Below are 41,334 nucleotides of genomic sequence, written 5' to 3' on the forward strand. Positions count from 1 at the left end.
TGAGAGCGTCGACGACTGGCGCACGACCCTCGACGCCGCCCTGGCCTGCGCCCCCGACCACGTCTCCGCCTACTCGCTGATCGTCGAGGAGGGCACCGCGTTGGCGCGAAGAGTCCGGCGTGGAGAGCTCCCGATGCCCAGTGAGGACGACCTCGCCGACAAGTACGCGCTCGCGGACGCGGCCCTGCGGGCGGCGGGCCTGGAGTGGTACGAGGTCTCCAACTGGGCGCGACGCGAGGAGAGTCGCTGCCGGCACAACCTGCTCTACTGGCAGGGTGGTGACTGGTGGGGCGTCGGCCCCGGAGCTCATTCCCACGTCGGGGGCGTGCGCTGGTGGAACGTCAAGCACCCGGCCGCCTACGGGCGTCGGCTGGCCGAGGGGCTCAGCCCGGCCCACGGGCGTGAGCTGCTGACCGGCGAGGAACGACGGACCGAGCGGGTCCTGCTGGAGCTCCGCCTCCGTGACGGCCTGCCCCTCGACGTGCTGGACGAGCAGGGACGTTACGCCGTGCCCGAGCAGGTCCGCCGAGGTCTCGTCACGGTGATCGGGCAGCGGCTCGTGCTGACTGAGCGGGGCCGCCTCCTGGCCGACGGCGTGGTCCGCGACCTCCTGACCTAGAGCAGCCTCAGCTCACGAAGCGGAAGATCAGCGGGTAGCGGTAGTCCTCGCCGTTGTTGGCCTTGACCGCGCCGATGATCGTGAAGACGAGCCACCAGACGGCCACCACGGGCAGCAGCAGGAAACCGATGAGGGCGAGCATCAGCACGCCCGCCACGACAGCCCAGATGATCATGCTGATCTGGAAGTTCAGCGACTCCACCGCCTGACGCCGCACGAACGCGGAGGAGGGGCCCTTGAGCATCATGACCAGGAGCGGGACCAGCCAGGCCAGGAAGCCTGAGCTCACGAACCCCGCCAGCAGGGCACCCCAGTGGGCGGCGCCCGCGTAGAGGCGCTCCTGGTCGGGTGCGAGCTGTGCCGGCTGCTGGCCGTAGGGGGCCTGGTGCTGGGGTTGTCCGTACTGGGGCTGCCCGTACTGCGGTTGTCCGTACTGGGGCTGTCCGTACGGGGGCTGTCCGTACGGGGGCTGCTGCTGCTGGCCGTAGGGCTGGCTCTGCGAGGGCGGTCCGTCCTGGGGGTCCGGAGCGCCGGTGGGCTCGTCTGGGTGGTTCATGTCTCCTCCTCGGAGCCGGGTGGGCGCTGACAGGCGCTGACGGGGCGTCAGTCGACGGTGACGAAGTCGATGAGCTCCTCCACCCTACCGAGAAGCGCCGGGTCCAGGTCCTGGAAGCCACGCACGCCGCCGAGGATGTGCTTCCACGCCCGAGCGATGTCTGCCTGGTCGCGGTGAGGCCAGCCGAGCTGCTGGCAGGTGCCCTTCTTCCAGTCGATGTGGCGCGGCACGTCGGGCCACCGGTCGAACCCCAGTCGCTGGGGCTTGACCGCCTGCCAGACGTCGATGAAGGGGTGACCGACGATCAGCACGTGCTGGCCGACCTCGGATCGCATGATTGCCTGCGCGATGCGACTCTCCTTCGAGCCCGGCACCAGGTGGTCGACCAGCACTCCGACGCGCCGTTGCGGCCCCGGGCGGAAGTCCTTGAGGTGGTCGGCGAGGTCGTCGACGCCGCCGAGGAACTCCACCACCACGCCCTCGATGCGCAGGTCGTCACCCCACACCTTCTCGACCAGCTCGGCGTCGTGGCGGCCCTCGACGAAGATGCGGCTCTGGCGGGCGACCCGCGCCTTCGCGCCGTGCACGGCGACCGACCCCGAGGCCGTGCGCGTCGCCTTCTGCGGCGCTGCCCGCTGCACCGGGGGCGTGAGGATCACCGGCCGGCCCTCGACCAGGTAGCCCGGGCCCATCGGGAAGGTGCGGCGCTTGAACCGGCGGTCCTCCAGGGTCACGGTCCGCAGGTCGCGGTCGATGCCGACGACCTCACCGCACCACTCGGTGGTGACCTCCTCCACCACCATGCCGATCTCGACGGCGAGCTCGGTGGCCCGGCCGCGCGCAGGTGCGCGCCAGTCGCCGGAGAGGACGTCGGAACCGTAGCGATCAGTCGGGGAAGGCACGCGACCACGCTAGGACGAGGCGCCGACAGCCGGCCGGAGGCGCGACGGCGTGCCGTGATCTCACCCCGGCGGTTGGGCGAGCCTCAGGCCAGGGGCAGCGACCGCTGGTGGCGGGGGAGCTGCGCGTACGCCCGGTCGACCGCCTCCCGCAGGCCTTCGGCAGGAAACGGCCAGGTGCCGGCGGCCAGCGCGTCGGGCGCGCGTACGCCCCGGCCGGCGAGGTCGCGAATGGTCTCGGCCACGATCCCGATCGCGGCGCGCTGGTCCTGCACGAACTCCCGGTCCACCGTCGCGCCGTGGCCGGGCACCACCAGGCTGTCGGGTCGCAGCAGGCCGATGACGACGTCGAGGCTCGTGGGCCACTCCAGCGGGTAGGAGTCGGGTCCGTAGGAGGGCGGGCCGGCCTCCTCCACCAGGTCGCCGACGAAGGTCACGGCCGCATCGGGCACGTTGACCACCAGGTCGCCACCGGTGTGCCCGCGCCCGGGGTGGACCAGCTCGAGCAGGCGGTCTCCGAGGTCGAGCACCCGCACCGACGAGAACGTCGCGTCGGGGGCCACCAGCCGGGTCGCGCCGACCGCCTCGTGGTGGTCGCTGCTCTCGGGGTGTCCGGCTCGCGCGCGTTCGTCGCGGCAGGATTCGGCGTGCCGGGCGAACTCCTCCGCCGCGGTCTCGTGGGCCCAGACGGTCGGCCCGTCCCAGGCCTCCACCACGGCCTCGAGCCCGAACGTGTGGTCGAAGTGCCAGTGAGTGGTCACGACGGCGGTGACCGGCCCCAGTCCCAGCGCCTCGACGTCGGCCACCACGGCACGGCCGGCCTCCGCGGAGCCGTGGGTGTCGACCAACATCACTCCCGCGCTGCCTGCGACCAGTCCCACGGTCGTGTCGAGCCACGGCCGGCGGGAGACCCAGACGCGGTCGGCGACCTCGAGGAAGGGGGAGCGCATGTCGGGGAGCCTAGCCGTGGTGAGGTGGGCCGGATGGGGTCGCACTAGTAGGCTTGGCACTCGACTGACCGGAGTGCCAGACGTCTCCGGGTTCGACGACCGTGCGAAGACCAGGCAGGAGGACGCGATGACGCAGCAGGACCGCAGGCTGGCCGTGCTCCGCGCCATCGTCGAGGACTACGTCGCGACCGAGGAGCCCGTCGGATCCAAGTCCTTGGTGGAGCGCCATGGTCTCGGGGTGTCCCCGGCGACCGTGCGCAACGACATGGCGGCGCTGGAGGAGGACGGGTTGATCCACCAGCCCCACACCAGCGCCGGGCGCGTGCCCACCGACAAGGGGTACCGCGTGTTCGTCGACCGACTCGCCACCCTCAAGCCCATGTCCTCGGCCGAGAAGCGCGCCATCTCGTCGTTCCTCGACGGAGCGGTCGACCTCGACGACGTCGTGCAGCGGTCGGTGCGCACCCTCGCCCAGCTCACCCAGCAGGTGGCCGTGGTGCAGTACCCCACGTTGTCGCGCAGCACCGTGCGCCACGTCGAGTGCGTCGCGCTGGCCCCCAGCCGGTTGCTGCTGGTGCTGATCCTCTCCAGCGGCCGCGTCGAGCAGCGCGTGGTCGACCTGGGCCCCGACGAGGTGCTCGACGACACCCGCCTGGCGGAGCTGCGCGCCAGGATCAACCGGGTCAGCGCCGGGCAGCGCATCGCCGAGGCGTGCCTCGCGCTCGGCCACCTCTCCGAGGGCGTGCCCGGTGCCGACCGCGACCTGACGTCGGCGGTCGTCGACGCCCTGGTCGAGGCGATGTCGGACCACCGCCGTGACGAACGGGTCGCCGTCTCCGGCACCTCCTACCTGGCTCGTCACGGCGACCACTTCGAGACCTCCGTACGTCCGCTGCTGGAGGCCATGGAGGAGCACGTGGTGCTGCTCAAGCTCCTCGGTGAGGCGAGCGCCGACGGTGAGCTCACCGTCCGCATCGGCACCGAGGGACCCTTCAGCAAGTTCTCGGCCACCAGCGTCGTGGCCTCCGGCTACGGGCCCGGCAACGACGCCCTCGCCAGCCTGGGCGTGGTGGGTCCGACCCGCATGGACTACCCCGGCACCATGGCGACCGTGCGGGCGGTGGCGCGCTACGTCTCCCGCATCCTCGACGACGCATGAGCACCCCCCGTCGCCTCCCCGTTCCATCTCCGCTCCCATCCCCACGACTGCACGAGGAACCACGTTGAGCCAGGACCTCTATGACCTTCTCGGGGTCTCCCGCGACGCCGACGGCGACCAGATCAAGAAGGCCTACCGCAAGCTCGCCCGCCAGCTGCACCCCGACGTCAACCCCGACCCGGAGGCGCAGGAGCAGTTCAAGCAGGTCTCCACGGCCTACGAGGTGCTCTCCGACCCGCAGAAGCGGGCCCACTACGACCGTGGCGGCGACCCCTTCGGCGGGGCCGGCGCGGGCTTCGGCCAAGGCGCAGGATTCTCCTTCACCGACATCATGGACGCCTTCTTCGGCGGCGCGGCGCCCGGCGGCCAGGGCGGGGGACGCGGTCCGAGGCCGCGTACGCGCCGGGGCCAGGACGCCCTGATCGCGCTCGAGGTCGAGCTGGCCGAGGCGGCCTTCGGCGTCACCAAGGAGATCAAGGTCGACACCGCCGTCACCTGCGGCCAGTGCCACGGGGCCGGCGCTGCCCCGGGCACCGAGCCCGTCACCTGCGGCACGTGCCACGGTGCCGGCGAGGTCGCCCAGGTGCAGCGCTCGTTCCTCGGGGAGATCCGTACGCTGCGCCCCTGCGCCGCCTGCCGGGGCTACGGCTCGCTCATCCCCGACCCGTGCCGGGAGTGCTCGGGCGACGGACGGGTCCGCTCGCGGCGCACCCTCAACGTGAAGATCCCCGCGGGCGTCGACGACGGCACCCGGGTGCAGCTGGCCGAGCAGGGTGAGGTGGGGCCCGGAGGCGGTCCGGCCGGCGACCTCTACGTCGAGATCCGGGTGGCGCAGCACGCCACCTTCGTCCGCCACGGCAACGACCTGCACTGCACCGTCTCGGTGCCGATGACGGCCGCCGCGCTCGGCACCACGCTCGACCTGCCCCTGCTGGAGGCTGACCTGCCCGAGGCGACGGAGGGCGCCGAGGAGCCCGAGCGCACCTTCGAGCTGGAGATCCGTCCCGGCACCCAGTCGGGCACCGAGCAGGTCATCCGTGGCCGCGGAGTGCCCGGCTTGCGCGGCGGACGGGGCGACCTCATCGCCACCGTCGTGGTGGAGACGCCCTCCAAGCTGGACGCCCGCCAGGAGGAGCTGCTGCGCGAGCTCGCCAGCCTGCGGGGCGAGGAGGCCCCGGAGGGCACGGTCCGTTCGAGCTCGCGCTCCGTCTTCGGACGCCTGCGCGACGCCTTCCAGGGCTGAGTCGGAGCGACCGTCACCCGAGGTCGCGCCACCCTGCCCCGTTCCCCGAGGAGACCCCATGACACTGCCGGTCCACCTGGTCGACGACCTCTCCGACGCGACGCCCGGCACACGCGTGGAGGTGCGTGGCGACGAGGCGCACCACGCCGTCGCCGTGCGGCGTCTGGAGGTGGGGGAGCGCGTCGTGCTGACCGACGGCGCCGGCAGGTCGGTCACCGGACCGATCGCCTCGACCGGCAAGAGGGTCTTCACCGTCGACGTGGAGGAGAGCGCCACCACTGAGCGTCCGCGCCCCTCGGTCACCGTCGTCCAGGCCCTGCCCAAGGGCGAGCGCGGCGAGCTGGCCGTGGAGGTGCTCACCGAGGTCGGCGTCGACGTCGTGGTGCCGTGGGCGGCCACCCGGTCCGTCGCGGTGTGGCGGGGCGAGCGGGCGGTGAAGTCGCGCACGAAGTGGTCGGCCACCGCGCGGGAGGCCGCCAAGCAGGCGCGCCGCGCCTGGCACCCCGAGGTGACCGCGTTGGCCAGCACGGCTGACGTCGTGGCGCGGATCCGCTCCGCCCCCGTGGCGCTGGTGCTGCACGAGGAGGCCAACCTGGCGTTGGCCGAGGTCGACGTGGCCGGGGCCGACGAGCTGCTGCTCGTCGTGGGCCCCGAGGGTGGGATCACGCCCGAGGAGCTGGAGGCCTTCGCGGAGGCGGGGGCCCGTGCGGTACGCCTGGGCGCCGAGGTGCTGCGTACGTCGACGGCCGGCGTCGTCGCGGTCGGTGCGCTGCTGGCGCGGACGCCCCGCTGGGGGCGTCCGCCTCACGTCACTGGAGCGTGAACTCCTTCGAGTCGCTCGTGGGGCCGGGGCCCTCGGCCCCACCCGTGGGGTCGTCGGTCATCGCGACGAACGTGTAGTCACCCGGCTCGAGCTCGCTGACGTCGATGCTGGTGTGCCAGGGGTGCAGCTTGTCGACCCAGCCCTCGGCGGTCGCGAAGCCCTCGAGCACGACCTCCTCGTCCTTCAGGACCTGCCACGGCACGGTCGCCTCGAACGAGCTGGCCAGCCCCTCGGCGTCGAGGACGTCACCGGAGACGGTGCCGTCCTGCGAGGGCACGCTGATGTTCACCAGGGCCAGGGCGTTCTCCCACTTGGCGCGCTTCACCGGAGCCGACACGTCGATGCCGAAGAGGGTGCTGGGGTAGGCCTCGGTCTCCCCGGTCGGGTCTGGGGTCTCGCTCGTGGTGGGGTCCTGGGACGTGTCGGGGTCCTGGGACTCCGGGGTCTCGGCGCCAGGGGCGCGACGCACGAACTGCACCGGCGTCTCGGCCTGCTCGACGCCCTGCAGGGTGTGCACCATCTGCTGGATGGCCAGCCAGGCCTCGTGCTCGCTCATGCCGTCGGGGCGCTCGGTGAACGCGTCACCGTTGAGGGTGACCGTGATGGCGCGGTCGGTGGACTTGACGTCGGTGACGGTGTCGCCGGGCCACAGCGTCCGGTAGTCGGGGTCGAGCGGCGTGCCGCCGTCGACCAGCTTGGCGGCCTCGGTGAGCGCCACGCCCTCGACCTGCTGGAACTCGCGGAAGAGGCGGAGCTCGCCCGCCGCCTCGCCTGCGTAGTAGAGGGGGACGGCAACGGTGATCGGTGCCGGCTCCTGCGACTCCTGGGCCTCGTCGGTCTGCGTGGGAGTGGCGTCGGGCGTCGACTCGTTGGTCTCCGCCGAGTCGGGCGTCCCCTCGCTGCCGCACCCGGTCAGGGTCAGGGCGGCCACGGCACAGGCGGAGATGAGCGCACGCCGGCGGCGATGCAGGGAAGGCTTGGAGATCATGGGGACCACGGTAGTCAACCGAGTGCGGGGCGCGGACGAATTCGGCGCAGCCCGCCATCGTGACCTACGCCGCACCGCGACGTCGTCGGTCCGGTTCCCTAAGGTGGGGCCATGAGCTCCTCCTCCGACACGGCGGCCGCGGTCGCCGACTGCTTGTTCTGCAAGATCGTGAGCGGCGAGGTGCCGGCGACGGTCGTGCACCGGACCGCGACGACGCTGGCCTTCCGGGACGTCAACCCCCAGGCGCCGACGCACGTCCTGGTGGTGCCGCAGTCCCACTTCGCCAACGCGGCGGAGGTCGCGGCCGGCGAGCCCCGCACGGTCGCCGACCTGGTCTCGACCGCCGCAGCCGTCGCCGACGCGGAGGGTCTCGGTGGGGACTACCGCCTGGTCTTCAACACCGGCGCCGGCGCCGGACAGACCGTCTTCCACACCCACCTGCACCTGCTCGGTGGGCGGCCGCTCTCCTGGCCGCCCGGATGAGTCGCGTGGCCACGAGGCGCCCTCTCATGCGCCCCGCTGCAGCCGAGCGTGGCGGCCCGGTGCTCGCGTACGATGGCGGGGTCCCTGCACCGCAGACCGAAAGCATCCATGTCTGAGTCCCCGCTCGTCACCAAGCACACGGTGATCGTCCCGCCCAGCGTCACCATGGTCAACGTGCTCGGCCCGGGCGACGAGTTCCTCGGCCTGGTGGAGGACGCCTTCGAGGCCGACGTGCACGTGCGGGGCAACCGCATCACGTTCCACGGCGAGGCGTCCGAGGTCGCGCTGGCCGAGAAGGTGCTCGACGAGCTGGTCACCATCATCCGCACCGGTCAGGGCGTGAGCCGCGAGACCGTCGAGCGGATCATCGGCATGGTCAGGACGGCGGCCCCGGAGAGTCCCGCCGAGGTGCTGAGCCACAACATCCTCTCCAACCGGGGTCGCACGATCCGCCCGAAGACGCTCAACCAGAAGCGCTACGTCGACTCCATCGACCAGCACACGATCACGTTCGGCATCGGCCCGGCCGGCACCGGCAAGACCTACCTGGCGATGGCCAAGGCGGTGCAGGCCCTGCAGAACAAGCAGGTCAGCCGCATCATCCTGACCCGCCCGGCGGTCGAGGCGGGGGAGCGGCTGGGCTTCCTCCCGGGCACCCTCAGCGAGAAGATCGACCCCTACCTGCGCCCGCTCTACGACGCGCTGCACGACATGATCGACCCCGAGACGATCCCCAAGCTGCTGGCCGCCGGCACGATCGAGGTCGCCCCGCTGGCCTACATGCGCGGGCGCACGCTCAACGACGCCTTCATCATCCTCGACGAGGCGCAGAACACCTCGCCCGAGCAGATGAAGATGTTCCTCACCCGGTTGGGCTTCGGGTCGAAGATCGTGGTCACCGGTGACGTCACCCAGGTCGACCTGCCGGGTGGGGTGAAGTCGGGCCTGAAGGTCGTCGAGCAGATCCTGACCGGCGTCGAGGACGTCGTCTTCAACCGGCTCACCAGCGGTGACGTCGTGCGCCACCGCCTCGTCGGCAAGATCGTGGCCGCCTACGACGAGTTCGACTCCCGCACCGAGACCGCCGCGTTGCGGCGCACCGCCCAGACCCAGGAGCGACAGGCATGAGCATCGAGGTCCTCGACGAGTCCGGCCACGACCTTGACGTGCAGCACCTGGCGACGCTGAGTCGCTTCGTCATGGACGCCATGCGCGTGCACCCGCAGGCCGAGCTCTGCATCAAGGCCGTCGACGAGGAGACGATCGCCGAGCTCAACGAGCAGTGGATGGAGAAGGACGGGCCGACCGACGTACTGGCCTTCCCGATGGACGAGCTGCGCCCCGGCAAGGTCAACGAGGAGCCCGAGGAGGGAGTCCTCGGTGACCTCGTCCTCTGCCCGACGGTGGCCGAGCGGCAGGGGGAGACGGCCGGGCACGGCACGCTCGCGGAGATCGAGCTGTTGACGGTGCACGGCATCCTCCACCTGCTCGGCTACGACCACGCGGAGCCGGAGGAGCACAAGGAGATGTTCGGCCTGCAGGACGAGCTCCTCGCCCGTTGGCGCGCTCCTCGCGCCGTCTGAGGGGCGTACGCAGGTGAGCGGGCCGGGTCTGCTCGCAGCCGTCGTGCTGCTGGTCGCCGTGGCCAGCGTGCTCGTCGCGGTCGACACCGCTCTCTCGCAGTTCTCCCGCGCCCGGGCCGAGGAGCTCCGTGAGTCGCGCCGTGCCGGGGCCTCCTCGTTGGTGCGGATCCTCGACGAGCCCGCCCGCCACCTCAACACGGTGCTGCTGCTGCGGATGGCCGCGGAGGTCGCGGCCGTCGTCGGGGTCGCCCTGTGGTGGCACGACCACTTCGACGGCGCCTGGTGGCCCACGGCGGCGACGAGTGTCGGGGTCATGACGTTGGTCGCCTTCGTCGTGGTCGGGGTGGCGCCACGCACGCTCGGACGCCAGCACGACGCTGCGATCGCCACCGCCGCGGCCGGCCCGGTGCGGGCGCTCACGCGGGTGCTGGGGCCGCTCCCGCAGCTGCTGATCCTGCTCGGCAACGCCCTCACCCCCGGGCGAGGCTTCCGTCGGGGCCCCTTCGCCACGGAGACCGAGCTGCGCGAGCTGGTGGACCTGGCGACCGCCTCCGACGTCATCGAGGAGGGCGAGCGCAAGATGATCCACTCGGTCTTCGAGCTGGGTGACACCGTCTGCCGCGAGGTCATGGTGCCGCGCCCCGACGTCGTGTGGATCGAGCGCCACAAGAACCTGCGCCAGGTCACCAGCCTCTTCCTGCGCTCGGGCTACTCCCGGATCCCGGTCATCGGCGACGACCTCGACGACGTCGTGGGCATGGTCTACCTGAAGGACGTCGTGCGCCGGGACTTCGACGACCCAGAGGTGGAGACCACCATGCGGGTCGAGGAGGTGATGCGCGAGGCCCACTTCGTGCCCGACACCCTCGCCGCCGACGTCCTGCTGGCCCAGATGCAGGCCCGCCGCCAGCACATCGCCGTCGTGGTCGACGAGTACGGTGGGACCGCCGGGCTGGTCACCATCGAGGACGTGCTGGAGGAGATCGTCGGGGAGATCACCGATGAGTACGACGACGAGACCCCCGAGGTCGAGGTCGTCGGGTCCGCGACCCGGGTGTCGGTCCGCTACGCCGTCGACGACCTGGTCGACCTGTTCGGGGTGCGGGTGATCGACGACGAGGTCGACACGGTCGGCGGGCTGCTGGCCAAGCACCTCGGCCGGGTGCCCTTGCCGGGTGCGGTGGTGGAGGTGCACGGACTCCGCTTCGTGGCCGAGGACCCACGAGGTCGGCGCAACCAGGTGGCCACCGTCCTGGTGAGCCCCGTCGCGGCCGGGTCCGTTCCGGGCGTCGGCGCCGAGGCCGACCGCGAAGACCACACAGAACCGCGCCCCGAACCGCGCAGCGAACCGCGCCCCGAGCACCACCTGGAGGAGACCGATGACCGAGACGGCCCAGACCCCCTTGACGCCTGAGGACGCCAAGCTGGTCACCCTGGCCCGGGCCACCCGCGCCCGGGTGGGGGCAGCCGAGGGTGCCGCGGTCCGTGACACCGACGGACGGACCTACGCCGCCGCGTCGGTCGAGCTCTCCGCCCTGCGGCTGGGCGCGGTGCAGGCCTGCGTGGCCATGGCCATCGCGGGCGGCTCGACGGGTCTCGAGGCCGTCGTACGCCTGGGCGAGGAGACCCGCCTGGATGCCGACGCGCTCGCGGTGCTGCGCGAGTTCGGTGGCGACGAGGTGCTCGTCCACCTGGGGGACCCGCGGGGCCGGGTGCTCGACAGTCGCGTCGCCGGGGCCGCGTACTAGCCTTGCCGGGTGAGCACCCGAGCCCAGCAGTACCCCGCGACCGTCCTGCGGCGTGAGCAGCTCAGCCGACACCTGGTGAGGTTGGTGCTGGGTGGCGAGGGGCTCGCCGCCTTCCGCAGCACCGGCGTGCCCGACGAGTGGGTCGGTCTCGTGGTGCCGGGCCAGTTCCAGTCGCGCTACTACACGGTGCGCAGCTGGGACGGCGTCGAGATGGTGCTCGACGTCGTGGTGCACGACACCGGCCTGGTCACCGAGTGGGCGCGGGGCGAGTGCGTCGGTGACGTCGTCACGGTGACCGAGCCGAAGGGGTCGTTCTCCCTGCCCGACGGGGCCGGCTGGCTCCTGCTGGTGGGCGACCTGACCGCGTTGCCCGCGATGGCGCGCATCCGCGAGACCGTCGACGTGCCGACCCGGATCTGGGCGGAGGTCCCCGACGACATGGGCGACTACCTGCCGCCCGGGGCCGAGGTCACCTGGCTCCCGGTGCCCGAGCACGAGGGCTCCGCCCTGGCGGCGACCGTCGAGCAGATCGACTGGCCCGAGGGTGAGGGGTACTTCTGGATGGCCGGTGAGTCCGCGCAGATGCGGGCGATCCGCAAGCACCTGATGCGCGAACGGCGCCTGCCCAGCGACCACTACGACGTGATGGGCTACTGGCGCAGCACGGCCGGACGCCAGCCCCGCGCGGTCGACCCGGGCCCGATCCACCGGGCCGGCAAGGCCGCGGGCCGCACCGACGCCCAGATCTGGGACGACTACGACTCCGCGAGGGAGCAGGCATGAACGACGCACCGGCCACCATGGGCGTCGCTGGGGTGCCCGAGGGCCACCGCAGCGGCTTCGTCTCCTTCGTGGGCAGGCCCAACGCGGGCAAGTCGACGCTGACCAACGCCCTCGTCGGCCAGAAGGTGGTCATCACCTCCAACAAGCCCCAGACGACCCGCACGGTCGTGCGCGGCATCGTGCACCGGCCCGACGCCCAGCTGATCCTCGTGGACACCCCCGGCCTGCACCGGCCCCGCACCCTGCTGGGGGAGCGACTCAACGACCTGGTGATGACGACGTGGTCCGAGGTCGACGTGGTCGCCGTCTGCTTCCCGGCCAACGAGAAGCCCGGACCGGGCGACACCTTCATCGTCAACGAGCTCACCAAGGTGCGCCGCACCATCAAGGTCGCCATCGCGACGAAGACCGACCTCGTCACCCCCGACCAGCTGGCCGAGCACCTGCTCGCGATCCAGGAGCTGGGCCGCGCCACCGGCACCGAGTGGGCCGAGATCATCCCGGTCTCGTCGGTCTCCGGCGACCAGATCGACCTCCTCGCCGACCTCCTGGTGGGTCTGCTGCCCGAGGGGCCGCCGCTCTACCCCGACGGCGACCTCACCGACGCCCCCGAGGAGATCCTCGCCGCGGAGCTCATCCGCGAGGCCGCCCTCGAAGGCGTCCGCGACGAGCTGCCGCACTCGATCGCCGTGGTGGTCGAGGAGATGGGGCTGCGTGAGGGACGCGACGAGGACCGGCCCCTGCTCGACATCTACGCGAGCCTCTACGTGGAGCGCGACTCCCAGAAGGGCATCGTGATCGGTCACAAGGGAGCCCGGCTGCGAGAGGTGGGCAAGGCTGCCCGCCAGCAGATCGAGGCCCTCCTCGGCACCCCCGTCTACCTGGACCTCCACGTCAAGATCGCCAAGGACTGGCAGCGCGACCCCCGACAGCTCCGCAAGCTCGGGTTCTGACGCACCAACCGAAATGGTCGCTGGGAGGGTGATTCGACGACCATTTCGGTTGGTGCGTCAGGCCGGGACCCAGCAGTAGCCGAAGCGCTGGCCGGCCCGCCACTGACGGCGGGTGGGGGCCTCCTGCGACCAGCGGACGTCCAGCGGGTTGCTCGCCGCCTCGGTCGCCGCGTCACCGCAGGCGCTGGCCATCGCGTCCTCGACGGCCCGGCGGCCCGGGTAGGCGTCCCCCTCGACGTCGACGGTCGTCACGGCGCGCCACGTGTGAGCGACGCTGCACGGGACGCGGGTGAAGGACGCCCCGGGCTCCCCGGTCGCGCACAACGCGAAGCGCTCCCGCAGGGCGTCGTCGGCCAGTGCCCCGCGCATCCGGGCGGGTAGTTGGGCGAGCCGGCTGACCCGCCCGGTCGCCACGACGTCGCAGCGGAACCACTTCGCGCCCGACTGAGCCTCGGCCAGGCTCGGGGTGAACCAGACGGCACGCAGCACGCTGCGGCGCACCTCGTCCTGGCTGGCGCCGAGGAAGCCCGGAAGGGCATCGGGGCAGGCTCGCGCGACCTGCCGCTGCACCCGGACCGAGTCGACCGGCAGCTGCTTGCCGGCGCGGTTGCGCGGCACCCGGCCCACCCGGAACGTCACGCCGGTGTGCCGGCGCTTGCAGGCGACCCGGGTCTCGGTCGGCGTGACCGGGGAGAGGGCCTCCTCCCACGAGAGGTCGTGGCAGTCACCCACGCGGGGCCGTCGCGGCGGCTTCGGTGGCGCGGTGCTGTCCGGGGACGCCGTCGGGGCGGCGTCAGAGCCTGCCTCGCCGGTGTCGCCGTCATCGCCCGTGCACGCAGTCATCAGCAGGAGCAGCGCGCAGCAGAGCGCGACCAGCGCGCGAGGCGTCACCGGCCCTCCGTCGTGAGCGCGGCGAGCGTGGCGCCGAGGTCGTGAGCGGCCGCGGTGACCGCCTCGTCGAGGTCGCCCAGGACCTCCAGTGGGGCAACCGCCTGCCTCCATGGAAGGGCCTGGGTGATCGACAGCACCGACCGCGTGGCACCCGTGGTGTCGTAGCGGCCGTGCACCCAGAGGCCGAACGGCAGCTTCTGGCCCGGGGCTGCGGGCTCACCCGAGCCCTGGCCGTCGTCGGAGAGTGCCCCGCCCAGCGCCAGGAAGGTGCTGTCGAAGAAGTGCTTGAGGGCGCCGCTCATGTAGCCGAAGTTCGCAGTGGTGCCCAGCAGCAGTCCGTCGGCCGCCTGCACGTCGTCGGCCGTCGCTTCGAGCGCGCCGCGTACGACCACCTCGACGTCGGTGCCGAGCTCGGCCAGCTCGGGGTCGCGCGTGCCGCCGAGCACGGCCTCGGTCAGGGCGCGTGAGACCCGGGTGGGCGAGTGGTGCACCACCAGGAGCCGGGAGGAGCCAGGAGCCATGCCCTGAGCCTACGAGACCGTGCTTCAGCCAGGTTTCGTCGCTCGTGGTGGTGGAGGAGTATGGTGGGTCGCGTCATGAAGCGAACCCTCCTTCTTCGCTGCCGCAACGAGGCCTGAGACAGCCGGCCCCCTCGTTGCGGAGTGCAGTGTGCGCGCCGGTCGCCCGTTCGACCCGAGACGAGGGACACCATGACCAACCTGAGCAACCACAGCAACCAGCAGAAGCCCAGCCCGATGCCGTTCGGTCGCTACCGGCCGTTCGAGCCCGTGACCGTGCCGGACCGCACCTGGCCCTCGCAGCGCATCACGCGGGCACCCCGCTGGCTCTCGACCGACCTGCGTGACGGCAACCAGGCGCTGATCGACCCGATGACGCCGGCCCGCAAGCTGATGATGTTCGAACTGCTGGTGAAGATGGGCTACAAGGAGATCGAGGTCGGTTTCCCCAGCGCCAGCCAGACCGACTTCGACTTCGTGCGCCAGCTGATCGTCGAGGACCGCATCCCCGACGACGTGCAGATCTCGGTGCTGACCCAGGCGCGTGAGGACCTGATCGAGCGCACCGCCGAGTCGCTGGCCGGGGCTCCCCGCGCCACGATCCACATGTACAACGCGACCGCGCCTCTGTTCAAGCGCGTGGTCTTCGGCGTCACGCCGGACGAGTGCATCGACATCGCGGTGCGGGGCACCGAGATGGTGATGAAGTACGCCGACAAGCACCTGGCGCCGATCGTGGGCAGCCAGGACTTCGGCTACCAGTACAGCCCGGAGATCTTCACCCAGTCCGACACCGACTTCGCGGTGGCGATCTGCGAGGCGGTCTCCGACGTCTGGCAGCCCGAGGCCGGTCGGGAGATCATCCTGAACCTGCCGGCGACCGTCGAGATGTCCTCGCCGAACACCTACGCCGACCAGATCGAGTACTTCAGCCGGGGGCTGACGCGTCGCGAGCACTCGGCGATCAGCCTGCACCCGCACAACGACCGCGGCACGGCGGTCGCGGCGACCGAGCTGGGCCTGATGGCTGGCGCCGACCGCGTCGAGGGCTGCCTGTTCGGTCACGGCGAGCGCACCGGCAACGTCGACCTGGTGACGCTGGGCATGAACCTGTTCAGCCAGGGCGTCGACCCGCAGATCGACTTCGCGGTCGACGGTGGCATCGACGAGATCCGCCGCACCGTGGAGTACTGCACCGGTCTGCCCGTCCACCCGCGTCACCCCTACGCCGGCGACCTGGTCTACACGGCGTTCTCCGGGTCACACCAGGACGCCATCAAGAAGGGCCTGGAGGACCTGGAGCGTCGCGCCGCCGAGCGTGGCATCTCGGTGCGCGAGATCGAGTGGGAGGCGCCCTACCTGCCCATCGACCCCAAGGACGTGGGGCGCACCTACGAAGCCGTGATCCGGGTCAACAGCCAGTCGGGCAAGGGCGGTGTCGCCTACATCCTGAAGGCCGAGCACAACCTGGACCTGCCGCGTCGGGCCCAGATCGAGTTCAGTCGCGTCGTGCAGGACCACACCGACACCGAGGGCGGCGAGATCACCCCGGCGAAGATCTGGGAGGTCTTCTCCGCCGAGTACCTGGACCGCACCGAGCCGCTGCGCCTCAACTCCGTGCACACCTCCTCCGCCGCCGGCGAGAAGGACCAGCTGACCGTCAACGTCTACGTCGACGGCGAGGTCCGCACGCTGCAGGGGGAGGGCAACGGCCCGATCAACGCCTTCACCAACGCCCTGAACGAGATGGTTGCCGAGGAGCAGGCGGCGAACAACCCCGTCTACGCCGACCGCGGTGACGTCCGGGTGCTCGACTACCACGAGCACGCTCTGTCGTCCGGCGGCGACGCGATCGCCGCCGCCTACGTGGAGTGCGCGGTCGGCGACCAGGTCGTGTGGGGCGTGGGGCTGGACGCCAACATCGTCACCGCCTCGCTGAAGGCCGTGGTCAGCGCGGTCAATCGCGCCTGACGCGCTGCCGGTCGCCCGTCGGCGCGCTGCGCGACGACTCGTGGACCGGGAGCAGCACCGTCACCGTCGTGCCCCGGCGGTCGGCCGACTCGATCTCGACCGACCCGCCGTGGGCACGCACGATGGTCTGCACCGTCGACAGCCCCAGACCCGTACCCTGGATCTCACGCTGCTGTGAGGTCGAGCTGCGCCAGAAGCGCTGGAAGAGGTACTGCTGCTCGTCGAGGGGGATCCCCAGTCCGGTGTCGTCGACCAGGATGCGCGCCTGTCCGTCGACCACGTCCAGGAGGCACCGCACCTGGCCACCGTCCTCGGTGAACTTCACGGCGTTGGCGACCACGTTGTTCAGCGCCAGGACCAGGGTGGCGCGCTCGCCCATGACCGGCACCGCGGTCGAGGGGACGTCGAAGGAGACGTTCAGCACACGGTTCTCCAGCAACGCCGCCGTGTCCACCTGCACCTCGCGCACCACCTCGCGCAGGTCGACGGGGTCGCGGTCCCACTGGGGGCCGTCGGCGGCGAGCCCGCCGAGGGCGAGCAGGTTGTCGATCAGGCCGACGAGACGTTCGCCGTTGCGCACGATCGCGGTGAGGGCCTTGGCCTGCGGGCCGCTGAGCTCACCGAGGTCGCCCTCGGCCAGCATCTCGCCGTAGCCCACGATCGTCGCCACGGGCGTACGCAGCTCGTGGCTGACGGTGGTGACGAACTGGTCCTTGGCGGTGTCGAGGTCCTTGAGGTGGCCGACCACCTGGCGCTCCTTCTCCAGGGCACTCACCAGGAGCTCGGCGGTGGCGTGGATGTCGGTCATGTCGGTGCCGATGCACAGGTAGCCGATGAGGGCGTTGCTGTGATCGGTCACCCGGGTCAACGACATCGACACCCGGCGCAGCGGGGCGTCCGGCTCCGGGGAGGTGCGCCATCCCCAGTCCTGGGGTGGTTCCCCGACCACGTGGTCCACGAGGCTCTGGAAGGGCGTCGCCTCTTGTTGGGCGTGCGTCCACCGCTCCAGTGCGTCGGGGTCGAGCAGGTCGGTGAAGGGGGTGCCGACGGCCTCGCTGGAGGGGCGTCCGAGCATGCTCTGGGCCCCGGTGTTGAAGAGCGTGATGGTGCCCTGGGGATCGGTGCCGATGATGGCGGTGTCGAGCGCAGCCGAGAGGAGGTGCTCCATCAGGCCGGCTGCAGTGCGTTCGGCGGTCACGTCGAGCCCGGTCAGCACGACGTGGGCCGGAGTGCCGTCCTCGTGCACGATGCCCGAGGTCCAGACCATGCGGTGCTCGCGGCCCCACACGTCGTGGACGCGGCCGTCGAGCTGGCGCGGGATGTCGCGTCCGTCCCCGGAGGCGAACAGCTGCCGGACGGCGGCTCGGTCGGGCACGGAGGTGATGGTCTCCCAGACCGGGTGGCCCACCACGGCGTCGATGTCGTGGCCGAGCACCTTCCCGACCGCGGGGTTGGCCCGCAGCACGGTGCCGCGGATGTCGGTGACCAGGATGAGGCACGCCGTCGTGGCCAGCGTGATGTCGCTGAGGTGCTGCGAGGCCCGCAGCTGCCGCTGGAGCAGGTCGCTGGTGTGCACGCCGACGGCGACCGGCAGGCAGATCAGCACCATGCAGAGCAGGTAGGTCTGCACCAACGTGGCGACCATCTGCGTGCTCATCACCTGACCGTCGAGGGTCTGGAACGGGCTGGTGCCGGTGGCGGCGATCAGCCCGACGATGACGGCGGTGGCGAACATCTGCCATGCCAGGGTGCGCAGGCCGAACCGGTAGGCCGCCCAGATCAGGAGGATCAGGGGGAAGGGGGAGAGGGCCGGGTGCTGGCCGGAGGCGAAGATCGTCCACAGCGCGAGTGCCAGCAGCGTCGTCTGGAGGCCCACCTCGACCCGGCTGGTGCGTCGGCGCGGGCTGCGCAGGCTCAGGACCAGCAGCGCGACCACGAGGGCGGAGGCGAGGTGGGAGGGGAAGATCGCGACGAAGATCTCCCTGGCCTCGCGTGACCCCTCGACGGCGGCGTACAGGGCCGAGCCAGCGCCCGACACTGTTGCGGCGGTCAGGGAGGCGACCACCACCCGGATGGCGTCCTCCTGGCTGCGCAACTGCACCTCGTCGGGCGCGCGACGTAGGCGCAGCACGACGGCTCCGGCGAGGCTCTCGCCCATGCTCAGCACGACGAAGACGGCCATGTAGGCGACCGGGCCCGGTGCCTGCACGGCAGCAGCGCTGGCGGTGCAGGCACCGAGCGCCACGACGAGGGCCGGCCACCACCGCGTCGGAGAAAGCGCCAAGGCGACAATCCCGAAGCCCACTGCGGGCCAGAGCGTCGCGGTGATGCTGCCCTCTGGCGCCGTGGCGAGGGAGAGGTGCGCACTCCCGAGCGCCAGGGCCACCATCGTGGCGGCCCATGCCGGCGTCCATCCCGAGTGCGTGCGGGTCACGGTGGCAGTCTGGCAGCCCGGAGCGGGGTTAGTGGCGCGGCGCACAAACTTTCTTGTCATCAGAGGTCGGTGCTCCCGCCTGCGTACCGCGCCGGGGGCACAATGGACGGGTGCCCCTCTACCGCGACGAGGCGGTCGTGCTGCGCACCCACAAGCTGGGCGAGGCCGACCGCATCATCACCCTGCTCACCCGTCACCACGGGTTGGTGCGGGCGGTCGCCAAGGGCGTACGCCGGACGACCTCGCGCTGGGGTGCGCGGCTGGAGCCCTTCACCCACGTGGACCTGCAGATGGCCCAGGGCCGTTCGCTGGACACGATCACCCAGGCCGAGACGCTGACGCCCTTCCACAAGCAGATGGCGTTGGACTACGACCGCTACACCGCGGCGACCGCGATGCTGGAGACCGCCGAGAAGCTGGTGGTGGAGGAGCGGGAGCCGGCGGTGCAGCAGTTCCTGCTCCTGGTCGGTGGCCTGCGCGCCATGGTCTCCGGTGACCATCCTCCCGGTCAGGTGCTCGACTCCTACCTCCTCCGGTCGTTGGCGGTGTCGGGGTACGCGCCCTCCTTCGGCCACTGCGTGCGCTGCGGGACCGAGGGTCCCCACCGGTTCTTCCACCCCGCGGCCGGAGGGGTGCTCTGCGTGGTCTGCCGGATGCCCGGCTCCGCGACCCCGGCTCCCGAGACGTTGGAGCTGCTGGGGGCGCTGCTCGCCGGTGACTGGCCGGTCGTGCACGCCTCGGACCCCAGGACCCGCCGCGCGGCCAGCGGTCTCGTGGCCGCCTACCTCGCCTGGCACCTCGAGCGTGGTCTGCGGTCGCTGGAGTACGTCGAGCGCTGAGGCTCGTCGACGTCGGACGGACCGTGTCGTGACCGCGCTGGCGCGACTGGGGGAGATCACCGACCCCTTCGCCCACTAGGCTGCGCGACGTGAACCGCGCCGTCCGTCCGCCTCGCCCGCACCCCAGCGGGGCCACCCCGCCGCCCGTCCCGCGGGACCTGGTGCCGAGGCACGTCGCCGTCGTGATGGACGGCAACGGCCGCTGGGCCAAGGAGCGTGGGCTGCCGCGCACCCGCGGTCACGAGCAGGGCGAGCACGCCTTGTTCGACGTGGTCGAGGGCGCCATCGAGATCGGTGTGAAGGCCGTCAGTGCCTACGCGTTCTCCACCGAGAACTGGTCGCGCTCGCCCGAGGAGGTGAAGTTCCTCATGGGCTTCAACCGCGACGTGATCCGTCGCCGGCGCGATGAGATGCACGAGCTCGGCGTGCGGGTGCGCTGGTCGGGTCGGGCCCCGCGACTGTGGCGTTCGGTGATCAAGGAGCTGCAGGTCGCCGAGGAGATGACGAAGCACAACACCGTCTGCACCCTGACGATGTGCGTCAACTACGGCGGACGCGCCGAGCTCACCGACGCGATGCGCGCCATTGCGCGCAAGGTCGCCGACGGTCGGATCGACCCCGAGCGGATCACCGAGAAGACGATCGCGGCCCACCTCTACGTGCCCGAGCTCGCCGACGCCGACATGGTCTGGCGCACCTCGGGGGAGCAGCGGCTCTCCAACTTCATGACGTGGCAGGCCGCCTACTCGGAGTTCGTCTTCTCCGACGTGCTGTGGCCCGACGTCGACCGTCGCCACCTGTGGGCGGCCATCGAGACCTACGCCCGACGCGACCGTCGCTACGGCGGCGCGGTGCCCAACGAGGCCTGAGCCGCCGAGTCCGACTCAGGCGCCTGCGCAGCGCGGACAGGTGCCGAAGAGCTCCAGCTCGTGACTGATCGCCGTGTAGCCGTGCTCGCGGGCGACCGCCGCAGCCCAGGTCTCCACGGCGGGACCCTCGATCTCCACGGTCGCGCCGCAGTCGCGGCAGACGAGGTGGTGGTGGTGGTGCGTCGCCACGCACTGCCGGTAGAGCGACTCGCCCTCCTCCGTGCGGAGCACGTCGACGACGCCGGCCTCGGCCAGGGCCGCGAGGGTCCGGTAGACGGTCGCGAGGCCGACCTTCTCGCCCGTGCGGGCGACCAGGTCATGGATCTCCTGGGCGGAGCGGAAGTCGCCGGTGCGGGTGAGCGCCTCGGCGACCGCCGTCCGCTGCCGTGTCGGGCGCAGGCCGGAGGGCTCGGGGACGGACGGCATGGACTCAGTGTTCGTCATAGTGCTCTCCGTGCGGCGCGTGGCGGTGTCCGTCGTGCACGTAGTCGACGTGGTCTCCGTGCGGGACCGCGGGGTGGCCGCACCCCTCGCCGTGCTCGTGCGGGTGGTCGGTCGAGTGCAGGTGCTCGTCGGGGGGCGCATCGGTGAAAGGTGCGAGCCGTCGCTGCCGGCGGCGCACCCACGCCCCCAACGGCCAGGCGAGCAGGAAGAGCACCAGGCTGAGCAGGACGATCGCCGAGCCAGGCGCCACGTCGGCGCGGTAGGAGGCGCCCGTGGCCACCAGGAGGCCCCCGACGGCCGCCCCGAGGCCGATGAGCATGGAGAAGCCGAGCGTCGCTCGGAAGGACCGGGCGAACTGCTGGGCCGTGGCGACGGGGATGACCATCAGGGCCGAGACCAGGAGCAGCCCCACGGTCCGCATCGCCACGGTGACCGAGACGGCCGCCAGCACCGCGACGAGCAGGTTGTACGCCCGTACGTTGAGGCCTGCGACCCGGGCGAAGTCGGCGTCGTGGGCGACGGCGAAGAGCTGGGGCGAGAGCCCGAGGCAGGTGACGACCAGCACGACGGCGAGGGCCATGGTGATCCAGACGTCCGTGGTCGAGATCGTCATGATCGAGCCGAAGAGGAACTCCTGCAGCCGCGAGGTGCTCTGGCCGCCCAGCCCGGCGACGAAGATGCCGCCGGCCAGTCCGCCGTAGAACAGCAGCGCCAGGGCCACGTCGCCCCCGGAGGTGCCGCGCTCACGGATCAGCTCGATCGCCAGGGCGCCGACGACCGCGGCGACCACTGCGGTCCACGTGGGGGCGGCGCCGGTGACCAGCCCGATGGCCACCCCGGTGACCGCGACGTGGCCCAGCCCGTCACCCATCAGGGCCATGCGCCGCTGCACCAGGTAGGTGCCGACGGCAGGAACCGCCAGACCGGTGAAGAGCGCGGCGAGCAGCGCCCGCTGCATGAAGTCGTAGCCGAGCAACGACCAGAAGTCGGGCATCAGTGCTCAGCCTCCTGGTGGACGGGTGCGTCCAGCGGGGCAGTCACGTGGGGCACGTGGTCGCGCGGGGGAGCGGCGGGGTGGTGGTGCGCCTCGCCCAGGAGGGGGTGGTGCACCTCGTCCTGGGTCAGGGGCTCGCCGTCGTGGACGACCCGGCCGTCACGCAGCACCACCGCTCGGTCGACCAGCGGGGCGAGCGGACCCAGCTCGTGGGCCACCAGCACGATCGTGGAGCCGCGCTGCTTCAGCTCACCCAGGGTGCGCGCCAGCACCTGCTGGTTGCGCAGGTCCACACCTGCGGTCGGCTCGTCGAGGAAGAGCAGGTCGGGCTCGCCGGCGAGCGCGCGGGCGATCAGGACGCGCTGCTGCTGCCCCCCGGAGAGGGTGGAGACGCCCGCCTTCGCCCGGGCGGTGAGTCCGACGAGCTCGATCGCCTCGTCGATGACGCGTCGATCGGTGCGCGACAGGGGTCGGGCGATGCCGCGACGACCGAGCCGCCCCGAGGCGACGACCTCCCAGACCGACGCGGGCACGCCGGAGGCCGCCGTCGCCCGCTGGGGGACGTAGCCGATGCGCCGCCAGTCGCGGAAGTCGTCGATCGGGGTGCCCAAGAGCGTAAGCCCACCTCCCGCCAGGGGGCGCAGGCCGGTGAGCGCCCGCACCAGGGTCGACTTGCCGGAGCCGTTGGCGCCCATGAGGGCGACGAAGTCGCCGGCGCCGACGGTGAGGTCGATGCTGCGCAGCACCGGGCGCCCCTCGATCGCCACCGACCCGTTGGTCAGGCAGATGGGGGTGGCCTCGGCTCCGCCGGGGGGCTCGTGCCTCAACACCCGTTGGCCTGACTCAGGGCCGAGAGGTTGTCGCGCATGAGCGAAAGGTAGTCGGTGTCGGCGTCCGCGTCACCGGTCACGCCTTCGACCGGGTCCAGGACGGCGGTCTCGACGCCTGCGTCACGGGCCAGCGTCTCCGTCAGCTTGGTGGAGGCGAGGACCTCGTTGAACACGGTGGTGACGCCTTCGTCCTCGATGAGCCGCTGGAGGCGGGCGAGGTCGGCTGGGGTGGGCTCGGCGCCGGGGGAGAGGCCTGCGATGGGCTCGAACTCGAGCCCGTAGCGCGACAGGTAGCCGAACGCGTCGTGGCTGACCACGACGGTCGTGCGCTCGCACCGGGCCAGCGTCTCGGTGTAGTCGGCGTCGAGCTGCTCCAGCTCGGCTCGCAGTGCGTCGGTGTTGGCGGCGAAGTCGCTCGCCCGGTCGGGCGCGAGCTCACCCAGCTCGGCGGAGACCGCCTCGGCGAGCTGGGCCATCAGGAGCGGGTCGAGCCAGAAGTGGGGGTCGGTGTCACCGTGGTCGTGGCCGTCGTCGGACTCCTCGTCCCCGTGCTCCTCGTCCCCGTGGTCGTGGTCGGAGTGGTCGGTCACCTCGCGGAACTCCAGCACCTCGGCGGCGTCGAGCACCTGGCCCTGCGCATCCTCGGCAGCCGCGTCGACGGCCGGTTGGAAGCCGCTGCTCAGCACGACGAGGTCGGCTTCGGCCAGGGTGGCTCGCGCGCCGATCGTGATCTCGGCGTCGTGCGCGTCCTGTCCCGGCCTGGAGAGTGTGACCACCTCGGCGTGCTCCCCGGCCACCTGCTCGGTGACCCACGCCAAGGGGTAGAAACCCGCGGCCACGCTGAGCTCGGCGTCCGCGCCCTCGTCGCCCACGGCACCGCAGCCGCTGGCGAGCAGGCCGGTGGCGGCCACGGCGACGGCGATGGTGAGGGCATGGGAGGGGCGGGGGGTCCTGGGCATGAGAACGATTCTCACACAACATGAGAATCGTTTTCAAGTCTGCGGTCCGGTGCCGTGGTCCGGGCGCCGTAGGCTCGGCTTGTGATCGTGGTCAACCGCTTCCGTGTCCCCCTCCCTCGCGGCGAGGAGTTCCGTGCGCAGCTCCAGGCCGCGTACGAGGTCCTGGCCGCCCAACGCGGCTTCGCGTCGGGCCGGATCGGCCGCAACGTCGACGACCCGGAGCTGTGGCTCCTGCACACCGAGTGGCGCGACGTGGGCTCCTACCGCCGTGCGCTCTCCACGTACGACGCGAAGCTCACCGCGGTGCCGACGCTCAGCCTCGCCGTCGACGAGCCCAGCGCCTACGAGCCGGTGGTTCCCGGAGCCGTGCTCAACGACCCGCAGGCCCGCTCGATAGGCTGACGCCTTCCAGGTCGGCAGCCAGCCGACCGTGCCCCCTGCAGGAGTGATCCACCGTGGCGAAGCCAGCCGCATCCCTTGTCGACACCGTCGTCTCCCTGGCCAAGCGCCGGGGCTTCGTCTTCCCCTGCGGTGAGATCTACGGAGGCACCCGCTCCGCCTGGGACTACGGTCCGCTCGGCGTCGAGCTCAAGGAGAACATCAAGCGCCAGTGGTGGAAGGCGATGGTGCAGGGCCGCGAGGACGTCGTCGGTCTCGACTCCTCGATCATCCTGCCCAAGGAGACCTGGGTCGCCTCCGGTCACGTGGCCACGTTCAACGACCCCCTGACCGAGTGCACCTCCTGCCACAAGCGTTTCCGCGCCGACCACCTGCAGGAGGCCTTCGCGGAGAAGAAGGGGATCGAGAACCCCGACGACGTGCCGCTGAGCGACATCGCCTGCGCCAACTGCGGCACCCGCGGCCAGTGGACCGAGCCGAAGCAGTTCTCCGGCATGCTCAAGACCCACCTCGGGGTCACCGAGGACGAGTCGGGCCTGCACTACCTGCGGCCCGAGACGGCGCAGGGCATCTTCCTCAACTTCGCCAACGTCGTCACCTCCTCGCGCAAGAAGCCGCCCTTCGGCATCGCCCAGATCGGCAAGTCGTTCCGCAACGAGATCACTCCGGGCAACTTCATCTTCCGCACCCGCGAGTTCGAGCAGATGGAGATGGAGTTCTTCGTCAAGCCCGGCGAGGACGACGAGTGGCACAAGTACTGGATCGACGAGCGCCTGAACTGGTACGTCGACCTCGGTGTGGAGCGCGACAACCTGCGGCTCTACGAGCACCCGCTCGAGAAGCTGTCGCACTACTCCAAGGGCACCACCGACATCGAGTACCGCTTCCGTTTCGCCGGCTCTGAGTGGGGCGAGCTCGAGGGCATCGCCAACCGCACCGACTTCGACCTCACCACGCACGGTGAGCACTCCGGACAGGACCTGTCCTACTTCGACCAGGCGTCCAACGAGCGCTACGTGCCCTACGTCATCGAGCCGGCCGCCGGGCTGGGCCGCACCCTGATGACCTTCCTGGTCGACTCCTACACCGAGGACGAGGCCCCCAACACCAAGGGCGGCGTCGACAAGCGCACCGTGCTGAAGCTCGACCCGCGCCTGTCGCCGGTCAAGGTCGCGGTCCTGCCGTTGAGCCGCAACGCCGACCTCTCGCCCAAGGCGAAGGGGCTGGCTGCCGAGCTGCGCCGCAACTGGAACGTGGAGTTCGACGACGCCGGTGCCATCGGTCGCCGCTACCGTCGTCAGGACGAGATCGGTACGCCCTTCTGCGTCACGGTCGACTTCGACACCCTCGAGGACGACGCCGTCACCGTGCGTGAGCGCGACACCATGTCGCAGGAGCGCATCAGCCTCGACGGCATCTCGCGCTACTTCGCGGACAAGCTGCTCGGCTGCTGACGCCGACCTGACTCGCGAGTGCGGCCTCCCTCGCGGCCGCGCTCGCTGCATGGTGTCCCCACGGTGTGCCACTGTGGTGACCAGTCATCCACCTTCTCGGGAGGAAGTCCATGCTCAAGTCGTCACTGGTCGTGCTCGCCACGACTGTCGCCCTGCTCGCTCCGCCGGCCGCTGCCGCACCGAGCGGGTCCGCGTCGTCGGAGACAGCGTCCGACGCGGCTCGCGACTCCGCAGTCGCGGTGCGTACGTTGAAGCCGTCGCGGCTGCCGAGAGGTCCCGCCGCTCGCCTTCCGCTGCTGCAGGGCCGCACGCTGCGACCGTCGGACGGAGCGAAGCCGATCCGGGTGCGGGTGCCCGCCGTCAAGGGACAGCTGCGCCTGCTGGGTCAGCGCAGTGACGGACGATGGTTGGTTGCCGCCCAGACGAGGTCGTGGCAGAGGGTCTACGCGGTCAGGCGCGACGGCTCACACCGTGCGGTGCCGCGGACCCGCACGGTGGTGGCCCGCAGCAACCGCATGGGATGGCTGCTGGCCAGGGGTGGCGAGCGCCTGGTGCAGACCCGGTGGGGTGCCTACACTTCCGGTCACACGGTGCGTGACGCCACCTCCGGTGAGGTCATCGAGCGGTATTCCACCGATGTGACGGCGTTCCCGTTGGACGCCGACGGCGAGCGCCTCGTCGTACGCCTCGACGCCGGGGTCCGCGACCTGGTGCCCGGGGAGTCGAACACGGCGGTCGTGAAGGCGGGCAACGCGGCGTTCATCGCCCGCGACCTCGTCTTCGCGAAGACGAAGGGACTGCAGCGGGGGCCGACGTCGATCGAGGAGCCCACCACGCCGGAGTGGGCCGCCCGCTTCGCCGCCCTGGATGTCTCGCCGGGCGGCGAGCTGGTGCTGGGCACCCGGACGCTCGTCACCCACCATCGCAGGCCGCGCGTGCTGGAGCTGCGCCGCATGTCCGACGGCACGCTGGTGCGGGCCTTCCGCTACGGAGGCCGGGTGCAGCCCCGAGACATCCACACCCAGGACGAGCAGACCGCGCGCTTCGAGTCCGACTCCGCCTTCGTGCTGGAGGTGCGTCGCGGCGGCCGTTCGATCCTCGTGCGTTGCACCCCGGAGGGGTCGTGCGAGCGGGCGTCGCGCTGGGGTCGACGGATCTCGGTGCCGTTCGAGAAGTACGTCTGGTGGCGCCGCCTCAACAGCTGACCCATCGACGCGCTTGGCCGACCGCGTGAGGGGGAACGGGTTGGGCGGGAGCAGAATTTGGGCGGAGGTCGCGCTCGGTCGGACAATGGTCGGGTGTCGACCACCGCGCCTGCCCTGCCCACCGAACTCGTGCTGGGCAACGTGCGTGTGGAGACGCCCGTGGTGCTCGCGCCGATGGCCGGGATCACCAACGCCGCCTACCGGCGGCTCTGCGCGGAGCAGGGGGCCGGGCTGTACGTCTGCGAGATGATCACCTCGCGCGGACTGGTGGAGGGCGACGAGGCGACGAAGCGGATGCTCGTCTTCGACGAGCTGGAGACGGTGCGGTCGGTCCAGCTCTACGGCACCGACCCCCGCCACGTCGGTCGCGCCGCCGAGATCCTCTGCAACGACTACGGGGTCGCCCACGTGGACCTCAACTTCGGCTGTCCGGTGCCCAAGGTGACGCGCAAGGGCGGCGGGGGAGCCCTGCCGTGGAAGCGGGGTCTGCTGGCGGAGATCCTCGAGGCTGCGGTGAGCGCCACCTCGCGCTACGACGTGCCGCTCACCATCAAGACCCGCAAGGGCCTCGACGAGGACCACCTCACCTACCTCGACGCGGGACGGATCGCCCAGGAGACAGGCGTCACCGCCATCGCCCTGCACGGACGGACCGTCGAGCAGGCGTACTCCGGCCAGGCCGACTGGGAGGCGATCGCCGCGCTGGTCGACCACGTCGACATCCCGGTGCTCGGCAACGGCGACATCTGGGAGGCGGCCGACGCGGTCCGCATGGTCGAGCAGACCGGTGCGGCCGGTGTCGTGGTGGGACGTGGCTGCCTGGGGCGGCCGTGGCTCTTCCGCGACCTCGCAGCGGCCTTCTCCGGCACGCCGACCACGACGGTGCTGCCGACGCTGGGGGAGGTGTGCACCGTGATGCGCCGCCACGCCGAGCTGCTGTGCGAGCACATGGGGGAGGAGCGTGGCTGCAAGGAGTTCCGCAAGCACGTCTCCTGGTACCTCAAGGGCTTCCGCGCCGGCGGTGAGCTGCGGCGTGCCCTGGCCCTGGTCGACACGCTCGCGACCCTGGACACCCTGCTGGCCGAGCTCGACCCCGATGAGCCGTTCCCCGTCGGCGAACTCGGGGCGCCGCGCGGACGCCAGGGTGCGCCGCGCAAGCGAGTCGTGTTGCCCGAGGGTTGGCTCGACGACGCTGATGGCGCCGGCATCCATGTCCAAGAGGACGCGAACGAAGCAACTGGTGGCTGATCGACGCACCTCGCGTCATTCAAATTGGGGTGATCAGGGGCACGTTTGAGACACCCCTCCCCGATGCCCCCGTTGCGCGACGGGTGTGCTTGACTCCCAGATCGTGTGCGTCGGTGATCCCGATTCGCACGCCCCCCGATCAGCAACAGCAAAGGATCAGCGCTGTGGCCAAGCATCGCCACAAGCGGGAAACCAATGCCCGCGCCATTCCCCGTGCCGCCCTCGTGGCTGCGCCGGTGGCTGTCCTCGCGACCGTCTCCGCCGTCACCCTGGGTGTCGTCCAGGCCGACCCCGCCCCCCAGGGCACCTACCTGGCAGACACCCAGCGAGTCGAGGCCGCCATCGCCGACCGTACCCAGCCCGTGAGCCGCGCCGCCGTACGCCGGGGTGAGGCCGTCGTCACCAAGCGCGTGGAGGCCCGGAAGGCCGAGGCGCAGGAGCGCCGGGCCACGCAGCGGGCAGTGGCCAACGCCGACACCCGGCTCTGGACCACGGTGGCACTCAACCTCTGGAGCGCCTCCGGCAAGGCGGGCGAGAAGGTCGGCCTGCTGGACGCCGGCAAGAAGGTCCTGGTGACCGGTCGCGAGGCCGACGGCCGCGAGGAGCTCGTCGTCAACGGCAAGTCCCGCTGGGTGACGGCTGGTTACCTGTCGGCCGACAAGCCCGTCGCCACCACCATCAACGGCGACTGCACCAACGGCACCTCGGTGCCCTCCAACGTCGATCCGAGCATCATCAAGGTCCACCGGGCCGTCTGCGCCGCCTTCCCGCAGGTGACCACCTACGGCACCTGGCGCAGCGACGGTGAGCACGGCCAGGGCCGCGCCGTCGACATCATGGTCAGCGGCGAGACCGGGTGGGCCATCGCCGAGATGCTCCGCGCCAACCACGCGTCGCTCGGCATCGAGTACCTCATCTACGCCCAGAAGATCTGGTCGGTCGAGCGTAGTGGCGAGGGCTGGCGCGGCATGTCCGACCGCGGCTCCACCACCGCCAACCACTACGACCACGTCCACGTCACGGTCTACTGAGACTCCGCTGAACGACGCAGTCCCGCGCGCGCCCCTGAGCCCGCCACCACGATCCGCCCCCGCGGCGTCCCTCGTGCTGGTCGCGGCCGGGGGCGCTGTGGGTTGCCTGGCCCGCACCGCCCTCGAGGCCGGACTCGGGGAATGGCGCACCGTCCTCGTCGGTCAGGTGGTCGCCAACCTCACCGGCGCGTTCCTGCTGGGAATGCTCCTGGCCCTGCTCGCCTCCTCGCGAGCTGCGTACGCAGCGCCCGTCACCCTGGTGCTTGGCGCCGGGGTGCTCGGCGGGTGGACCACCTACAGCGGCCTGGCTCTGCAGGTGCTCGGCACGGGTGAGGGTGCGGGCCCGTGGGCGGGCGCGCTGGTGCTGGTCCTCAGCGTGGTCGGCGGGCTGCTCGCCGCCGTCGCCGGCGCGCGGGTCGCGGCACGTCTGACCCGGCCGCGTCGAGGATCGGGAGCCCACGCGTGACCCCGTTCGACCTCACCCCCAGCAGCCTCGCCCTGGTCGCTCTGGCTGGCGGGGTGGGCGCGGCGCTGCGGCACCTCCTCGATGCCGCCGCGACCAGGCGTTGGGGTGTCGGACAGGTGCGCGGCATCCTTGCCGTCAACCTGTTCGGCTCGCTGCTGGCAGGCCTCGCGGTCGGACTGACCGCGCCCGACTCGGTGCTGCGCGTGGCCTCGGTCGCGGCGCTGGGTGGGTTCACGACCTTCAGCACTGCCATGGTGCAGACGGTGACCCTGGCGTTGCAGGACGCCACGGTTGCCACCACCGCTCGGGCGGCCACGCACGCCGCGGCCACCGCTGTCGGCTGCGTCGCGGCCGCGGCGCTGGGCCTGGCCGTCGGCGGCGCCGGGTAGCGTCAGCGTCGATGGAGCACCTCTACGACGACTTCGCCCGCGAGCGCCTGGTCCCCGAGCCCCCGAAGCGCGTGGACGCCCCTGTCCGCATGCCCTTCGAGCGTGACCGCGCACGCGTGGTCCACGCCGCGTCCACCCGACGTCTGGCCGCCAAGACCCAGGTGATGGGGCCGCAGAGCGACGACTTCGTGCGCAACCGGCTCACCCACAGCCTCGAGGTCGCCCAGGTGGCGCGCGACCTGGCCAGGGCCCTGGGGTGCCACCCCGACATCGTCGAGACCGCCGCCCTGGCCCATGACCTGGGCCACCCGCCCTTCGGCCACAACGGCGAGCGGGCGCTCGATGAGCTCAGCGTCGAGTGCGGTGGCTTCGAGGGCAACGCCCAGACGCTGCGCCTGCTCACCCGGCTCGAGTCGAAGACGTTCGACGGGTCGGGGCGCAGCGTCGGCCTCAACCTGACCCGGGCCACGCTCGACGCGTGCACGAAGTATCCGTGGACCCGTGCTGACGCCACGCCCCCCTCGGGCGTCCACGGTGACGGCACGCCGCGCACCACCGTGAAGTTCGGGGTCTACGACGACGACGCGCCCGTCTTCGCGTGGATGCGGCCCCCGGCCGCCGGGGTGCGGCAGTGCGTGGAGGCGCAGGTGATGGACCTGGCCGACGACGTCGCCTACTCGGTGCACGACGTGGAGGACGGGGTCGTCGCCGGACGCATCGACCTGAGCCGGCTCGACCGGGCCGGGCTCTGGAAGAGCGTGCGGGAGTGGTACCTGCCGGGCGCGAGTGACGACCAGCTCGACGCCGTGCTCGACGGGCTCGAGTCCATGGGCAGCTGGTTGCGGGCCCCCTACGACCGCAGTCGGCGCGGTCTGGCAGCCCTCAAGAACCTCACCAGCGACCTGATCGGGCGCTTCTGCGGCAGCGTGCAGGCTGCCACCTTCGCCTCCGGCGAGGGGCCCTTCGTCCGCTACGCCGGCGGAGTCGTGGTGCCCGAGGAGACTGCCCTCGAGATCGCGGTGCTCAAGGGGATCGCGGCCCACTACGTGATGAGCGCCGACGACCGCGTCGACCTGATGGCGCGCCAACGCGAGGTGCTCGCCGACCTCGTCGACGTGCTCTGGCAGCGGGGCGACTCGGCCCTCGACCCCTACTTCACGGCCGACTGGCGCGCGGCGCCCGACGACGCCGCCCGGCGGCGGGTCGTGATCGACCAGGTCGCGTCGCTGACCGACGCCAGTGCGCTCTCCTGGCATGCCTCCCTCACCGGTCGCGACCTCGCGTCGTCGTCGCTGGCCTCCCCGTAGACTCCGGGCGTGGCTGGACTGATCCGCGAGGAGGACATCGCATCGGTGCGCGAGCGGGCGCGCATCGACGACGTCGTCTCGTCCTACGTGACGCTGCGCAACGCCGGCGGCGGCTCCATGAAGGGCCTGTGTCCCTTCCACGACGAGAAGTCGCCGTCGTTCCACGTCACCCCGTCGAGAGGCTTCTTCCACTGCTTCGGCTGCCAGGAGGGCGGCGACGTCATCAGCTTCCTGATGAAGATCGACGGGCTCGGCTTCTCCGAGGCGGTCGAGCAGCTGGCCGACAAGTACGGTGTGCAGCTGCGCCGTGAGGACGGCGACGACCAGCCGCAACGTCCGCGTGGGCCGGCCCGGGGGCGTCTGCTGGAGGCCCACCGGGTGGCGCAGGAGTTCTACGCCGACCAGTTGGGCGGGCCCGATGCGCTCGCTGGCCGCCGGTTCCTCGACGAGCGGGGTTTCGACCAGGCGGCCGCCGAGACGTTCGGCGTCGGCTTCGCGCCGCGCGAGGGCGAGGCCCTGACCACCCTGCTGCGGCAGAAGGGCTTCAGCACCGAGGAGATGGTGACCAGCGGCCTGGTGGCTCAGGGGCGCTCGCTCTACGACCGCTTCCGTGGCCGGCTGCTGTGGCCGATCCGGGAGTCGAACGGCGACACCGTGGGCTTCGGTGCGCGGCGCCTCTTCGACGACGACCGCGTCGAGGCGAAGTACCTCAACACCTCCGAGACGCCCATCTACAAGAAGTCGCAGGTGCTCTACGGCCTCGACCTCGCCCGCAAGGAGATCGCGCGGAGCGCGCAAGCCGTCATCGTCGAGGGCTACACCGACGTGATGGCGTGCCACCTGGCGGGGGTGAAGACCGCGGTGGCCACCTGTGGCACCGCGTTCGGCGACGACCACGCACGCGTGCTGCGACGCTTCCTCGACGACCGCGGGGGGCTGCGCGGGGAGGTCATCTTCACCTTCGACGGCGACGCCGCCGGCCAGAAGGCGGCCCTGCGTGCCTTCGGTGGCGACCAGAACTTCGTCTCCCAGACCTACGTCGCCGTCGAGCCCTCCGGCATGGACCCCTGTGACCTGCGGTTGGCCAAGGGCGACGAGGCCGTGCGCGAGCTGGTCGCCGGCCGTGAGCCGCTCTACCGGTTCGTGCTGGGCAACGTGGTCTCCCGCTACGACCTCGACCGCGCCGACGGCCGGGTCGACGCGATGCGCGAGGCCGCCCGGTTGGTGGCGAGCGTGCGCGACCGGTCCAAGGTCGACGCCTTTGCCCGCGAGGTGGCGCAGATGGTCGGCCTCGAGGTCGACGAGGTGCGTGCCCAGGTGCGCCGCGCCGAGAAGTGGGGCAACGAGAAGCCGCAGGGCCGCGACCGGCGTACGCGCGGCGAGCCGTCGCGCTCCGGAGCCCCGTCCGAGGAGGCCTCACCCGCGGCGCCAGAGCGACGACCGATGCCCGACCTGCGCGACCCCCGGTTCTCGATCGAGCGCGAGACGTTGAAGCTGTTGCTGCAGTACCCGGGCCTGGTGCAGCGCAGCCTCGAGCAGGTCACGCCCGACGACTTCACCCACCCGGCCTACCGTGCGGTGTGGCAGGCCTGCGACGCCCACGGAGGCGCGGCGGCCGCGGTGGCCGACCCGGGGTGGACCGCCCGGGTGCGCGACGCGGCCGACAACCCGTTCGTGTCGGCCGCCTTCGCCGAGCTGTCCGTGGAGCCGGTGCGGTCGTCGGCCGAGCCCACCGAGGCCTACATGTTCGCCCACGCCTACCGCCTGCGTGAGCTGACCGTCCTGAGGCGGATCGCCGACCTCAAGTCGCGTCTGCAACGCATCGATCCGTCGTCCGAGGAGTCCGTGACCGTGTTCACCGAGCTGATGGAGCTGGAGCAGAAGCGTCGTGCGTTGGCCGACAAGGCGGTGGGCGGGTGATCTGGAGTCGCAGCCCCGGGCGTACGTCGGTGCCCACCCTCGCGCGCGGCGAGCGGGAGCTGGCGCGCGCCGTGGCCGAGGACGGCACGGTGCTCGTGGGCACCCGGGACGCCTTCCACCTCGTCCCCGCCAACGACGGTGAGGCGCGGCGCATCCCGTGGGAGCAGGTCGAGGCTGCCGAGTGGGAGGCCGATACCTCGACGTTCAGGCTCAGCGAGGTGGGGGAGTGGGGGCAGGATCGCCCCGAGCACTCGTTCGTCCTCGAGGACGCCCGGTTGTTGCTGGAGATGGTGCACGAGCGGGTGACGGCCAGCATCGTGCTGCAGCGCGACCTGCAGGTGGCCGGGGGCGGTGTGCGGGTGATTGCCCGGCGTGCTCCGCACGGTGACGGAGCCCTGGCATGGGTCTACGAGTACGACGCCGGAGTCGACCCCGAGGACCCTGTCGTACGCGCTGCCGCCGCGGCCGCGCTGCACCGTGCGAAGGAGGAGGTCGGCGACCTCTGAGAGGTGCCGTGGATGGGCCCACCCCGCTTTGGTGTCGCGGCAGGTGTGTTGCTAATGTTCCTCTCGCTGCTCGTGAGGGCGGCTGATCCCCTGTAGCTCAACTGGCAGAGCATTCGGCTGTTAACCGGAGGGTTGTTGGTTCGAGTCCAACCGGGGGAGCCAGAGAAAGGGCCTGACTGCGCAAGCGCGGTCAGGCCCTTTCGTCGTCCTGGCAGCCGCCGTCGGCTCAGGCGGCGTCCGGGTCGGGCTGATGGATGCCGAACGTGTTGCCCTCGGTGTCCAGGTAGTAGCCCTGCCAGGCCATGCCGGGCAGCGCGGTCTTCGGCAGGGCCACCTGGCCGCCGGTCCGCAAGATCGCGGACTCCGTGGCGTCGTAGTCGGCAACCCCGACGGTGCAGACGAAGGCATTGGTGCCCTGCTCGGGAGTCGGAGCCCCGGTGGGCCTGCCCAGGAGACCGCCGTTGATGCCGAGCTCGTCGTCCGGGCCGGTCACCACGCCCCAGTAGGGGGAGCCGGTGACCGCCCCGTAGTCCTGGAACTCCCAGCCGAACACGTCACCGTAGAAGCGCATCGCCCGCTCGAGGTCGTCGGCCTGGATCTCGAAGTGCACCACTCTGCTCATCGTGTGTCCCCTCTCCGTCTACGGCCAGTCTGGCCCTTGTAGGGTCACCCGTCGAGGGGCGGTAGCTCAGTCGGTCAGAGCAGAGGACTCATAATCCTTGGGTCGTGGGTTCGAGCCCCACCCGCCCTACCACCGCCGGACACGTTAGAGCTGGGGGGCACAGGTGAGTCACACGATCGTCTACCTCCACGGGGTCGGTGGGGTGACGCCGCTGGAGGACTGGCTCGATCCCCTCAACGTCGGTCTGGCCCAGGCCGGCCACTCACCGGTCGACCCGGCCTACGACACCGTCGTGCCGGTCACCTACCAGTCGCTGCTCCTCGCGCCTCCTCAGGGGCGTACGTCCCGTGGTGACGACTCGCGGCCGACGTGGGAGGCCCCCGACGACGACGGTGAGGCCGCGCGCGACTACGCGCTCACCCAGGAGGACACCGGGGCCTTCGTCCGACGGCTCACCCACCGCTCCCGTGGCGTCCACTTCGGCCACACGCCGCTACGCCTCTCCGGCCACGTCAGCAACGTCGTCGCCCGGGTGGGCGACCTGACCGAGGCGAAGGTCTACGCCTCGCACCGAGCTGTCCGTGCCGAGGTCGTGCGCGACGTGCTCTCCCAGCTGCCACACGAGGGTTCGGTCGTCCTGGTCGCCCACAGCCTCGGCAGCGTCATCGCTGCCGACCTGCTGACCCGTCTGCCACCGGGACTCCGCGTCAGCGCGCTCCTCACCCTCGGCAGCCCACTGGCCTCGGAGATGTGGAGGCACACCCGCCCGCTGGCGGCCGACTTCCCCTACGACCGCGTGGGCGCGTGGGTCAACGTCTTCGACCCGCGCGACGCCATCACCTTCGGCCGCGGGATCAGCGGCCGGTTCCCGATGGCGGTCGACCTGGCCGTCGACATCCGCTCCCACAGCGTGCGTGGCTACGCGGCCCATCCCGCGGTGGGCGCCGTGCTCGGCCACCTGCTCTACGGAGAACCTGCCACGGCCGGGGAGCGCCCTCCTGCTCGCGCGCTCGCCCCCGGCTGGCACCTGCACCTGCTCGGGCACGCCTACGCCGAGCAGCTCTCCCGCACCTGCTCGCCGAAGAAGTTCTCCTGGCGGCGCCGCTTCGACACCGCCCGGCGGATCGCGGCCACCCGACTCGTGGAGGAGGCCGAGCACGACCTCGACCTCGGCTCGGCCCCCTCGCCCGACGACCTGCTCGACCGGGCCTCCGACCTGGTGCGCGACGTCTGGTCCGACGGCGACCTGGTGCCGCTGGCCGTCCAGTGCCACCTCGCCGCACCGGTGCAGCCCTTCGACCTGGCCGTGGCCCCCGCGCACCGCCGCGCGGCGTTGGAGGCGCTGCTCGACCGCGTACGCCGTCGGCAGGGCAGCATCAGCGACAGCGAGTTCGCCGCCGCGGTGACGGCGGCGGTCGACGCCGCTTCCGACGCCCTCAGCCCGGAGCGCCGACGGTGGCGGGCCGGCTCGGGCGTGGTGGAGGCGGTCTCGGGCGGGGCGCTGTGGTCCACGTTGCCAGCTGGCCTCACCGACCCCAGCCGGGGTCTGGTGGCGACCACCGCGGGCGCCGGGGGAGTGGTCGCGGGCATGCTCGGGCTCCAGGTGGCCACAGGGGTCGGCTCACCGCCCGTCAGGGTCGTCGAGCAGGACGAGGAGGCGGCAGCCGAGCAGCTGCGGGCCGCCGTGGCGGACGCGTTGGCTCGCCTCGGCTCCGCCGACCTCCGCGGCCTGCTGGTGGCCCTGCTCGCCGTCGTCCGGACGCAGGAGATGCTGGGGCTCCCCTCATCCCGCCCACATGTCGAGGAGATCCTGGTCGCTGCTCAGTCCCACCTCGCACAGGAGGCTCACCTGCAGGCGGTGCTCGCACCGAAGCGTCCGGGGAGCCGGGAGGTCGCCGAGCGGGCGGAGCTGGTGGTGCGGGCCGTCGACCAGCTGCTCGCCCCCGCCGAGTCCGGAGAGCCCGTGGAGGCGGGTTAGGCCTAGTGGCCCTCACCCGCCGCCGGCGGGGTGCGTCACCGGCGTCGGTGGGTGGTGCCCGAAGGGCACGGCGTCGCGCTCGCCCAGCGCCGCCAGCACGCTCGGCAGCAACGCCTTCGCGGTGCGACGGTAGCCAGCGCCGGAGGGGTGGAACCGGTCCTCGGAGAACATCTCGTCGGGGCACGTCACGAAGAAGGGGCCGACCACGGCGGCCAGGCTGACCGCGTACGCCCCGTGCTCGGCCGCGACCTGGCGCTGCGCGGCGGCGAGCTGGCGAGACATCAGGCCGGCGAGTGAGCGCAGCGGTTGCGGCACGGCCCGTAGCGCACCGAGGTCGGGGCAGGTGCCGATCACGACAGCGCTGCCGCGCTCCTGCAACGCCGCCACGGCCTGCGCGAGGTGCGTCCGCGACTCGCTCACCCGGACCCGGTGGGTGACGTCGTTGCCGCCCACCACCACGACGCTCACAGCGGGTCGGTAGTCGGCCTCCAGCGTCGCCAGCTGGTCGGCGAGCATCGACGTCTCGGCGCCGACCTGGGCCACGACACGCAGGTGCACGGTGCGCCCCGTGCGTCGCGCGACCCGTTTGGCCAGCTGCCGTCCCAGCGTCCGCCCGGGTTTCTCGGCGCCCAGCCCAGCGGCGATGGAGTCGCCGAGGAGCAGCAGGTCGATGGCCTCCCCGTGCGCTCCCCGGTACACCCGGTCGGCGACGTGGGCTTCCTCGCCCAGCGGCTTGCCGATGACGCGCCGGGCGACCGCGGCCTGACGGGCCAGGAGCACCCGGGCGGCGACGGCCGCCGTGGACGCGCCAGCACCCATCCCCAGCAGCGTGGCCAGCGCGGGGTGTGGCCTGCGGGCCACACTCATGCCGCCGCTGCGGCCAGGCCCGGACGCCGCACGGCTGCGTAGTGCTCGTGGATGAGCTGGTCGACGACGGCGGGCCAGGTGCGTGAGGCGACCGCCGTACGCCCCTGCTCACCCAGGTGTCGCCGGTTCTCGGGGTCGTGGACGAGGTGGGCGACGTGCTGGCGCAGGTCGGCGTCGGAGCCCGGGGCGTACAGCAGGCCCGTACGACCGTGGTCGACGAGGTCGATCGGCCCGCCGGCGGCAGGCGCCACGACGGGCACCCCGCTGGCCTGGGCCTCCTGCACTGTCTGGCAGAACGTCTCGGCCTCACCCGTGTGCACGAAGACGTCCAGGCTGGCGTACGCCCGGGCCAGGTCGACGCCCGAGAGCATGCCGGTGAAGCGGGCCCGGGGGAGGAGTCGGCCGAGCGCGGCCCGCTCGGGTCCGTCGCCCACCACCACCAGGCGCACCCCCGGCAGGTCTGCGAGCGCGGCCAGGCGGCGTACCTGCTTCTCGGCGGCCAGCCGACCCACGTAGCCGACGACGACCTCGTCGCGACCCCGGGTCCAGTGCGAGCGCAGCTCGTCGCTGCGACACTCCGGGCCGAAGAGGTCGAGGGAGACGCCGCGGCCCCACCGGTGCAGGTTCGGCACCCCCATCCGACCCAGTTGCATGAGCGAGGCCGTCGAGGGCGCCAGGGTGCGTCCGGCGCGGCGGTGGATCCGCCCCACCCACCTGGCCACCGCCGGCTCTGCCCGCAGCCCGTACTGGCGGACGAACCCGCCGATGTCGGTCTGGTAGACCGCGACGGTCGGCAGGTCGAGCTTCAGGGCTGCGCGCATGCCCACGGCCCCGAGGGCGATGGGGGAGGCGAGGTGCACGACGTCAGGACGGAACTGCGCCAGGGTTCGCTCGACCACGGGGTCGGGCAGGCCGATGGGAAAGCTCGTGTAGCGGGGCAGCGCCATCGAACGGACCCGCACGACGGGTGCGTTGCGGTAGGAGGCCGCACCCGGTCCGGGGGCGATGACGACCGGTTCGTGACCGGTCTGGAGCAGACGGTCCACGGTGTGGCGCACCGTGTTGGTCACGCCGTTGACCTGCGGGAAGAAGGACTCGGTGACGATCGCAACTCGCATGCAGCGACCGTGACGCGGTGGCGTGAACGGACGGTGGCCGGCGCTGCGGGTCTGCGTGAAGAACGCTCCACCAACCGGCCAACGCCCGTGTCGGCGTCAGGTCTCGCCGGCGATGCGCAGGCTGCTGCCGCTGCCGCTGAGCTGGAGGGTGACGCGGTCGGTGAGCCGGCGACCGTCCGTCATCACGTAGTCGACCTCGTAGGTGACGGTCATGGTGGCGGGGTCGGCGACGACGTCACGCGGCGTCGCGGACTCCACCGTGCGCCAGAACCCCGAGTAGGACCCGAAGCCGTTGCTGGCCTTCTGGAACTCGGGGGTGAGGCGCTGCCACGCGGAGCGCCGGTCGGTGGTCACCTCGGCGAGGTAGGAGGTGACGAACTCCCGCATGGCGCGCTTCGCCGACTCCTGCGACGACGCCTCGGTCACCGGCGGAGCATCGCTCGTGACCCCGGGGCCCGCGGCCGTCAGCTCGGCCTGGTCCTCGCCGCCGCGCCCGAGCTGGAAGGCCAGGATCGTCACGACCACCGTGGTGGCGGCGCCGAGCAGCCAGGCGCCGGTCCTGACGTGACGGCGACCGGCGGCGGCGTACGCGAGGGGCACCGCGGGCGTCGACCGCGTCGACGTGGTGCCGTGACCCCCGACGTACGCAGGGATCCCGCGGACCACGGGGCGGGGGAGACCCGCCTCGTGCGCCTCGTGCTCCGCGTAGTGCAGGAGCGCCTCGTGCACCTGCCACATGGTCCACCGCTGCTGCGGGTCGACGGCCATGGTCCGTTGGAGCACCTGGTCCAGGGGGCCGAACTCGGGCAGGCGCGGCGGCTCCTCGTGCACGATGCGATACATCGTGGAGAGCACGTTGTCGCCGACGTGGTAGGGCGGCCGGCCCGCGAGCAGGTGGAAGAGCGTCGCGCCCAGGGACCACACGTCGCTGGCGGGGCTGGCGCTCCTGCCCGTCGCAACCTCGGGGGCGAGGTACGCCGGGGAGCCGGTGACCAGGCCGGTGGCGGTGAGGGCGTCGTCCTCGGCGCTGCGAGCGATGCCGAAGTCGGTGAGCTTGGCACAGTCCTCGGCGTCGACCAGGACGTTGGAGGGCTTGACGTCACGGTGGACGATGCCGGCCCGGTGAGCGGCGTCCAGCGCCTCGGCCACCTGGGCGAGCAGGCCGGCGGCGCGCACCGGGACCATCGGCCCCTCGGACCTGACGACCTCGGAGAGGTCGGTGCCCTCGACGTACTCCATCACCAGCCAGTGCTCACCGTCGATGACCGCCAGGTCGAGCACGTCCACCACGTGTGGATGACTGAGCGACGCGGCCAGGCGTGCCTCACGGGCACCATCGGGCCCCAGCGGCCCGGATGGCTCCCCGGGCTGGGTGCCGACGCGCTTCAGCGCCACCTGACGACCGAGCACGGTGTCACGTCCGGCCCAGACCGGGCCGCTGGCGCCGCGACCGATCTGGCGCTCGAACGTGTACCTGACCCCACTCACCCCTGCAGCCTAGGCACCCCGACCCAGAACGTCACCGTCTGGCAGGCTAGGCCCGACCGACGCCCCTGCCCTGACCCGCGTCGGCGAAGGAAGGAACGAACGTGTCGAGCCCGAACATCCTGGACGACCTCGAGTGGCGTGGCCTGATTGCCAACTCGACCGACCTCGAGGCGCTGCGTGCGGCGCTGGGGGAGGGCAGTGTCCGGTACTACGTGGGGTTCGACCCGACCGCGCCGAGCCTGCACATGGGCAACCTGGTCCAGATCGTCACGGCCAAGCGCCTGCAGGAGGCCGGTCACACTCCCTTCATCCTGGTGGGCGGCGCCACGGGCATGATCGGTGACCCGCGCGACTCCGGGGAACGCACCCTCAACTCGCTCGACACCGTCAAGGAGTGGGTGGAGAGGGTCCGTCGGCAGATCGAGCCCTTCGTCTCCTTCGAGGGCGACAACGCGGCGACGATGGTCAACAACTACGACTGGACCGCGTCGCTGTCGACGATCGACTTCCTGCGTGAGGTGGGCAAGCACTTCCCGGTCAACCGGATGCTGGCCCGTGACGTGGTGAAGTCCCGGCTCGAGGAGGGCATCTCCTACACGGAGTTCTCCTACATCCTGCTGCAGTCGATGGACTACCTGAACCTCTACCGCGACCACGGGGTGACGCTGCAGTTCGGTGGTTCGGACCAGTGGGGCAACCTCACCGGCGGCGTCGAGCTGATCCGCCGCGCGGCGGGGGGCAAGGTGCACGCCTTCACGACGCCGCTGATCACCAAGGCCGACGGCACCAAGTACGGCAAGACCGAGGGCGGGGCCCTCTGGCTGGACCCCGAGATGATGTCGCCCTACGCCTTCCACCAATTCTGGCTGAACGTGGAGGACGAGAAGGTCGTCGAGCTGCTCAAGATCTTCACCTTCCTCTCACGGGAGGAGATCGAGGCGCTCGAGAAGCAGACCGCCGACGAGCCCTGGTTGCGGGCGGGGCAGAAGGCCCTGGCCGACGCCGTGACGACGCTGGTGCACGGCCCCCGCGAGACCGAGGCGGCCAAGCGGGCGGCCTCGGCCCTCTTCGGCGGCGGTGAGCTGACCGCCCTGCCGCCCAGCACCCTGGGCGCCGCTCTCTCGGAGGCAGGTTCGATCACGCTCCCGGCCGCCGAGCTCGGCACCGTGGTCGACCTGCTCGTCCTCACCGGCCTCGCGAAGAGCAGGAGCGAGGCGCGCCGCACGGTCACCGAGGGTGGCGCCTACCTCAACAACGTACGCGTGGACGACCCCGACGCCGTCGTCTCGCGCGACGACGTGGTCGCCGGCTCGTGGCTCGTGCTGCGCCGCGGCAAGAAGAAGCTGGCGGGCGTGGAGGTGCGCTGACCGCGCCCCAGACCCGGCAGAACGACGACCCTTACCCCGCTTGACCTGCGTTCATGCCTCCTGGACGGCCCCTGTGCGCGGCGTCACCCCACCCCGAGTTGCAGGGGTCGGCCACCGTCGTCTAATGTTCTTCCTGTTGCCGCTGAAGGTGACCGGGCCGAAACCCCGAAGGGTTCCGGGCAGGTCGAGCGGCAGACAACAGCACGTCGAGGTCGGACCTGGTCCGGGCCCAGCGCGCTGAGGTACACCAAGTGCCGTGACCGAACCGCAAGGGAAAGCACGGCAGCGCTTGATCCTTGAGAACTCAACAGTGTGTCATAGTCGACGAATTAGTTTGATATGCCCCGTCGGCATCGGTCTTTTGGTTGGTGTCGATGGATTTCTTTGACAATGAATTCTGACAACGTAAGTTAGTCAGGGTTTGTTCTTGTCG

41 protein-coding genes and 2 tRNA genes (1 of these 43 running past the window's edge) are annotated in these 41,334 nt (G+C 71.5%); 28 read left to right on the forward strand and 15 right to left on the reverse strand.

Going from position 1 to position 41,334, the window contains the following annotated elements; all coding sequences use genetic code 11:
- Positions 1–619, forward strand: partial view of a radical SAM family heme chaperone HemW gene (gene hemW, locus IEQ44_RS03325; protein ID WP_193636986.1) — the 3' portion only. The gene continues 599 nt to the left of window position 1, outside the view; 619 of the gene's 1,218 nt are visible here — the last part of the coding sequence; the start codon falls outside the window, past its left edge; the stop codon is at positions 617–619.
- A gap of 7 nt (positions 620–626) precedes the next feature.
- On the opposite strand, the gene IEQ44_RS16740 is transcribed toward hemW, so the two are convergent.
- The 3 genes from IEQ44_RS16740 to IEQ44_RS03340 all read right to left on the reverse strand — a co-directional run bounded on the left by IEQ44_RS16740 (position 627) and on the right by IEQ44_RS03340 (position 3,024).
- Positions 627–1,175 carry a DUF4870 domain-containing protein gene (locus tag IEQ44_RS16740; RefSeq protein WP_227486793.1) on the reverse strand — a complete coding sequence of 183 codons (549 nt, stop codon included), beginning with the start codon at positions 1,173–1,175 and terminating at the stop codon, positions 627–629.
- 47 nt (positions 1,176–1,222) lie between these two features.
- Positions 1,223–2,077 (reverse strand): DUF3097 domain-containing protein, encoded by an 855-nt coding sequence (locus tag IEQ44_RS03335; RefSeq protein ID WP_193636987.1) that lies wholly within the window; start codon positions 2,075–2,077, stop codon positions 1,223–1,225.
- 83 nt (positions 2,078–2,160) lie between these two features.
- The gene (locus IEQ44_RS03340) at positions 2,161–3,024 is read right to left on the reverse strand and encodes an MBL fold metallo-hydrolase (protein WP_193636988.1); all 864 of its coding nucleotides are present in this window, start codon (positions 3,022–3,024) and stop codon (positions 2,161–2,163) included.
- Between the two features lie 127 nt (positions 3,025–3,151).
- Here IEQ44_RS03340 and hrcA point away from each other — a divergent pair, with 127 nt between their 5' ends.
- The 3 genes from hrcA (at position 3,152) to IEQ44_RS03355 (ending at position 6,249) form a co-directional block, all read left to right on the forward strand.
- On the forward strand, positions 3,152–4,183 hold the full coding sequence (gene hrcA, locus IEQ44_RS03345) for a heat-inducible transcriptional repressor HrcA (protein ID WP_193637063.1): 1,032 nt from the start codon (positions 3,152–3,154) through the stop codon (positions 4,181–4,183).
- Positions 4,184–4,247: 64 nt separating this feature from the next.
- Positions 4,248–5,426 carry a molecular chaperone DnaJ gene (gene dnaJ, locus IEQ44_RS03350; RefSeq protein ID WP_193636989.1) on the forward strand — a complete coding sequence of 393 codons (1,179 nt, stop codon included), beginning with the start codon at positions 4,248–4,250 and terminating at the stop codon, positions 5,424–5,426.
- A 58-nt stretch (positions 5,427–5,484) separates the two neighbouring features.
- Positions 5,485–6,249, forward strand: a complete 765-nt coding sequence (locus tag IEQ44_RS03355; RefSeq protein WP_193636990.1) for a 16S rRNA (uracil(1498)-N(3))-methyltransferase — start codon at positions 5,485–5,487, stop codon at positions 6,247–6,249.
- Here IEQ44_RS03355 and IEQ44_RS03360 read toward each other — a convergent pair.
- Positions 6,236–7,237: a Gmad2 immunoglobulin-like domain-containing protein gene (locus IEQ44_RS03360; protein ID WP_193636991.1), complete on the reverse strand. Its 1,002-nt coding sequence runs from the start codon at positions 7,235–7,237 to the stop codon at positions 6,236–6,238. The genes IEQ44_RS03355 and IEQ44_RS03360 overlap by 14 nt on opposite strands.
- Before the next feature lie 111 nt (positions 7,238–7,348).
- Between IEQ44_RS03360 and IEQ44_RS03365 the strand changes: the two genes are divergently transcribed.
- The 7 genes from IEQ44_RS03365 to era all read left to right on the forward strand — a co-directional run bounded on the left by IEQ44_RS03365 (position 7,349) and on the right by era (position 12,787).
- Complete coding sequence (locus IEQ44_RS03365; RefSeq protein ID WP_193636992.1) at positions 7,349–7,720, forward strand: histidine triad nucleotide-binding protein; 372 nt, start codon at positions 7,349–7,351, stop codon at positions 7,718–7,720.
- A 108-nt stretch (positions 7,721–7,828) separates the two neighbouring features.
- Positions 7,829–8,848 carry a PhoH family protein gene (locus tag IEQ44_RS03370; protein WP_193636993.1) on the forward strand — a complete coding sequence of 340 codons (1,020 nt, stop codon included), beginning with the start codon at positions 7,829–7,831 and terminating at the stop codon, positions 8,846–8,848.
- Positions 8,845–9,303, forward strand: a complete 459-nt coding sequence (gene ybeY / locus IEQ44_RS03375) for an rRNA maturation RNase YbeY (RefSeq protein ID WP_193636994.1) — start codon at positions 8,845–8,847, stop codon at positions 9,301–9,303. The genes IEQ44_RS03370 and ybeY overlap by 4 nt, the downstream gene beginning before the upstream one ends.
- A gap of 13 nt (positions 9,304–9,316) precedes the next feature.
- On the forward strand, positions 9,317–10,717 hold the full coding sequence (locus tag IEQ44_RS03380) for a hemolysin family protein (protein ID WP_193636995.1): 1,401 nt from the start codon (positions 9,317–9,319) through the stop codon (positions 10,715–10,717).
- Positions 10,683–11,051: a cytidine deaminase-like protein gene (locus IEQ44_RS03385; RefSeq protein WP_193636996.1), complete on the forward strand. Its 369-nt coding sequence runs from the start codon at positions 10,683–10,685 to the stop codon at positions 11,049–11,051. The genes IEQ44_RS03380 and IEQ44_RS03385 overlap by 35 nt, the downstream gene beginning before the upstream one ends.
- A 9-nt stretch (positions 11,052–11,060) precedes the next feature.
- On the forward strand, positions 11,061–11,834 hold the full coding sequence (locus IEQ44_RS03390; RefSeq protein ID WP_193636997.1) for a siderophore-interacting protein: 774 nt from the start codon (positions 11,061–11,063) through the stop codon (positions 11,832–11,834).
- Positions 11,831–12,787, forward strand: coding sequence for a GTPase Era (gene era / locus IEQ44_RS03395; protein WP_227486794.1), 957 nt, complete (start codon positions 11,831–11,833; stop codon positions 12,785–12,787). The genes IEQ44_RS03390 and era overlap by 4 nt, the downstream gene beginning before the upstream one ends.
- Positions 12,788–12,844: 57 nt before the next feature.
- On the opposite strand, the gene IEQ44_RS03400 is transcribed toward era, so the two are convergent.
- Both IEQ44_RS03400 and IEQ44_RS03405 read right to left on the reverse strand, forming a co-directional pair.
- On the reverse strand, positions 12,845–13,678 hold the full coding sequence (locus IEQ44_RS03400; protein WP_193636998.1) for a septum formation family protein: 834 nt from the start codon (positions 13,676–13,678) through the stop codon (positions 12,845–12,847).
- Positions 13,675–14,199 carry a flavodoxin family protein gene (locus tag IEQ44_RS03405; RefSeq protein WP_193636999.1) on the reverse strand — a complete coding sequence of 175 codons (525 nt, stop codon included), beginning with the start codon at positions 14,197–14,199 and terminating at the stop codon, positions 13,675–13,677. Before IEQ44_RS03405 ends, IEQ44_RS03400 begins: the two co-directional genes overlap by 4 nt.
- Positions 14,200–14,388: 189 nt before the next feature.
- On the opposite strand from IEQ44_RS03405, the gene leuA reads away from it, so the two are divergent.
- Entirely contained in the window at positions 14,389–16,167 is a 1,779-nt protein-coding gene (gene leuA, locus IEQ44_RS03410) for a 2-isopropylmalate synthase (protein WP_193637000.1), read from the forward strand.
- Here the strand turns inward: leuA and IEQ44_RS03415 are convergent.
- Positions 16,154–18,601, reverse strand: a complete 2,448-nt coding sequence (locus tag IEQ44_RS03415) for a sensor histidine kinase (protein ID WP_193637001.1) — start codon at positions 18,599–18,601, stop codon at positions 16,154–16,156. The genes leuA and IEQ44_RS03415 overlap by 14 nt on opposite strands.
- A 110-nt stretch (positions 18,602–18,711) precedes the next feature.
- On the opposite strand from IEQ44_RS03415, the gene recO reads away from it, so the two are divergent.
- Positions 18,712–19,440 carry a DNA repair protein RecO gene (gene recO / locus IEQ44_RS03420; RefSeq protein ID WP_193637002.1) on the forward strand — a complete coding sequence of 243 codons (729 nt, stop codon included), beginning with the start codon at positions 18,712–18,714 and terminating at the stop codon, positions 19,438–19,440.
- 89 nt (positions 19,441–19,529) lie between these two features.
- Entirely contained in the window at positions 19,530–20,309 is a 780-nt protein-coding gene (locus IEQ44_RS03425; RefSeq protein WP_193637003.1) for an isoprenyl transferase, read from the forward strand.
- Between the two features lie 15 nt (positions 20,310–20,324).
- Here IEQ44_RS03425 and IEQ44_RS03430 read toward each other — a convergent pair whose 3' ends face one another.
- Genes IEQ44_RS03430 through IEQ44_RS03445 form a run of 4 tightly spaced genes read right to left on the reverse strand, consistent with a single transcriptional unit; the run spans position 20,325 to position 23,536 of the window.
- A complete protein-coding gene (locus IEQ44_RS03430) occupies positions 20,325–20,735 on the reverse strand; it encodes a Fur family transcriptional regulator (protein WP_227486796.1) in 411 nt (136 codons plus the stop codon).
- A gap of 4 nt (positions 20,736–20,739) precedes the next feature.
- Positions 20,740–21,747, reverse strand: a complete 1,008-nt coding sequence (locus IEQ44_RS03435) for a metal ABC transporter permease (protein WP_193637005.1) — start codon at positions 21,745–21,747, stop codon at positions 20,740–20,742.
- Positions 21,747–22,574: a metal ABC transporter ATP-binding protein gene (locus IEQ44_RS03440; RefSeq protein WP_193637006.1), complete on the reverse strand. Its 828-nt coding sequence runs from the start codon at positions 22,572–22,574 to the stop codon at positions 21,747–21,749. The genes IEQ44_RS03435 and IEQ44_RS03440 overlap by 1 nt, the downstream gene beginning before the upstream one ends.
- Positions 22,571–23,536 (reverse strand): metal ABC transporter substrate-binding protein, encoded by a 966-nt coding sequence (locus IEQ44_RS03445; RefSeq protein WP_193637007.1) that lies wholly within the window; start codon positions 23,534–23,536, stop codon positions 22,571–22,573. The genes IEQ44_RS03440 and IEQ44_RS03445 overlap by 4 nt, the downstream gene beginning before the upstream one ends.
- Before the next feature lie 81 nt (positions 23,537–23,617).
- Between IEQ44_RS03445 and IEQ44_RS03450 the strand changes: the two genes are divergently transcribed.
- The 11 genes from IEQ44_RS03450 to IEQ44_RS03500 all read left to right on the forward strand — a co-directional run bounded on the left by IEQ44_RS03450 (position 23,618) and on the right by IEQ44_RS03500 (position 33,623).
- A complete protein-coding gene (locus IEQ44_RS03450) occupies positions 23,618–23,938 on the forward strand; it encodes an antibiotic biosynthesis monooxygenase family protein (protein WP_193637008.1) in 321 nt (106 codons plus the stop codon).
- 53 nt (positions 23,939–23,991) lie between these two features.
- Entirely contained in the window at positions 23,992–25,389 is a 1,398-nt protein-coding gene (locus IEQ44_RS03455) for a glycine--tRNA ligase (protein WP_193637009.1), read from the forward strand.
- 110 nt (positions 25,390–25,499) lie between these two features.
- Positions 25,500–26,594 (forward strand): hypothetical protein, encoded by a 1,095-nt coding sequence (locus IEQ44_RS03460; RefSeq protein WP_193637010.1) that lies wholly within the window; start codon positions 25,500–25,502, stop codon positions 26,592–26,594.
- Between the two features lie 93 nt (positions 26,595–26,687).
- Positions 26,688–27,842, forward strand: a complete 1,155-nt coding sequence (dusB, locus tag IEQ44_RS03465; RefSeq protein WP_193637011.1) for a tRNA dihydrouridine synthase DusB — start codon at positions 26,688–26,690, stop codon at positions 27,840–27,842.
- A 164-nt stretch (positions 27,843–28,006) separates the two neighbouring features.
- Positions 28,007–28,873 (forward strand): VldE C-terminal domain-containing protein, encoded by an 867-nt coding sequence (locus IEQ44_RS03470; protein ID WP_193637012.1) that lies wholly within the window; start codon positions 28,007–28,009, stop codon positions 28,871–28,873.
- Positions 28,874–28,946: 73 nt separating this feature from the next.
- Positions 28,947–29,339 (forward strand): FluC/FEX family fluoride channel, encoded by a 393-nt coding sequence (locus tag IEQ44_RS03475; protein ID WP_319804467.1) that lies wholly within the window; start codon positions 28,947–28,949, stop codon positions 29,337–29,339.
- Positions 29,336–29,728: a fluoride efflux transporter FluC gene (locus IEQ44_RS03480; protein ID WP_193637013.1), complete on the forward strand. Its 393-nt coding sequence runs from the start codon at positions 29,336–29,338 to the stop codon at positions 29,726–29,728. Before IEQ44_RS03475 ends, IEQ44_RS03480 begins: the two co-directional genes overlap by 4 nt.
- Positions 29,729–29,739: 11 nt before the next feature.
- Positions 29,740–31,035 carry a deoxyguanosinetriphosphate triphosphohydrolase gene (locus IEQ44_RS03485; protein ID WP_193637014.1) on the forward strand — a complete coding sequence of 432 codons (1,296 nt, stop codon included), beginning with the start codon at positions 29,740–29,742 and terminating at the stop codon, positions 31,033–31,035.
- A 9-nt stretch (positions 31,036–31,044) separates the two neighbouring features.
- Positions 31,045–32,955: a DNA primase gene (dnaG, locus tag IEQ44_RS03490; protein WP_193637015.1), complete on the forward strand. Its 1,911-nt coding sequence runs from the start codon at positions 31,045–31,047 to the stop codon at positions 32,953–32,955.
- On the forward strand, positions 32,952–33,461 hold the full coding sequence (locus IEQ44_RS03495) for a hypothetical protein (protein WP_193637016.1): 510 nt from the start codon (positions 32,952–32,954) through the stop codon (positions 33,459–33,461). The genes dnaG and IEQ44_RS03495 overlap by 4 nt, the downstream gene beginning before the upstream one ends.
- Positions 33,462–33,547: 86 nt before the next feature.
- Positions 33,548–33,623, forward strand: a tRNA-Asn gene (locus IEQ44_RS03500).
- A 64-nt stretch (positions 33,624–33,687) separates the two neighbouring features.
- Here the strand turns inward: IEQ44_RS03500 and IEQ44_RS03505 are convergent.
- Positions 33,688–34,083, reverse strand: coding sequence for a VOC family protein (locus tag IEQ44_RS03505; RefSeq protein WP_193637017.1), 396 nt, complete (start codon positions 34,081–34,083; stop codon positions 33,688–33,690).
- Between the two features lie 55 nt (positions 34,084–34,138).
- Between IEQ44_RS03505 and IEQ44_RS03510 the strand changes: the two genes are divergently transcribed.
- Both IEQ44_RS03510 and IEQ44_RS03515 read left to right on the forward strand, forming a co-directional pair.
- A tRNA-Ile gene (locus tag IEQ44_RS03510) sits at positions 34,139–34,215 on the forward strand.
- 31 nt (positions 34,216–34,246) lie between these two features.
- Positions 34,247–36,061 carry a lipase family protein gene (locus tag IEQ44_RS03515; protein WP_193637018.1) on the forward strand — a complete coding sequence of 605 codons (1,815 nt, stop codon included), beginning with the start codon at positions 34,247–34,249 and terminating at the stop codon, positions 36,059–36,061.
- Between the two features lie 12 nt (positions 36,062–36,073).
- Here the strand turns inward: IEQ44_RS03515 and IEQ44_RS03520 are convergent, their stop codons facing one another.
- The 3 genes from IEQ44_RS03520 to IEQ44_RS03530 form a co-directional block, all read right to left on the reverse strand.
- A complete protein-coding gene (locus tag IEQ44_RS03520; protein ID WP_193637019.1) occupies positions 36,074–36,928 on the reverse strand; it encodes an SGNH/GDSL hydrolase family protein in 855 nt (284 codons plus the stop codon).
- Positions 36,925–38,046 carry a glycosyltransferase family 4 protein gene (locus tag IEQ44_RS03525; RefSeq protein ID WP_193637020.1) on the reverse strand — a complete coding sequence of 374 codons (1,122 nt, stop codon included), beginning with the start codon at positions 38,044–38,046 and terminating at the stop codon, positions 36,925–36,927. The genes IEQ44_RS03520 and IEQ44_RS03525 overlap by 4 nt, the downstream gene beginning before the upstream one ends.
- Positions 38,047–38,142: 96 nt before the next feature.
- Positions 38,143–39,534: a serine/threonine-protein kinase gene (locus tag IEQ44_RS03530; RefSeq protein ID WP_193637021.1), complete on the reverse strand. Its 1,392-nt coding sequence runs from the start codon at positions 39,532–39,534 to the stop codon at positions 38,143–38,145.
- A gap of 101 nt (positions 39,535–39,635) precedes the next feature.
- Here IEQ44_RS03530 and tyrS point away from each other — a divergent pair, with 101 nt between their 5' ends.
- Positions 39,636–40,901 (forward strand): tyrosine--tRNA ligase, encoded by a 1,266-nt coding sequence (gene tyrS, locus IEQ44_RS03535; protein ID WP_193637022.1) that lies wholly within the window; start codon positions 39,636–39,638, stop codon positions 40,899–40,901.
- The last annotated feature ends 433 nt before the right edge of the window (positions 40,902–41,334 follow it).

The organism is Nocardioides malaquae, from assembly GCF_015070385.1.
Taxonomy (GTDB): domain Bacteria; phylum Actinomycetota; class Actinomycetes; order Propionibacteriales; family Nocardioidaceae; genus Nocardioides; species Nocardioides malaquae.

Coding starts and splice junctions, on each gene's coding strand:
- era (WP_227486794.1), top strand. CDS start 11,831: ATGAACGACGCACCGGCCACCATGGGCGTCGCTGGGGTGCCCGAGGGC.
- IEQ44_RS03355 (WP_193636990.1), top strand. CDS start 5,485: ATGACACTGCCGGTCCACCTGGTCGACGACCTCTCCGACGCGACGCCC.
- leuA (WP_193637000.1), top strand. CDS start 14,389: ATGACCAACCTGAGCAACCACAGCAACCAGCAGAAGCCCAGCCCGATG.
- IEQ44_RS03445 (WP_193637007.1), bottom strand. CDS start 23,536: ATGCCCAGGACCCCCCGCCCCTCCCATGCCCTCACCATCGCCGTCGCC.
- IEQ44_RS03365 (WP_193636992.1), top strand. CDS start 7,349: ATGAGCTCCTCCTCCGACACGGCGGCCGCGGTCGCCGACTGCTTGTTC.
- IEQ44_RS03370 (WP_193636993.1), top strand. CDS start 7,829: ATGTCTGAGTCCCCGCTCGTCACCAAGCACACGGTGATCGTCCCGCCC.
- IEQ44_RS03405 (WP_193636999.1), bottom strand. CDS start 14,199: ATGGCTCCTGGCTCCTCCCGGCTCCTGGTGGTGCACCACTCGCCCACC.
- IEQ44_RS03385 (WP_193636996.1), top strand. CDS start 10,683: ATGACCGAGACGGCCCAGACCCCCTTGACGCCTGAGGACGCCAAGCTG.
- IEQ44_RS03430 (WP_227486796.1), bottom strand. CDS start 20,735: ATGCCGTCCGTCCCCGAGCCCTCCGGCCTGCGCCCGACACGGCAGCGG.
- hrcA (WP_193637063.1), top strand. CDS start 3,152: ATGACGCAGCAGGACCGCAGGCTGGCCGTGCTCCGCGCCATCGTCGAG.
- IEQ44_RS03520 (WP_193637019.1), bottom strand. CDS start 36,928: ATGAGTGTGGCCCGCAGGCCACACCCCGCGCTGGCCACGCTGCTGGGG.
- IEQ44_RS03525 (WP_193637020.1), bottom strand. CDS start 38,046: ATGCGAGTTGCGATCGTCACCGAGTCCTTCTTCCCGCAGGTCAACGGC.
- IEQ44_RS03485 (WP_193637014.1), top strand. CDS start 29,740: ATGGAGCACCTCTACGACGACTTCGCCCGCGAGCGCCTGGTCCCCGAG.
- IEQ44_RS03460 (WP_193637010.1), top strand. CDS start 25,500: ATGCTCAAGTCGTCACTGGTCGTGCTCGCCACGACTGTCGCCCTGCTC.
- ybeY (WP_193636994.1), top strand. CDS start 8,845: ATGAGCATCGAGGTCCTCGACGAGTCCGGCCACGACCTTGACGTGCAG.
- IEQ44_RS03340 (WP_193636988.1), bottom strand. CDS start 3,024: ATGCGCTCCCCCTTCCTCGAGGTCGCCGACCGCGTCTGGGTCTCCCGC.
- IEQ44_RS03360 (WP_193636991.1), bottom strand. CDS start 7,237: ATGATCTCCAAGCCTTCCCTGCATCGCCGCCGGCGTGCGCTCATCTCC.
- IEQ44_RS03505 (WP_193637017.1), bottom strand. CDS start 34,083: ATGAGCAGAGTGGTGCACTTCGAGATCCAGGCCGACGACCTCGAGCGG.
- IEQ44_RS16740 (WP_227486793.1), bottom strand. CDS start 1,175: ATGAACCACCCAGACGAGCCCACCGGCGCTCCGGACCCCCAGGACGGA.
- IEQ44_RS03435 (WP_193637005.1), bottom strand. CDS start 21,747: ATGCCCGACTTCTGGTCGTTGCTCGGCTACGACTTCATGCAGCGGGCG.